41 protein-coding genes, 4 tRNA genes and 1 pseudogene (1 of these 46 running past the window's edge) are annotated in these 57,671 nt (G+C 60.6%); 23 read left to right on the top strand and 23 right to left on the bottom strand.

From position 1 onward, the window contains the following. Window positions 1–1,197, bottom strand: partial view of an ABC transporter ATP-binding protein gene (locus BGC09_RS07985; RefSeq protein ID WP_084658140.1) — the 5' portion only. 522 nt of this gene lie to the left of the window's left edge; the window shows 1,197 of its 1,719 coding nt (coding positions 1–1,197); the start codon lies at window positions 1,195–1,197; its stop codon lies beyond the left edge, outside the window. Window positions 1,198–1,794: 597 nt separating this feature from the next. Between BGC09_RS07985 and BGC09_RS07980 the strand changes: the two genes are divergently transcribed. From BGC09_RS07980 to BGC09_RS23490, 4 genes and pseudogenes are all read left to right on the top strand, one after another. Next, on the top strand, window positions 1,795–3,912 hold the full coding sequence (locus BGC09_RS07980) for a glycoside hydrolase family 9 protein (protein ID WP_069803362.1): 2,118 nt from the start codon (window positions 1,795–1,797) through the stop codon (window positions 3,910–3,912). Window positions 3,913–4,047: 135 nt separating this feature from the next. Beyond that, window positions 4,048–5,505 (top strand): cellulase family glycosylhydrolase, encoded by a 1,458-nt coding sequence (locus tag BGC09_RS07975; RefSeq protein ID WP_069803361.1) that lies wholly within the window; start codon window positions 4,048–4,050, stop codon window positions 5,503–5,505. A gap of 241 nt (window positions 5,506–5,746) precedes the next feature. Continuing rightward, window positions 5,747–7,645 carry a cellulose binding domain-containing protein gene (locus BGC09_RS07970; RefSeq protein WP_069803360.1) on the top strand — a complete coding sequence of 633 codons (1,899 nt, stop codon included), beginning with the start codon at window positions 5,747–5,749 and terminating at the stop codon, window positions 7,643–7,645. 564 nt (window positions 7,646–8,209) lie between these two features. Beyond that, window positions 8,210–9,209: pseudogene (locus tag BGC09_RS23490) on the top strand (DNA-methyltransferase). Here the strand turns inward: BGC09_RS23490 and BGC09_RS07960 are convergent. After that, window positions 9,202–9,510: a PDDEXK family nuclease gene (locus BGC09_RS07960; RefSeq protein WP_069803359.1), complete on the bottom strand. Its 309-nt coding sequence runs from the start codon at window positions 9,508–9,510 to the stop codon at window positions 9,202–9,204. The pseudogene BGC09_RS23490 and the gene BGC09_RS07960 overlap by 8 nt on opposite strands. A gap of 120 nt (window positions 9,511–9,630) precedes the next feature. Here BGC09_RS07960 and BGC09_RS07955 point away from each other — a divergent pair. From BGC09_RS07955 to BGC09_RS07945, 3 genes are all read left to right on the top strand, one after another. Continuing rightward, window positions 9,631–9,702: transfer RNA gene (locus BGC09_RS07955), tRNA-Met, on the top strand. A 116-nt stretch (window positions 9,703–9,818) separates the two neighbouring features. Beyond that, a tRNA-Met gene (locus BGC09_RS07950) sits at window positions 9,819–9,890 on the top strand. A gap of 301 nt (window positions 9,891–10,191) precedes the next feature. Further along, window positions 10,192–10,267 (top strand) — tRNA-Met (locus BGC09_RS07945). A gap of 384 nt (window positions 10,268–10,651) precedes the next feature. Here the strand turns inward: BGC09_RS07945 and BGC09_RS07940 are convergent. The 12 genes from BGC09_RS07940 to BGC09_RS07885 form a co-directional block, all read right to left on the bottom strand. Further along, entirely contained in the window at window positions 10,652–11,590 is a 939-nt protein-coding gene (locus BGC09_RS07940) for a ribose-phosphate diphosphokinase (RefSeq protein ID WP_052891078.1), read from the bottom strand. Between the two features lie 168 nt (window positions 11,591–11,758). Then, window positions 11,759–12,667 carry an oxamate carbamoyltransferase subunit AllH family protein gene (locus tag BGC09_RS07935; RefSeq protein ID WP_069803358.1) on the bottom strand — a complete coding sequence of 303 codons (909 nt, stop codon included), beginning with the start codon at window positions 12,665–12,667 and terminating at the stop codon, window positions 11,759–11,761. Beyond that, window positions 12,667–13,185, bottom strand: coding sequence for a YggT family protein (locus BGC09_RS07930; RefSeq protein ID WP_069803357.1), 519 nt, complete (start codon window positions 13,183–13,185; stop codon window positions 12,667–12,669). The genes BGC09_RS07935 and BGC09_RS07930 overlap by 1 nt, the downstream gene beginning before the upstream one ends. Before the next feature lie 87 nt (window positions 13,186–13,272). Further along, the gene (locus tag BGC09_RS07925; RefSeq protein ID WP_069803356.1) at window positions 13,273–15,045 is read right to left on the bottom strand and encodes a DUF2079 domain-containing protein; all 1,773 of its coding nucleotides are present in this window, start codon (window positions 15,043–15,045) and stop codon (window positions 13,273–13,275) included. Window positions 15,046–15,150: 105 nt separating this feature from the next. Then, the gene (locus BGC09_RS07920) at window positions 15,151–15,750 is read right to left on the bottom strand and encodes a metal-dependent hydrolase (RefSeq protein ID WP_069803355.1); all 600 of its coding nucleotides are present in this window, start codon (window positions 15,748–15,750) and stop codon (window positions 15,151–15,153) included. A 199-nt stretch (window positions 15,751–15,949) separates the two neighbouring features. Beyond that, window positions 15,950–16,267 carry a Rieske (2Fe-2S) protein gene (locus tag BGC09_RS07915; RefSeq protein ID WP_069803354.1) on the bottom strand — a complete coding sequence of 106 codons (318 nt, stop codon included), beginning with the start codon at window positions 16,265–16,267 and terminating at the stop codon, window positions 15,950–15,952. A gap of 68 nt (window positions 16,268–16,335) precedes the next feature. After that, the gene (locus BGC09_RS07910) at window positions 16,336–17,070 is read right to left on the bottom strand and encodes an SDR family NAD(P)-dependent oxidoreductase (RefSeq protein ID WP_069803353.1); all 735 of its coding nucleotides are present in this window, start codon (window positions 17,068–17,070) and stop codon (window positions 16,336–16,338) included. A gap of 72 nt (window positions 17,071–17,142) precedes the next feature. Continuing rightward, window positions 17,143–17,553 (bottom strand): Fe-S cluster assembly sulfur transfer protein SufU, encoded by a 411-nt coding sequence (sufU, locus tag BGC09_RS07905; RefSeq protein ID WP_069803352.1) that lies wholly within the window; start codon window positions 17,551–17,553, stop codon window positions 17,143–17,145. Window positions 17,554–17,809: 256 nt separating this feature from the next. Further along, a complete protein-coding gene (locus tag BGC09_RS07900) occupies window positions 17,810–19,069 on the bottom strand; it encodes a cysteine desulfurase (RefSeq protein WP_069803351.1) in 1,260 nt (419 codons plus the stop codon). 275 nt (window positions 19,070–19,344) lie between these two features. Then, on the bottom strand, window positions 19,345–20,805 hold the full coding sequence (gene sufD, locus BGC09_RS07895) for a Fe-S cluster assembly protein SufD (protein ID WP_069803350.1): 1,461 nt from the start codon (window positions 20,803–20,805) through the stop codon (window positions 19,345–19,347). Continuing rightward, on the bottom strand, window positions 20,798–21,613 hold the full coding sequence (gene sufC, locus BGC09_RS07890) for a Fe-S cluster assembly ATPase SufC (RefSeq protein WP_069803349.1): 816 nt from the start codon (window positions 21,611–21,613) through the stop codon (window positions 20,798–20,800). The genes sufD and sufC overlap by 8 nt, the downstream gene beginning before the upstream one ends. Before the next feature lie 413 nt (window positions 21,614–22,026). After that, window positions 22,027–22,530, bottom strand: a complete 504-nt coding sequence (locus tag BGC09_RS07885) for an RrF2 family transcriptional regulator (protein ID WP_369695678.1) — start codon at window positions 22,528–22,530, stop codon at window positions 22,027–22,029. Window positions 22,531–22,888: 358 nt separating this feature from the next. On the opposite strand from BGC09_RS07885, the gene BGC09_RS07880 reads away from it, so the two are divergent. The 4 genes from BGC09_RS07880 (at window position 22,889) to BGC09_RS07865 (ending at window position 26,455) form a co-directional block, all read left to right on the top strand. Further along, window positions 22,889–23,269 carry a hypothetical protein gene (locus BGC09_RS07880; protein WP_141727690.1) on the top strand — a complete coding sequence of 127 codons (381 nt, stop codon included), beginning with the start codon at window positions 22,889–22,891 and terminating at the stop codon, window positions 23,267–23,269. A 292-nt stretch (window positions 23,270–23,561) separates the two neighbouring features. Next, a tRNA-Pro gene (locus BGC09_RS07875) sits at window positions 23,562–23,637 on the top strand. Window positions 23,638–24,111: 474 nt separating this feature from the next. After that, window positions 24,112–24,642 carry an HNH endonuclease gene (locus BGC09_RS07870; RefSeq protein ID WP_069803347.1) on the top strand — a complete coding sequence of 177 codons (531 nt, stop codon included), beginning with the start codon at window positions 24,112–24,114 and terminating at the stop codon, window positions 24,640–24,642. Between the two features lie 286 nt (window positions 24,643–24,928). Beyond that, window positions 24,929–26,455 (top strand): DUF3536 domain-containing protein, encoded by a 1,527-nt coding sequence (locus BGC09_RS07865; protein ID WP_069803346.1) that lies wholly within the window; start codon window positions 24,929–24,931, stop codon window positions 26,453–26,455. Window positions 26,456–26,586: 131 nt separating this feature from the next. Here the strand turns inward: BGC09_RS07865 and BGC09_RS07860 are convergent, their stop codons facing one another. Further along, window positions 26,587–28,293, bottom strand: a complete 1,707-nt coding sequence (locus BGC09_RS07860; RefSeq protein ID WP_069803345.1) for a L,D-transpeptidase — start codon at window positions 28,291–28,293, stop codon at window positions 26,587–26,589. A 5-nt stretch (window positions 28,294–28,298) separates the two neighbouring features. Further along, window positions 28,299–29,789, bottom strand: a complete 1,491-nt coding sequence (gene ffh / locus BGC09_RS07855; RefSeq protein WP_069803395.1) for a signal recognition particle protein — start codon at window positions 29,787–29,789, stop codon at window positions 28,299–28,301. A 192-nt stretch (window positions 29,790–29,981) separates the two neighbouring features. Here ffh and BGC09_RS07850 point away from each other — a divergent pair, with 192 nt between their 5' ends. Then, window positions 29,982–30,725 carry a class I SAM-dependent methyltransferase gene (locus BGC09_RS07850; protein ID WP_069803344.1) on the top strand — a complete coding sequence of 248 codons (744 nt, stop codon included), beginning with the start codon at window positions 29,982–29,984 and terminating at the stop codon, window positions 30,723–30,725. Window positions 30,726–30,787: 62 nt separating this feature from the next. On the opposite strand, the gene BGC09_RS07845 is transcribed toward BGC09_RS07850, so the two are convergent. Further along, window positions 30,788–31,462, bottom strand: a complete 675-nt coding sequence (locus tag BGC09_RS07845) for a helix-turn-helix domain-containing protein (protein WP_069803343.1) — start codon at window positions 31,460–31,462, stop codon at window positions 30,788–30,790. Window positions 31,463–31,475: 13 nt separating this feature from the next. Beyond that, window positions 31,476–32,279, bottom strand: a complete 804-nt coding sequence (locus BGC09_RS07840) for an RNA polymerase sigma factor (protein ID WP_069803342.1) — start codon at window positions 32,277–32,279, stop codon at window positions 31,476–31,478. A 469-nt stretch (window positions 32,280–32,748) separates the two neighbouring features. Here BGC09_RS07840 and BGC09_RS07835 point away from each other — a divergent pair, with 469 nt between their 5' ends. Further along, window positions 32,749–33,045 (top strand): hypothetical protein, encoded by a 297-nt coding sequence (locus BGC09_RS07835; protein ID WP_069803341.1) that lies wholly within the window; start codon window positions 32,749–32,751, stop codon window positions 33,043–33,045. Between the two features lie 145 nt (window positions 33,046–33,190). Here BGC09_RS07835 and BGC09_RS07830 read toward each other — a convergent pair whose 3' ends face one another. After that, entirely contained in the window at window positions 33,191–34,078 is an 888-nt protein-coding gene (locus tag BGC09_RS07830) for a hypothetical protein (RefSeq protein ID WP_069803340.1), read from the bottom strand. Window positions 34,079–34,486: 408 nt separating this feature from the next. Here BGC09_RS07830 and BGC09_RS07825 point away from each other — a divergent pair, with 408 nt between their 5' ends. From BGC09_RS07825 to BGC09_RS07815, 3 genes are all read left to right on the top strand, one after another. Then, window positions 34,487–35,890: a S53 family peptidase gene (locus BGC09_RS07825; protein WP_069803339.1), complete on the top strand. Its 1,404-nt coding sequence runs from the start codon at window positions 34,487–34,489 to the stop codon at window positions 35,888–35,890. A gap of 363 nt (window positions 35,891–36,253) precedes the next feature. Next, window positions 36,254–37,648: a S53 family peptidase gene (locus tag BGC09_RS07820; protein ID WP_069803338.1), complete on the top strand. Its 1,395-nt coding sequence runs from the start codon at window positions 36,254–36,256 to the stop codon at window positions 37,646–37,648. Between the two features lie 704 nt (window positions 37,649–38,352). After that, window positions 38,353–41,556, top strand: coding sequence for a HEAT repeat domain-containing protein (locus BGC09_RS07815; RefSeq protein ID WP_069803337.1), 3,204 nt, complete (start codon window positions 38,353–38,355; stop codon window positions 41,554–41,556). Between the two features lie 20 nt (window positions 41,557–41,576). Here BGC09_RS07815 and priA read toward each other — a convergent pair whose 3' ends face one another. Both priA and mutL read right to left on the bottom strand, forming a co-directional pair. Then, window positions 41,577–44,183 (bottom strand): replication restart helicase PriA, encoded by a 2,607-nt coding sequence (gene priA, locus BGC09_RS07810; protein ID WP_069803336.1) that lies wholly within the window; start codon window positions 44,181–44,183, stop codon window positions 41,577–41,579. Further along, window positions 44,183–46,333: a DNA mismatch repair endonuclease MutL gene (gene mutL, locus BGC09_RS07805; RefSeq protein ID WP_069803335.1), complete on the bottom strand. Its 2,151-nt coding sequence runs from the start codon at window positions 46,331–46,333 to the stop codon at window positions 44,183–44,185. Before mutL ends, priA begins: the two co-directional genes overlap by 1 nt. Window positions 46,334–46,837: 504 nt before the next feature. Between mutL and BGC09_RS07800 the strand changes: the two genes are divergently transcribed. The 3 genes from BGC09_RS07800 (at window position 46,838) to BGC09_RS07790 (ending at window position 51,050) form a co-directional block, all read left to right on the top strand. Then, entirely contained in the window at window positions 46,838–47,863 is a 1,026-nt protein-coding gene (locus BGC09_RS07800; RefSeq protein ID WP_069803334.1) for a hypothetical protein, read from the top strand. A gap of 436 nt (window positions 47,864–48,299) precedes the next feature. Then, entirely contained in the window at window positions 48,300–50,408 is a 2,109-nt protein-coding gene (locus BGC09_RS07795; protein ID WP_176728874.1) for a BACON domain-containing protein, read from the top strand. Window positions 50,409–50,726: 318 nt separating this feature from the next. Then, complete coding sequence (locus BGC09_RS07790) at window positions 50,727–51,050, top strand: 2Fe-2S iron-sulfur cluster-binding protein (protein ID WP_069803332.1); 324 nt, start codon at window positions 50,727–50,729, stop codon at window positions 51,048–51,050. Between the two features lie 146 nt (window positions 51,051–51,196). Here BGC09_RS07790 and BGC09_RS07785 read toward each other — a convergent pair whose 3' ends face one another. Further along, window positions 51,197–52,525 (bottom strand): hypothetical protein, encoded by a 1,329-nt coding sequence (locus BGC09_RS07785; protein WP_069803331.1) that lies wholly within the window; start codon window positions 52,523–52,525, stop codon window positions 51,197–51,199. A gap of 377 nt (window positions 52,526–52,902) precedes the next feature. On the opposite strand from BGC09_RS07785, the gene BGC09_RS07780 reads away from it, so the two are divergent. The 4 genes from BGC09_RS07780 to BGC09_RS07765 all read left to right on the top strand — a co-directional run bounded on the left by BGC09_RS07780 (window position 52,903) and on the right by BGC09_RS07765 (window position 56,137). Further along, complete coding sequence (locus BGC09_RS07780; RefSeq protein WP_141727685.1) at window positions 52,903–53,160, top strand: hypothetical protein; 258 nt, start codon at window positions 52,903–52,905, stop codon at window positions 53,158–53,160. A gap of 52 nt (window positions 53,161–53,212) precedes the next feature. Beyond that, window positions 53,213–54,085: an SDR family NAD(P)-dependent oxidoreductase gene (locus tag BGC09_RS07775; protein WP_069803329.1), complete on the top strand. Its 873-nt coding sequence runs from the start codon at window positions 53,213–53,215 to the stop codon at window positions 54,083–54,085. A gap of 200 nt (window positions 54,086–54,285) precedes the next feature. Beyond that, window positions 54,286–55,194, top strand: a complete 909-nt coding sequence (locus BGC09_RS07770; RefSeq protein ID WP_069803328.1) for a proline dehydrogenase family protein — start codon at window positions 54,286–54,288, stop codon at window positions 55,192–55,194. Window positions 55,195–55,258: 64 nt separating this feature from the next. Then, entirely contained in the window at window positions 55,259–56,137 is an 879-nt protein-coding gene (locus BGC09_RS07765; protein WP_069803327.1) for a C40 family peptidase, read from the top strand. Between the two features lie 64 nt (window positions 56,138–56,201). Here BGC09_RS07765 and BGC09_RS22815 read toward each other — a convergent pair. Further along, window positions 56,202–57,671: HEAT repeat domain-containing protein (locus tag BGC09_RS22815; protein WP_176728873.1), on the bottom strand; the 1,470-nt coding region annotated here is incomplete at its 5' end.

Genomic DNA, 57,671 nt, shown 5'->3' with positions numbered 1-57,671 from the left:
GATGCGCGTCGCCAGTTGGGCCACGCTCAGCCTGCGCGTATCCTCGCCGTAGAGCAAGACTGTCCCCGCCGTCGGACGCAGCAATCCGAGCGCCTGCTTGACCAGGGTGGTCTTGCCAGCTCCATTCGGCCCAAGCAGGGCGATCGTCTCGCCACGATGCACCCTGAACGAAATGCCATTCAGAATCTCCTCGCCATCGGCCTCATAGCGATAGTGGACATCCTGGAAGACAAGCACCGGCTCAGCTGAGTGAGCCTCCGCTGTCCCCACAGTCCTGGTCACAATTGGGCGCACCAGTCGCTCGACCACTTGACGAGGCTCGGCAGCGCGGCGCAGTGTCGCCTCGATCGGCAGCTTCACCTGCTCCGGATCGGCTACCTCCAGAAAGGAGGGCACATCACCTAGAAAGACCTGCCGCCCGTCCCGCATGAGGAGCACCTTGTCAGGGCGCAGCTTGAGGGTCTCCTCGACGCGATGCTCCACAATAATGACGGCCCGCCCCTCGGCGCGCAGGCCATTGATCAGCTCTTCCAACTCATCGATCGCACGGGCATCCAGGTTGGCAAATGGCTCATCGAAGAGGAAAATCGAGGGCTGCATCACCAGGACCCCTGCCGCCGCCACCTGCTGACGTTGCCCGCCCGAAAGGGCAAAGGTCGCTTCCTGATGGAAAGATTCCAGATGGAGACGCCGCAGCACAGCGTCAACCCGCCGACGGATCTCGGCCCGCGGCACGTTGAGGTTCTCCAGGCCGAAAGCAATCTCCTGCTCAACGGTGCTGCCGACGATCTGCTTCTCGGGGTCCTGCAACATCGTGCCGATGTAGCGCGCCCGCTCGCGCAAGCTCATACCAGCAGCAGAGCGGCCCTCGATCCAGATCTCCCCGCTCAGTTCTCCGCGGAAGGTATGAGGAATGAGGCCGTTAAGACACTTGAGCAGCGTGCTCTTGCCACAGCCACTCGGCCCGGCAATCAGCAAAAGCTCCCCATGTGCGAGCGAGAAGGAAATATCTCGAATGGCATACGAGGGCTCCGCCTCCGCACCGGCAACAGAAGAATCAGGGACAGCTATCCTGGTCTTCTTCGATGGGGGCGACTCTTCATCGAGGGCGCGATAGCGAAAGCTCAATCCCTTGACAGCAACAGCTGGAGGTGCGTCCTGCGATGCATCTCTCGTGTTGTCGGGATGAGTAACCATCTATACGTGTTACCTGCCGCTTCCAGTGAACGCAGACGACTTTACGAACAGTGGAAGCCCTTTGATCAGATAAGATTAGCTCTCTACTAATTGTACCGAGCGATAGGGGAAGCTGTCAATGTTGTCGAGTCTTGCTGGAACAGCAGCTACAGAGATACCGCAATTGCAGTAATCTCATCAATGGAAGGAAAGTACTCCCAGGGAGAGCAAGGAAGGCTGTCATCTCACTGACTGGCATCTGCCTTCTACCTGCTCTGGCCATTGCCGTGCCCGCTGCCTATACTGCTCTCAGGCAGACAGTGCAGAGCACCGACCTTCCCCGGCAGAGGACAGTGGAAGGAGCCAGACAAGGAGCGCAGGCCGGGCCTCGTTCAGCCAATGTGGCGCGCTCGCCTCCAGGTGGTTGGGTTGCGCGCTGGTGATTGCGCGCATTCTGGTGATCCGCCTGTCTGTCTTCGCCACGAGCCGATATGAGCCGGCCAGCGATCAGCCAGCGATCAGCTAGCAAGCGGAAGGCAGCGCGCTGACTATACAGGACAAGACACGAGCGAGTGAGTCAAGGATGATACCCAGGAGCGTCTTGAAAGGAGTCAGACCGTGTCTACCCGCATCTCGCGGCGCGAACTACTGCAGCAGTCGCGCAATCTGCTGGTAGCGCTGCCGCTAGGTTCCCTGGGAGCAGCGCTTGCGGGTGTTGAAAGCAGCATCGGTGCAAGCGCGGCTCCCGCTCCCCAGTACAACCTGGCCGCAGCCTTACAGATGTCGATCTACTTCTATGACGCCCAGAAATCCGGGCCGGGCGTTACCGGTGGTCTCCTCCCCTGGCGCGGCGACAGCGACCTTTCCGACGCCGCCGTTCCCTTACAGCCCAAGAATAGCAACAACATCGGGACCAACATGTCGGCCTCCTTTATTGCCGCCCATCGGCAGGTGCTTGACCCGGCGGGCAAAGGGACTGTCGATGTCAGCGGAGGCTTCCACGACGCTGGCGACCACGTTAAATTTGGCCTGCCTCAAGCGTACGCCATCTCTACGCTGGGCTGGGGCTTCTACGAATTCCGCCAGGCTTTCGTCGCCGCCGGGCAGGACGCCCACATGATGGCCATCCTGCGCTGGGGCTGCGATTACCTCCTGCGCTCTACCTTCCGCGATAGCAGCGGCAACGTCGTGGCCTTCTGTTACCAGGTCGGCGAAGGCTCCATCGATCATACCGTCTGGGCCCCGCCCGAAGTAGAGAACCTGGCGCGCCCGGCCTACTTCGCCACCGCCGAGACGCCGGCCAGCGACATGTGCGGGCAGGCCGCTGCTGCTCTGGCCATCATGTACCTCAATAGCCAGAGCAGCGACTCCAGCTACGCCGCCAAATGCCTGGACTATGCCAAGGCGCTCTATCGCTTCGCCGTCGCCAATCGCGGTCTTGGCTACTCCGGAGGCTTCTACAACTCCAGCGGCGACAGTGACGACCTGGCCTGGGCCGCTATCTGGCTCTACATCGCTACCGGCCAGCAGTCCTATCTCAACGATATTATCGCCACCGACTCCAGCGGCCACTATACTGGCTACCTCAAGGCCATTATGAACAGCACTCAGGACAACTGGCAAAATACCTGGGTACACTGCTGGGATGCCGTTTGGGGTGGTATGTTCCTCAAGCTCGCGCCCATCACCAACGACTCCAAGCACTGGTACATCGCCCGCTGGAACCTGGAATACTGGTCCAATGTGGCCCATCAGGACCCCAACGACAAGAATTTCCTCAAGCCGACGCCCGGCGGCTTCATGGTCATCAATACCTGGGGGTCCTGCCGCTACAACACCGCCGCCCAGCTCTGCGCCCTGGTCTATCGCAAGTACACTGGTGACTCGCGCTTCTCCGACTGGGCCTTGGGGCAGATGAACTATATTCTGGGCAGCAATCCGATGAATCGCTGCTACATGGTGGGCTTTTCCTCTAACGCGGCCAAACATCCTCACCATCGTGCGGCCCACGGCTCCTTTACCAACAGCATGTCTGACCCTCCCAATCATCGCCATACCCTCTGGGGCGGCCTGGTCGGAGGACCTGACACCAGCGACTATCACGACGACGCTACCAACGACTTCGTCTACAATGAGGTGGCGGTCGACTACAGCGCGGCCTTCGTGGGAGCCCTGGCGGGCCTCTACTACTACTATGGCTCCGGCCAACAGCCCAATCCTAATTTCTCGACTGCCGAAACGCCGGTCAATCCCTTCTTCGTCGAAGCGCTGGTCAACCAGGATAGCAACCAGAGCACACAGATCACCCTGACGCTTCATAGCGACACCACCCAGCCGCCGCAGTTCGTCACCGGCCTCAAGGTGCGCTACTTCTTCAACATCAGCGAGCTGCAGGCCGTCGGTCAGTCGATCAACTCGGTCTCAGTGGCCATCTACTACGACCAGAACCAGTACCTGCCCAACGGCGGCCCGGTCGCCGTGCACGGCCCCTACGCCTGGGGCAATTCCACCACGGTCTACTACTACGAATTCGACTGGTCGGCCTACCCACTCTGGTACACGCGCGATCTCGAATTCGCCCTGATCGTGGCCATCGGCAGCGACTACAAGTATCACTGGGACTCGTCGAACGACTGGAGTCGTCAGGGTCTGACCTCGACCAGGGCAGTCACTCAGTATATACCGGTCTACCGCAACGGCACGCTGGTTTTTGGGCAGGAGCCTCCAAAGTCATAACCGCAGCGGCGGCTCCCCATCCCAAAGGGGGAAGCAAGAGAGGCAGTCTGACAATCAAGTATACCAGGGCAGCAGGAACTGAGAGGGCCTGCTCTCAGGGATGAGATAGCCGCAACACATGAGGAGGGAACGCTCGTGAAGAAAGCCCTGTCCTGCAGTCTGCCAGCGCTCCTGGCCTTGCTGGCCCTGACACTGGCGGGCCTGATCTGGTATGCGCCCCGTCAGGCGCAGCGCGCCCAGGCCGCAACCTCCTATAGCGGCCTGCACGTCTCGGGCAACCAGCTCCTCAATGGCTCCGGTCAGCCGGTTCGCCCGCTGGGAGTGGATCGCTCGGGTACCGAGTATATGTGCGACGCCGCCGGCGACACCACCGTCTTCGACGGGCCGAGCGATGCCGCTTCCGTGGCCGCCATGATGAGCTGGCACATCAACGCCGTGCGCCTCCCGCTCAATGAGGACTGCTGGCTCGGGATCAATGGCTATCCCGCCGCTCAGTACACCGCGGCTCAGTACCGGCAGGCCATCGTCGACTATGTCAACCTGCTGACCACCAATAACCTGATCACGATCCTCGACCTGCACTGGAGCGCCCCCGGCACCCAGCAGGCTAACAAGCAGCTCGCGATGCCTGACCTGGACCACGCGCCAACCTTCTGGACCTCGGTGGCCAATACCTTCAAGAACAATTCATCGGTAATCTTCGATCTCTACAACGAGCCGTTTACCACAAGTTGGGATTGCTGGCTCAACGGGAGCACGGCGGCCAACGCCAGCCCCTGCCCTGACGTCCCCTTCGCTGTGGCCGGCATGCAAACCCTGGTGAACACCGTGCGCGCCTCCGGGGCCACCAATGTGATCATGCTCGGCGGCCTGGCCTACGCCAACGATCTATCAGGCTGGCTCTCTCATAAGCCCAGCGATCCCTTGAATAACCTGGCTGCCTCCTTCCATCTCTACAATTTCAATACATGTAACTACGTCAATTGCTGGATTTTGACGGTGGCGCCCGTGTCAGCCCAGGTGCCGGTGATCGCCGGGGAGATCGGCGAGAACGACTGTGCTCACGGCTTCATCGATACAGCCATGACATGGCTGGACCAGAACAACATCGGCTATCTGGCCTGGGCCTGGGACACCTACAACTGTTGGAGCTTCCCGTCGCTCATCAGCGACTACAACGGCACACCGACGCCTTACGGGCAGGGTTTGCTGAACCACCTGACGGACCTCGCCAACGGCGTCACTCCGACGCCAACGCCCACACCGCTGCCCGGCCATTACTGCGCGGTCCACTATAGCGCCAGCTACTGGACGGGTGGCATGACGGCCAACATCACGATCACTAACATCAGCAACGCAGCCATTGTCGGCTGGACCCTGGTCTTTACCTTCCCTGGGGACCAGCAGATTACGGCGGGCTGGAGCGCCACCTGGAGCCAGCAGGGCCAGCAGGTCACGGCCCGTGATGTGGGCTACAACGACGTCATTGCCGCCGGTAGCTCGGTCTCTATCGGCTTCAATGGCACCTGGACCAGCAACCACAGTGATCCGACGGTCTTCACCCTCAACGGCGTGACCTGCAACACCGTCTAGCCACGGGATAGGTCGAGCCGGACGGTGGAGGACCTTGGAGCAATACCGGACTTGCCCGTGACGGGCACTGGGCTGGGTCAGGTGCTGGTCTCCAGCGCAACGCACGCAGCGATGGTGGCCAGGCCCCCCGACTCAGCCCGGGGTCCGCTCACATAAATCTACCTCTTCAGACCAACACATCTGACTGACATCTGACTGACCAAACAACAAGGAGAGTCCTCTGGAGAAAGGAAGACAGACGATGCTCAGGAAACAGCTCAAAACTCTCAGCGCCGGGCTGGCGCTCCTGGCGCTGATCGGCGCCCTGGCGCTCAGTATCGTTGTCCAGGCGCACCCGGCCTACGCGGCATCAAGCGTCACCATTAATGGTGCGACGACCTACCAGACCATCGATGGCTTTGGGGCCTCCGAAGCCTTCGGGCAGGCCCAGGCCATGATCAACGCAGGCTCCACACTTGAGAGACAGATGTTGGACTTGCTGTTCAGTCCGACGACCGGCGCCGGGCTGACCATTCTGCGCAACCTGATCCCCTCGGACAGCAGTCACACAATTGAGCCAAACAGCCCGGGCAGCCCGACGGCCACGCCGCAATATGTGCCGATTGGGACCGACTGGGGGCAGCTGCCTCTGACTCAGCAGGTGATTCAGAACTACGGCGTGACGCGCATCTACGCTGACGCCTGGAGCGCTCCCGGTTTCATGAAGACCAACGGTTCCGAGAGCAACGGCGGCACCCTCTGCGGTGCTCCTGGCGCGACCTGCAGCTCGGGCGACTGGCGCCAGGCTTATGCCAACTATCTGGTGCAGTACATTAAGGATTATCAGGCGGCGGGCGTGACCATCACCAACATAGGCTTTGTCAACGAGCCGAATCTGACCACCTCCTACTCCAGCATGGTCATGAACCCCACGCAGACCGCCGACTTCGCCAAGATTCTGGGGCCGACCCTGGCCAATGCGGGTGTGTCGGCACAGATCGTTTGCTGCGATGCTGAGGGCTGGGACCTGGCCCCAGGCTACACCAGCGCCATCGTCAACGATGCAACCGCCAATTCCTATGTCAAGGTGATCTCCAGCCACGGCTATACCGCCGCCCCAACTTCGGCACTCAACTCCAATGGCAAGCCAGTCTGGGAGACCGAGTGGTCGACCTTCGATAGCTTTGATGCCGCCTGGGACGATGGCAGCGACGCCTCCGGCCTGACCTGGGCCCAGCATATCCATGTCGGACTGACCTCGGCTAATCTGAGCGCCTTCCTCTACTGGTGGGGCGTGGCCAGCACCTCGGTCTCGACCGACAACCAGGGCCTGATCCAGTTGAACGGCTCGACCATCACGCCATCGAAGCGCCTATGGGCCTTCGCCAACTACAGCCGCTTCGTCCGACCCGGAGCGGTGCGCATCGGCGCCAGCAGCTCCGATAGCAATCTGCTGGTCTCGGCTTACCGCAATACGAATGGCACGCTGGCCATCGTGGTCATCAATCTGGCGAGCAGTAATACGGCGACGACCTTCTCACTGCAGAACACCTCTGTGGCGAACGGGGCCACGGTGACCCCTTATCTGACGAATAACACCAATAACACGGCGGCCCAGGCGACGCTCTCGGTGAGCGGTGGCTCCTTCAGCGCGACCGTGCCGGCTCGCTCGCTGGTGACCTACGTTATCCCCGCTGGCACCGGAGGCGTTACACCGACTCCCACGCCGGCCCCAACCAGCACCCCGACCCCGGCTCCGTCCCCCAGCCCAACGGCGACGCCGTCGCCAACTCCATCGCCTACGCCGGCCCCAACCAGCACCCCGACCCCTGGCGCTTCCTGCCAGGTGCACTATAGCGTCGTGAGCCAGTGGCCGGGTGGCTTCCAGGGCAGCATCACCATCACGAACACGGGTAGCAGCCCCATCAACGGCTGGACCCTGCGTTTCAGCTTCACGGCTGGTCAGCAGATCACCCAGCTCTGGAATGGGAGCTACACGCAGCAAGGGGCGCAGGTGACGATCACCAACGCCTCCTACAACGCCCAGATCCCGGCGGGCGCTACTCTGGGCGCTTCACCAGGCTTCCTGGCTACCTGGAATGGTAGCAATCCCGCGCCGACTTCGTTCACGCTCAATGGAGCGACCTGTAGCGTCGTCTAGGCTGGGATGATCTGAGGGAGATCGGAGGAGCAGGGATCTTTCCCCTCCGATCTCCCTCAGCGACACCAGGCATTTCCCTTAAGGAAAGGAGGCAAGAACCGCCCACCGAGCTGAAGCTAGAGCAGCAGTGCTCGTCGGAGCTAGCGCCCTGTCCAATGCACGTGAGAGCGGCACGGCGAGAGGGTAGACGCTCCACGGGCCCCCGCTCCACGCATCTTCTCTGCTGACAACGTGAAGCCTTTTCTTCTAATAAAGAGACACCGGATAGGTCCTTCATCGACCTGCCCGGTGCCTCCTTCTTTTGGCTGCAGCACGGCACGAGGTCTTGACAAAGACCCACGCCTCTCCCATAGTTTCCCCAGAGGGCTATGAAACCCTCGATTGGCCCGTCCCGCAGCCAGGCAGCAAGAGAGAGCGCGAGCCAGGATCTCTGCCCGCCGAGCGCCAGGATCGGAGTAAGCGACAAAGAGTTTCTGTCAGCTACACAGCGAGGCCTATGCCCAACCTCGCCCTGCAAGGTATCATAGATGAGAAAAGACGAGGGAGGAGCAGCCTACCACCGCTATGGAAACTCATCAATTATCTTGGTTCGGGGAGTCGTCGGCTCCTGATTGCGTTGAGCACTTCGACAGCCAGCAGCGGATCGTCGTTCATCTAGGCGACGCTCTGGACTTCCTGAAGACGCTGCCCTCAGAAAGCATTGCCTTGGTCATTACTTCTCCACCTTACAACCTGGGCAAGGAGTATGAGACGCGCAAAGATGTCCTGGCATACTTGCAAGAGCAAGAAGCCGTCATCGATGAAATCGTTCGGGTGACCAGTCCAGAGGGCAGTATCTGCTGGCAGGTCGGGAACTTTGTTGAAGCTGGTGAGGTATTTCCTCTAGATATCTTCTATTATGACATCTTTAAGAAAAAAAGGCTTGAATCTAAGGAACAGAATAATATGGCGTTATAGTCATGGAATGCACATGTCTCGTCGTTTTTCTGGGCGCTACGAAACGATTCTGTGGTTTACCAGAGGAGATCACTATACATTTCATCTAGATCCCGTGCGTGTTCCAGCCAAGTATCCCGGCAAGCGGCATTACAAGGGACCCCATAAGGGGGCGCCGTCGGGGAACCCTCTAGGGAAAAATCCCTCAGATTTCTGGGAAGTGGTGGCCCAGGATTGGGAAGAGGAGGTCTGGTATATCCCCAATGTGAAAGCGGCGCATCCCGAGAAGACGAGCCATCCATGCCAGTACCCTGTAGAGTTAGCCGAGCGCTGTGTGTTAGCACTCACGAATGAAGATGAATGGGTGCTTGATCCCTACTGCGGCGCTGGTTCGTCTCTCATTGCAGGGATCAAGCACGGTCGGCGTGTAGCAGGGTGCGACAAGGAGGAAGCCTACATCAAGATCACGCGCGAGCGCATCCGAGCTTTTTTCGAGGGGCGCCTGCCGCTCAGGCCATTGGGGCGTGAACTCTATCAGCCAAGCGGCAAGGTCGCGCGCGTTCCCATCGAATGGGAACAGGGAGCCATCCCTCACGCCTATGGAAATGCCAGGGCAGAGCTTACATAAGTGCTCTGCCATCGGTTCCTTTCTCGATGCGCGGCACTGACTTGCTTACCGCATCTTGCTCAATGGCAACTACCCAGAGCACACCCCTCGCTACAAAAGTAGCAAGAGCTTCCCAGAGAGGGAAATTGCTACCCTCTCCTCGCCGCTTCCCCGGCTCATCGTAGAGTATGAAAGCCCCAGAGCCTGGAGGCCACTGAATTGAAGTAATAGCCTGGAGCACATCCCTCTGAATGTGCTGCCATAGCTGGCTCGCTGCGACGCCGCCTTTGTCTATGAGCATCTTCGATCTCACGATCTTCATACCACTCTTATAGACGATGCTGCTCAGCCCACCTCAAAACTGTTTCGCAGCAGGCTGCTACCAGTAGCCAGGTGACCCCCTTGACATCTTTGCAACCTTGTAGTATCATGAAAACGCCGACGCGGGGTGGAGCAGCGGTAGCTCGTTGGGCTCATAACCCAAAGGTCGCAGGTTCGAATCCTGCCCCCGCAATCCAGTCAGCGTCTCCCCTGTCTCTCTTCCTTATGAGGTGCAGGCTCGCTAGATACGCTGGCAGGTTGAATTTCAGTACTATTCAGCACTGTGCCTTTTTCGTTACTTATCAATGACGCGGGGTGGAGCAGCGGTAGCTCGTTGGGCTCATAACCCAAAGGTCGCAGGTTCGAATCCTGCCCCCGCAATTTCTTCTCTTGCCTCCGTTAAGGCACGCTCTAGCGACAACGTCTAGTTCGCCTCACTCGTCTCTGCGAGTGAGGCTTTTTCTCATCCATCTCCCCCAACCATCCCCCTCAAGCAACCTCGCTCGGCTGCATTTTCCCCCACAGATGGCCCCCTCCCTCTTGACAGGATGTGGTAAGATAAAGTCGAAATCACTAGCAAGGCAGCTCTGCCAGCCGGAGCAAAAGCCTCCGGCAAGGTCAAGGCTCCCCCAGGAGCAGCTGTCACTCAACAGCAGCGCTGCCTGTGGCCAGTCCCTTCAATGGCGGCGTAGCTCAGTCGGTAGAGCAGGGGACTCATAAGCCCTGGGTCGTAGGTTCGAGTCCTACCGCCGCTACCAGTTCACGCTGAGAGTAGAGGCGCTCGCTAGAGACGAGCAGGTAGGTCGAAAAGACCAAAAAAAGAAGATAGGCCTCTCATGGTCTATCTTTTCTTTTTTTCAGCTTGAGGCAGAGAGAGGTTGGCAACAGCAGCGAACCGCTCGCGTCTGCTCTTCTCCTCAGCTGGCAAGAGGAGGGGCTCCCCAAGAGATGAGAGATACCAGCTTCATATCCACTACGACAGCGCTCCCCTGCAACCCTGCTGCCTCAGCTACAGGGGAGGCCGTCCACCAGCGCCCGCCCGCCTGAGCGAGAGACAGCTCTCTTGTCACTCCGTCGACACGCCAGCGCCAGCTTTACGAGAAGCAAGAAGGCTGTTAGTCCAGCCTCTTCCCTCTTTTCCTCTACTGGAACAGCTCCGTCACCGAGCGATTCTCATGGATACGACTGATCGCCCCAGCGAACAGCTCCGCCACCGACAGAATCGTCATATTGGGCAAACGTTTCTCCTCCGGCAGAGGGATTGTATCCGTCACCACGATCTCTTTAATCTCGGCCTCACGCAGCCGTTCGATCGCCGGCCCCGAGAAGACGCCATGTGAGGCACAGCAATAGACCTCGCGCGCGCCATGCTCACGCACGACGCGCACCGCCTGCGTGATCGAGCTGGCTGTATCGATCTCCTCATCGACGATCAGGGCATGGCGCCCCTCCACGTTGCCGATCACATTCTTGGCCTCTGTCACCCCGTCATTGCCTAAACGGCGCTTCTCGACGATGGCCAGCGGCGCATTCAGGCGGTCTGCCAGTTGGCGGGCCTTCTTGGCGAACCCTTCATCGGCAGAGACCACGGTAAAGTTCTCCAGTCCCTTGGCCCGGAAATAGCGCGCCTGCAGGGTCTGGGCCGTCAGCTCATCGACTGGGATATTGAAGAACCCCTGGATCTGACCAGCATGCAGATCCATGGTCAAGACGCGATGGGCCCCGGCCACCGTGATGCAATCAGCCAGGAGCCTGGCCGTAATAGGGACCCGCGGCTGATCCTTCTTATCGGTGCGACCATAGGCATAGTAGGGAATGACCGCTGTAATGCGCTGCGCCGAGGCCCGCTTGAGAGCATCGATCATGATCAGTAACTCCATGATCGAGCGATTGACCGGCGAGCTGAAAGGCTGAATGACGAAAACGTCGTGGCCACGCACGTTTTCGTTGATTTTCACAAAAATGTTTTCGTTGCTGAATTGGAAGACCTCGGCCTTTCCCAGCTCGATCCCCAGGTGACGGCAGATGGCAGCAGCCAGCACGGGATTGGCGTTACCTGTGAAAACACTGAGCTTGTTCATAGTACCTCCGGCCTGCCTGCGCCCAGTATAGCACAAGCCTGCCTCGATGTAAACTATGGATGACTTAAAAAGAACCCGCTCAGATTTTATCGAGAAATAATGGTGCTACGTGCTTGGAGAAAACAAGTCGGCAGAATAAGACCAGGCAACAGCAGGTGTAAAGCAGGCTCAGCAGCCGCCACGCGCGCAGCCAACGCCGCCCGATCCTGGCCAGGGCTGAAGCGACGGAGAGGTCAGGCCCAAGACCAGGCCGCATAAGAGATCATAACCCGAACTGGCCCCCAGGGCAAGCACAGCCTGCGCTTGTGCAAGCAGGCGCTCCTCATGCTCCTCGGCGAGACTCTCCAGCAGCTGGAGCAGCGGCAGAGCAAAGCAGCCACGCGCGGCCCACGAGAGCCAGGTTCGACTCAGCAGGTGCGTCCGCGATCCAGCCAGCGCCAGCAGCTGCGCGCAGGTCGCCAGGAAGCCTGGCTCAGCACCACGGAGCCACCAGCCAGCGGCCAGCCAACCGGCCAGCAGGTCATCGCCCGAGGGAGTAAGGCCCGGCCCGCGTCCGGCCAGCAGCTCAGCCAGCGCCTTTGGCTCCTCTGGCAGCCAGCGCTCGCCGCGGAGTGCCGCGCTCATAGCTGCCAGCAAGGGATGACCCTCCTCCTGGCGCACCCTCAGCAGTTCAGGCGCCAGGAGCAGCCTGCGCAGGCGCTCCCGGTTCCGCACCAGTACAGTTGGCTCAAGATGCGGCGGGCGCCTGAGCTGCGTCCGCCAGCGTGGGCAGCTTTGCAGGTCAACCGACCAATGAAGATCTGGTATATACAGGCGCCCGGCCCCCAGCAGCACCGGCATACCGGGCCGCAAGGCGCAGAAAGGAAAGGCCCCCCGCGCAGCTCTCAAACGGATACCATTTGGCACAGCCGGGCCATCCTGTGCATTCAGTGACAGCACGAACTCAGACGGGAAGAGCAGATTAGCTGCGGCAGAGAAAACGCTGTGTACCTCTCCACGCTGCACCGCACCGGCGATGGCCCCTGCAATTGCTTCGCTACAGGCCAGCGCCGGGGAGACAGGGGCCAGGCCCTCCATTACTCCGCTGGCTCCTTCGGGGTCGAGATCAGCAGGCGCAGGAAGCTCGTAATGGCCAGGAAGATCAGGGCGTAGACGGCCATCGCGATCAGCGTCGGCCATTCAAAGGCCCAGTTATGCAGCGATGGGGTCTTAACAATACCATTGAAAGGCAACAGGATAATCCCAGTCAGGGCGTAGAGCAGGCCAGCAAAGGCATTGCCGGGGTCAGCAGCAATGAGGCGGAAGATAAAGCGGAGCAGCAAAGCCACCTCCAACACTGCAAGAAACCACCACAGAAAGTCTTTAAACTTGCCGATCGCAAAGACCAGCGTGCGAGCCTCATTCTCACGGTTGACCATCTCCAGCTCAGCCACCGGCAGCGAGGGCGCCGCCGGAGCTGGAGCTGCCACCGGCTCGTAATGCGGCGGAGGCGCCTGCTTCGGCTGCAATTCCTCCATCGGAGGTAATGCGCCTGGTGGCGGCACTCTGCCAGGTTCGGCACTGGTCGGATCACTGTAAAATGGGTCCCCGTGCATAGCACCTCTCCTCTGTTCATCAACTGTCCACAGGAGCGAATAAAGCAGAGAGTCTCACCTGCAAGGATTATAACATACTATGGCCTACTATGAACTATTGCGTTTGAGTAAAACGACCCCCTCGGCCCGCGCAATAAGACGAAATTGCCCGGAGGCCGTCAGGCGATTGAGAATCTCGATCGTACTGGCCCGATCCTCGGGAAAGACCGCGTTGAGGTCGACAATGATGTAGTCCACCGTATACTGCTTGCCATCGATGGTGCCGGTAAAAGAAGGAAAAACCGCCAATCGCTGCCTTTCGCTGAGATGTGGATTGAGATTATCTCCTGCCGAGACCGAAGCATCTGGAGGAATCATCGCCAGCAGCTGCTCGATGTGCTGCTCACGCGGCCCTGGCTCATGATCGGCCCAGAAACTATTGAGCACCGGCGCCTCGGCAACATAATTGACGCCGATGAGCACCAAGATCCAGAGCATGACATACCACTGCAGGCGCGTCAGATTGATCTGCCGGGCCAGTGGGATCATCCGCGCGCAGAAGCGCTGCCAGTGCCTGCCCCACCAGGCCGGCTGGAGCAGGCGCAGAGCCAGCTTCCGCAGGCGCAGATACTCATCTTGTCCCCTGCTTCGTAGCGCTTGAGCGCGCTCTATCGGCAAAGACTTTGCCAACCAGGCCGGCCACGATCGTCCCCCGCCGCCCATTGTTCCCTTGCCCTCATTCTCGGACGCCCCGCCCTGCCTCCCCTCTCCTCTCCGCTCCGGCACCATCAGCTCTAGCGGGGGAAGCGGCTCCCCGCGCCAGTCTGCCCAGAGGGCCAGGAAGCGCCGCAGGCCGATGATCCCCGCAATCACCGCGAACGGAATGATCGTGGCATTGTAGTGGTAGACGCCGCTATAGAGAGCCGGGTTCGTATTCAGAATATTAACCGCCAGGCTTGGCAGGGTCGGAATCAGCCATTCAGGAGCGAGGAGAGCGAAAAAGCCCGTGTTCCTGATGAGGCTGGCCAGATAGTAGAAGCGCTCCACCGTCAGGAAAGTGGTGAAGAGCAGCCAGGGATGGAGCAGCAAATTGAAAATGGCGGCGCCGGGCGAGCTGCCAAGCGTTTCGTAGCGGTACCAGAAGTTGTTGGCCTGCTGGCCCGGGAAAAAGTGGGGAATGATCACCCCAAAGGCCAGGGCCGACCACAGGAAGCCGCCAATGAAAAGCGCCAGGCCCAGGCGCGGCAGACGATAGCGCCAGATCATCACGAGGCCCAGCAGACCGATTGCCAGCGGCACATCCTCTTTACAAGAGGCCGCCAGGAAACAGCAGACGACCAGGAGCACATAGCGGCGATAGGTGAGGGCCAGCAAAGCGTAGAGCAGCAGCGGCGTGGCCAGGCTCACAGCATGGAAATCGAAGATGTTGAGACCCAGCAAGGCCGGCGCCAGCAGATAGGCCACCACGCAGAGAGCCGCCAACAGCGGCCAGCGCGGTAGATAGTAGCGGGCCAGCAGGAAGACAGGGAAGGCTCCCAACGCCAGTACCAGTGTCTGAAATACCAGCAGGGTACGCGGGTCGGAGCGAATCAGATAAAGGAGAGAGAGCGGTAACAGGATGGGTTCAAAATGCACCCCCAGGCGGGTAGGGGGACCATACCAGTCGATCGCCTGGTTCGTAAACTGGAAGGGCCGGCCATGTAAGGTATTCCAGATGGCCTGATCGTAGTTCCCCAGATCGAAGGCCGTCGCCTTGAACGTATCATAGCGGAGCACGGCCTGATGACCCATCTCCAGGAAATACACCAGCGTCGCCAGCACAACCAGGCCCCAGGCCAGCCACATTTGGACCCGCAGATTGAATACTTTCATGGCCCCCATCGCTCTGAGCTACTCTTTTCTCTTCGAATGCTCTCTAGTCTTCTGGCCCCCTTCTACCCACCTACCCCCTCGCCCGCCTGACCTCGCACTCCTCCATCGGTCCCCTTATATATAAATGACATTCTGCCAGATGCCGATACCCACCAGGATGATAAAGGACCAGACAATGACATACTCTGGCCACGTACCTGTGCGGAAGCGCCAGTCTGGATTGGGAGGGAAGCCAAAGCGCTTCGGGTTGGGCCAGAACAAAGGTACTCCGCCCTCCGTGAGGGCATCGCAGAGAATGTGGACAACGCAGCCAAAGAGTACGGCGAAGAAGATCATATGGGTCGCATTCATGAGGCTCGCCGGTGCGCTCAGGCCGCGCATTGCCAACAGGGAGAGGACCAGTTGCTGCGCCCCCAGTGCCAGCAGCGAGCCAAGTAACAGGCCGAGAAGGCTGTGAAAGAGGGTACGATGGCCCGCTATATGCTGGATCTCGCGGCTGATCCAGCCGAATCTGCGCCCAAGCGTGCTATGGGCGTTATCGATGTCGGGCAGCAACGCGCCAAAACCGACGGCTACATAGTAGATCGCCTTCGCCACAACGAGCTTGAGTGGAACACTGGGCGCCAGGGTGATCGGGGGACCACTCAGGTGAACAAGACTATCCAGAACAACACCAGCCGTGAGGCCAATCAGAAGATGTGACCTGCCTACCATAACAGCGTTTCTCCATCCGCAGCGAAAATTAGGCTTCGTCCTTGAGTGAAGGTTTCACGCGGCTATTGTAGGGGGTCTTCAGTGACTGTGCAAGAGGATTCCCATGCAGAATCAGCAGCTCAGCCCACAAGCCAGTGAGAAACCTGGCCAGAGAGTCCGAGGCGCCTGGCCGTGGCTCTTGAGTGAGTGAGGCAGCAGCTCACTCGGGAGGAAGAGCCACCTTAATCAGGCCGTCCTCAACACGCACAGGATAGAGCACCAGATCCTGACGGGCAGGACCACGCAGGACCTTGCCAGTACGGAGATCGAACTGGGCTCCGTGGACGGGACAGGTGAGCACGCCATCCTCCAGCTCTCCCTCGTAAAGGCGTCCACCAACGTGGGTACACTCTCCATTACAGGCATAGACCGCGCCGTCGAGCTTGGCCAGGCAGATCGGTTCACCCTCAACCTCGACTCCCAACAGCTCCCCTTCACCCAGCTCATCCCAGCGCGCAACGGCCACAAACTCACTCATGGCGCATCATCCCCTCGCAAGCGTTGGTCTGCTCGTGCTCAGCTCGTCGCAGCCTTCCCCCCTACCATTCAGATGCCGCGCCCCTGGACAGGAATAATGGCCCCTGTGACGCCATCGCTGGCGGCGGTGGCCAGAAAGATAGCCACCTCGGCAATCTCACGGGGACTGACCCACCGGGCGCGCAGCTCCTCGGGGGAGGGATGCAATTCGTCGAGATTGGACTGCGTGGCAATCAAGCCGGGGGCAATGGCGTTGACAGAGATCCCAACCGCCTTGCCTGCCTGAGCAAAGGTGCGGGTCAGGGCATCCACCCCCGCCTTGGCACAGTTGTAGGCCAGCGTCTGCGCCCCGGCGTTCTGAATGCTGTAGGCTCGACTAAAGTTGATAATCTTGCCGCCGCCCTGGCCCAGCATCACCGGCCAGACCGCGCGCGTGCAAAGAAAGGCCGTGCGCAGGTTATTATTCAGCTCCCTCTCCCAGTCCTGCAGCGCATACTCGTGAGGGGGAGCATACTTCGTCAGCCCACCAGCCAGATTGACCAGCACATCGATGCGACCCTGCCAGGCCAGTGCCTCCGCAACCAGCTGCTGTGCCCCCTGCTCGCTGGTCAGATCCACAGCCACCCCCTTGACCCTGGCGCCACGTCCCTGCAGCTCGGCAGCCCGAGCCGCCACACGTTCCGCACTGCGCGAAGCGATCACCAGCGTCGCCCCCTCCTCAGCAAAAAAGCCGGCCAGGGCAAACCCCATCTGACCCGGGTGGCTCACGCCGGTAATCACCGTAACTTTTCCTTCCAGGCGCATCGTTCAGGCAGCTCCTTTCCGTCGCTTCACAGAGCCGCAGCCTCGCCAGACCCCATGAGCCGGGCCTACAGCCTACAGCTCATCCTCGCCCTCTTCGGCAAGCTCTGGACGCTCCAGACCAGCCAGGACCAGGCTTTTATGAAGGACGCGCAGCCCTAAGAAGGCGCACTTCATCCGCGCAGGACTGATGGGAATACCCAGCGCCTCCAGAATATCATCTTTGCCCAGGCGCACCACCTCCTCCACGTTCTTGCCCTGCACCATCTCCGTGAGCATAGAGGTGGCCGCCTGGCTGATCGCGCAGCCCCGGCCCTGAAAGCGCACAGCCGTCACGCGATCGCCTTCGACCAGGAGATCCATGCTCACCTGATCGCCACAGAGCGGATTGGAATCCTCCACGTGCACCGTCGGATTCTCCAGCCGCCCATAGTTGCGCGGATCGCGATAATGATCCAGAATATACTCACGATAATCCATCGACATCGCGCTGCCTCCAGGTAAGGATCAACCAGGCGGCAAGGCAAGACAAGACAAGACAAGGCAGACTGACATTTCCTGCCGCCATCCCCCCATCCCCCGCCTATCTCGGTCCAGCTCGCCTTACCCGGTTCCTGTGCACCACGGCCCGGCGCGGGCGCGGCCAGCCAGTGAGCAGCAGCAGTATTGCAAGCAAGCAAGCATGCATGCTTGCAGGCAGGCAGCGTAAAGCGGCCAGGCACGGGATTATTATAGTATAGACCTAGAGCTGAAAAATCTCCAGCGCCCGCCGCAGTCCCTGGACCAGCACATCGATCTCTTCTGGCAGCGTATAAACATAGAAGCTGGCGCGGGCCGTGGCCACCAGACCCAGATGCTCCATCAGAGGCTGTGCGCAGTGATGGCCAGCGCGAATAGCCACGCCGAACTCCTGATCGAGGATCGAAGCCAGGTCGTGGGGATGGATATCAGCCAGCGAAAAAGAAACCACCCCGCCGCGCTGCTCCACAGTGGTTGGTCCATAGATGCGCAACTGAGGAACTGTCTGCAAACGCTCCAGCGCGTAGGCCGTAATCGCTTGCTCATGCTGGCGAACCCACTCCATGCCAAGCGCGCTCAAATAATCGACAGCTGCTCCCAGACCCACGGCCTCGGCGATGGCCGGTGTACCCGCCTCAAACTTCCAGGGCAGATCGTTCCAGGTCGAGGAGCGCAGACTGACACTGCGGATCATATCGCCACCACCCAGGAAAGGCGGCATGGCCTCCAGCAGCTCGCGCTTGCCATAGAGCACCCCAATCCCGGTTGGACCCAGCATCTTATGGCCGCTAAAGCAGACAAAATCAGCATCCAGCTCCTGGACATCCAGCGGCAAATGAGGAGCACTCTGGGCGGCATCCACCAGGACCACAGCCCCAGCAGCATGGGCCTGAGCGACCATCTCCTTCACGGGATTAATTGTCCCGAGCACATTAGACATCTGAGTAACGGCCACCAGCTTCGGCCCCTGCTCCAGCAGGCGGGCATAGACATCCAGCTGCAGCAGCCCTTCGGGCGTCAACGGCACAAACTCGAGCCGCGCCCCGCTACGCTGGGCCAATAGCTGCCAGGGGACCAGATTACTGTGATGCTCCATGGTGGTCAGCACAATCAGATCGCCGGCCTTCACATTCGCCCCGCCCCAGCTATAGGCCACCAGATTAATGCTCTCGGTCGTATTGCGCGTAAAAATGACCTGTCTGCTCTGGCGCGCGTTGATAAAGCGCGCCACCTTTGTCCGCGCACGCTCCTGGGCCTCTGTGGCCTCCTCACTGATCTCATAGACGCCACGATGCACATTGGCATGGGAGCTGCGATAGTAGGCATTCATGGCCTCAATGACCGCCAGTGGCTTCTGCGAACTGGCCGCGCTATCCAGATACACCAGCGGCTTGTCATGGACCCGCCGCGACAGGATCGGGAAATCGCGTCGGATCTCCTCCACACTGCGTGGCTCGCGGCGCACCTCAACAACGTCCTGCATGATATTCCCTGATCTCTTTCTCTCTACAACAATGCGCTCGCCAGCTCGGCGGGCGGGGCCGCCTCTCCCGTGCGGCCCAAGGCAGGCAGGCAGGCAGGAAGGAAAGGAGGCAGAAGAGGGATGCCCCAGTCCCCTTCTTTGCCTGCCAGGCGAGCGCAACAGCAGCCAAAAGCCAGTCAGAAAGCAAAGAAAGAGAGGAGGAGCCGCGAGCGAGCAAGGCTCGCATCCTCCCTCCCTGGCCAGACGGGGCAGGGGGAGCCTCTGCTTGCCCGTGCCTACTCTGGCAGCAGACGGATCTCCTCCTCTTCCGAAGGGCGATCGAAGCTCACCGCGCCCTCATCGACGCCCTCGATCTCCCAGCGCTCTTGAGCCTCGATCCAGTCGGCCTCTGACTCGTGGCCGCCCCGCATGCGGCGCACAATATTGCGGCGCAGGCGCGTGCGCAGGCTATCGAGCGTAATACGCTGCAGGACCGGCTCAAAGAAGCCCTGGACGATGATGCGCTCGGCCTCATCTTTGGGGAGGCCACGAGCCATCAAGTAGAAGAGCTGCTCCTCATCGACCTGGCCAGTTGTTGCGCCGTGGCTCGCGCTCACCTCGTTGGCCCCAATCTCCAGGCCAGGAATGGCCTCCGCGCGGCAATGCTTGCTCAGCAGCAGATTATGCTCCGACAAGAAGGAAGCCGTCTGCTGGGCGCCCGGCTGCACGCGGATCATCCCATCGAACTCCACCCGCGACTCATCGGTCAGCGCCCCATGCACCAGGGTCTCAGCATTGGTCGAGAGGCCCACATGATTCGAGAGGCTCTTAATGACAAAGCGCTGATCCTGGTCGCTGAAGAAGACGCCCACCAGCTCGGCGGCGCTGCCATTGCCGATCAGATTCGAGCCAATATTGGAGAACGTCAGGCGGCTGCCCAGATCGGCCATCACCCACGAGACGCTGCTGTCGGCCTCATGGATCGAATTCTTATGCATCACGCTCCAGACATTGCGGCCCAGGTCCTGGAGGCTGGTGAACTCGATGCGGGCCCCATTCTTCGTAAAGACCTCGACCACCGCGCTCAGCAGAGAAGGCTGCTCACCCTCGAAGGTAGAGGCATATTCCTCCACATAGCGCGCGCTGCTCAGCTCATCGGCGATCACCAAGGTATGGGCAAAGGCCGCTGCTGACGGCGAATCGAGCCAGATCTGAGCCAGGATCGGCTCTTCGATCTCCACGCCGCTGGGGATGTAGAGGAAGACGCCACCGCTCCAGAAGGCCGCATGGAGGGCCGTATACTTATCGGTGGCCAGCGGCACAGCCTGGCTCATAAAGTAGCGCTGCACCAGATCGCCGTGCTCGCGCACCGCCGTATCAAGATCGGTCAGAATCACCCCGCGGCTCTTCAGCTCCTCGGACAGCTCGACGCGCACCACCGAGCTATTGCGCTGCAGCACCAGGCCCGAGCGCTCATTAGCGCCGACCAGAGCATCGCGCAACCCCTCCTCAATGGAAGTCGGTAGCGCCCCATCGCCATCAGCAGGCAGATAGGGACGCAGCTCCTGGAAATGGAAGCGCGCCAGCCGCTGCAGCGTCCCAAGGTCGCCGCGCCGTCCCAGAGGAGCCGGCGTCTGCTCATAGATCTCCCAGGCCTCCAGCCGCTTCTGCAGCATCCACTCAGGCTCACCCTTGCGGCGCGAGAGCGCGATGACCGCCTCGCGAGAAAAGCCAGTTGTCGCCAGAGCCTCAGTCATTGGCGCCCACCTCGCTCCCCTCGGGACGGAGCCACTCGTACCCTTTCTCCTCCAGCTCCAGGGCCAGCTCCTTGCCACCGGAGCGCACAACGCGACCGTCGAACATCACATGCACGAAATCAGGCACAATATAATTGAGGATACGCTGATAGTGCGTAATCACCAGCAGGCCCAGCTTAGGGCCGCGGAGGGCATTGACGCTATCGGAGACGATCTTAAGGGCATCGATATCGAGGCCCGAGTCGGTTTCATCCATCATGGCGATCTCCGGCTCCAGCAGGGCCATCTGCAGGATCTCTGCGCGCTTCTTCTCGCCGCCAGAGAAGCCATCATTGATCGAGCGATTGATGAAGCTATTATCGACTTTCAGCAGCTTCATCTTCTCGCGCAGCAGATTGCGGAACTCAGAGGGAGGGATCGTCTTGCGCGAGGCAGGTCTACCACTAGGGGTTTCCTCGCCGACGGGCCTGGGACCCTCGCGGACCGCCTCCAGCGCGCGGCGCAGGAAGTTGGCCACACTCACCCCCGGGATCGCCATCGGATATTGGAACGCCAGGAAGAGGCCCATACGAGCACGACGATCCGGGGAATATTCGAGAATATTCTCCCCCTTGAACCAGATTTCGCCGTCGGTGACCTCGTACTTGGGGTTGCCCATAATGACGTTGGCGAGCGTACTCTTGCCGGAGCCATTCGGGCCCATCAGAGCATGGACCTCGCCCTGCCGCACCACCAGGTTGACGCCACGCAAAATGGGCTTGCCCTCGATGCTGGCGTGAAGATTCTTAATGACCAATTCTGAAGCCATTAGCGAAAACCATCCTCCTTGGAAGAGCTTGAGATACGACTAGACTACCTCAGCCTGACAGCCATCGCTGCGCTGCGCGTCCTCTGCAACGCTGCCTCGGCAAGGGCCGGAGCGAGCTGATTAGAAGATGGCAGGCCGGCTGCCTGGGTGCTGCACTGTGCTGAGCAGGGAGGCAGGGAGGCAGGGAGGCAGGGAGCTGTTCGCTCATCAGCCTGTCAGTCTGTCTGCCTGTCTATGTCACTGCGTCCGGGGAAGGCTGGCGCGGCCCTCGGATCGAGCCGGTCTTCAGCTTTCCTCGCGGTCATCTCCCGCCACCTCAGCTCAGCTCTCGTCAGCTCTCGTCAGCCCTCGCCCCACCGGCAGACCCCGCCGCCCCATCCCCGGCTCACTGGCCCCACCCGGCTCAGCTCAACTCACATAGCCGATGACGGAGCCACACGGATATCCGAGATGGAGATAAAGTGCGTTGGAGCGTTCTGCGCCTCTTGCTCGGAGGCGCCGACCAGCTCGGCGAGAGTGATCGAATCCAGCGTCTGGGCAACAGCATCGCGCACCCTGGCCCAGAGGAACTTCGTCTTGCAGGAGTCGAGCAGACTGCAAATCTGCGTCATCTCTCCCTCCGTCGCGCAGATCATGGGCGCGATCGGCCCCTCCAGGACTCGCACAATCTCCCCCATCGTGATCTCCTCCGGCGGGCGGCTCAGTCGATAACCACCATGCGCCCCGCGCGTACTGACCACCAGCGGCGGCTCAGACTCACGCAGAAGCTTCACCAGCTGCTCCAGATACGCCAGAGACAACTGCTCAGCCTGGGCAATATCGGTCAATGACCGCGGGCGCGAGCTGTAATAGTGGCGAGCCAGATCAACCATGAGGCGTACGCCATACTCGCCTTTTGTGGAGACTCTCAAAATCATGGCTCGCTCCTTTCTCGCCCCGTGGGGAATACTGATTCCTCGCTTTCATCGCTCCTACGCAGGGTACTCTTAATCCGACCTGCTCACTAGGATATATTCTAGCACTTCCGGCGGGAGAGCGTCAACCTCGCTCTGTGGCGGGCGGAATGACGCTGCCAGCTCGCCATGCTTGGAGAGGATAGAGACCCGCCGGGAAAGCGCCAGAACAGGCCGTAGAGACCAACCGATCATTCTATTGGCATGATACCAATCCTATCTTCAAAGACGCGCGAAAAACGGCTACTATAGAGGGAGAGCTGTGATGTGACTGAGAGGTCTCCACAGCAAGGGGAGTAGACAGCGAACAGCAAGGAGCTAGATGATGGAAGAAGAAGAAGGGAAGCTCATTAAGAAGAGCCTCTGGCTCTTTGAATACAATCGGGGCGACACTGCCCTCTACCTTCAGCAGTTTTATGCCGTCGATGAGAACGACGTGCGCCGCCAGATCGAGGAGTTCATCCGCCGCGCCGACTTCCCAGTCTATTGGGAGCGGCTGCGTCATGTGCCCGGCGGCTTCACCATCGGTTACTCCTCGCTCAAGGGAACTATCTATGAGCGACCCGATGGCAGCGTGATCGAGGAGGCCGAGGTCAAAGCCCAGCCCGCCCCCCCCGAAACAGCAGCCAAGGCTCCGCCTACTCCCGAGGCGAGCACGCCTGAGACGGCCAGCGGCTCAGCCAGCGAGACGGCTCCCGGCTAACAGCTCAGTCACCGCCTCTCTTCGTCCGCCTACCCTATTGCCAAGCCAAGACCGCCTGTGCTATACTATGCAACGACAAGAGGCATGCGAGAACGCCCGCGCCTGCAGGCCGCTCGTCAAGAGCCACAGTCGCAGCGACCTGGAGGCCACGTTTCAGCTCTGCCTCACCACCAGCTCACGCTGGTGACGTCGTTTGTAGGATGTTCGTTTCGCCTCATCGATTGTACAGAAGGGAATAACCGAGCAGGGCAAACGAGCGAGACCGGCGAAGAACTTGCACGAGTCGGTTTAGCGGGGTGTAGCGCAGTGGCTAGCGCGCAGCGTTCGGGACGCTGAGGTCGGAGGTTCGAGTCCTCTCACCCCGACCAAGTTGGCACTTTCTCTTCCTGGAGCTCATCTCTCGTTGGTTTGTTACCTGGCCGGCCCAACAGCCGGCTAGCTCAACGGTCGGCTGAGGTTAGGTCAGGCCCGACTGCCGGTCCGATCCGCTAGAGCAGGGAGCTTGCAACTACAGTGGAACGCCGCTTGAACACAGCAGAGAGTATGGTGGACAGAGCCTTGCCTTCTGGCTCTCCCTCCTATTCATCTCTTGGCTGCTCGCAGGCGGCCCCCCTGGCGCTGCGCCAGCCCCCAGGCGCTCCGATCGGCGGTCTGTCCAACCCCTGCCTGATCGTGCAAGGTCAACGCCCGTCTCCCTGGCCAATCGGTGAGCAACGCAGGCGGCGATGAGAAGCTGACGAGAGGTGAGGCCCCGGCCTCTCTCCTCCTCTAGCCCCGGTTCGGCTTTCTCCTCGCTGTCTGCCCGGTGGTTCAGCTCTGACAGAGAGGAAGGAAAGCCATTCATGCCTGTCTTAGTTCTGAACTCTTCCTTTCAGCCTCTCTCGGTCATCTCAGAGCGTCGTCTGGTCGTCCTGCTGTCAAAGAAAAAGGTGACTTTCCTGGACGACGAGGTTCGCAAGGCCATTGAGGAGAATATTCAGGCCCGCCGCCTCGACCACGAGCGGCCCGTAATCGTACAGTTGCTCGCCAATGTCCGTGTTCCGCGCGTCGCCCTCCAGCCCACACGCGCGAATATCTTCCTGCGCGACGAGGAAACCTGTCAGTACTGCGGCAAGCGGACACGCGAGCTGACGCTCGACCATGTGATCCCGCGCTCGCGTGGCGGTAAGAGCACCTGGGAGAACCTGGTGACTTCCTGCAAGGCCTGCAATAGTAAGAAGGGCAATCGCCTCCTCAAAGAGGCTAATATGCGCCTGATCCGCCAGCCTCGTCCGCTGACGCAGGAGTACGCCGGCGTCTTCCTACTGCGTTACCCGAAGCTCCGCCAGGCTTATGAGGAGTTCTTGATGAGTACGCAGTCGCGCTCGGCCTGAACCGAGCGCGAGAACCACCGGCTCGGCGCTCCCGACCAACCAGGCCAGAACGGGCGTGCCGACCAGAGCCAGGCCGAGGTCAGCTGAGCTGCGCTGCTGCGGCAGCTCTCTCTCTGGCTACCGTGGCGCCATGCATGGAACGCGCTTCCCTCGGCCTGCGTATATCTTATATGCCACGGGTTGGTTCTGCTGTCGCAGAGAGGGGAGGGAGAAGCGCCGCTGGCAGAGTCAGAGGTTGGTTGCGCAGCAGCTAACTCTGTGAGCAGGTGAGAAGGTTCATTCGTCTATGCTTGAACAGCAAGCGGTGAGCGAGGCTGCAAGCCCCGGCGCTGCGCCTCTCTTCCTCTGCCTCCACGGGCACTTCTACCAGCCCCCGCGTGAGGACCCTTTCACTGGCGCTATTCCTGCCGAGGCCGAAGCCGCTCCCTTTGCCAATTTTAATGAGAAGATTACGGCGGAGTGCTACCGCCCCAATGCTGAGGCTGGTAATTTCGAGCTGATCAGCTATGATCTGGGGCCAACGCTAGCCTCCTGGTTGGCCAACCACCATCCCACTGTCCATCAGACGATCATCGAGGCCGACCGGCAGCACCGCGCCCGCTACGGCAGCGGCAACGCCCTGGCTCATCCCTACCATCATGTGATCCTCCCCCTGGCCAATAGCCGCGATAAGTATACGCAAATCGTCTGGGGCCTGGAGGATTTTCGCCAGCGCTACGGTCGCGAGGCAGCGGGGATGTGGCTGCCCGAGACGGCGGTGGATATGGAGACGCTCGATCTCCTGGCTCGTTGCGGCATCACCTTCACAGTCCTGGCTCCCTGGCAGGCCGCCACCCCGGTGGATGTGACGGAGCCCTATCTGGTGCGCCTGCCAGGAGGTCGCAGCATAACGGTCTTCTTCTACCACTCCTCGCTCTCAGGCGCGGTCTCCTTCGATGGCAATGTGACGGTGAACGCCGACCAGTTCGCCTCGACGATTGTACCCGCTCATCTGGTGCCGGAAAAGCAGCAGCAGCATGAGCCTCAGCTGATTTTAATCGCGACGGATGGCGAGCTGTATGGTCATCATTGGATCTGGCGCGATAAGTTTTTGACGCGCCTGGTGCGCTATAGCGCCGAGGCAGCCGGTTTCCAGTTGTGTACCCTGGAGCGCTACCTGCACCTGTATCCTCCCCGGCGCGAGGTGACGCTGCGTACACCAACGTCCTGGAGTTGCTTTCATGGGGTCGATCGCTGGGCCAGCGGCTGCGCCTGCACCGAAGGACGCAGCGACTGGAAAGGGGCCTTGCGCCAGGCCCTGAACCGCCTGGCTGCTCGCGGCGATCAGCTCTTCGAGCGCTCCACGGCAGAGGTACTACATGATCCCTGGGCGGCTCGCAATGGCTACCTGGCCTTGCGCAATGGCTGGCGCTCACTCGAAAACTTCTGGGAAGAGGTCGCCCGGCCCCAGGGTCTGATGGGGAAAGCCGCTCTCGCTGAGAAGCGTCGGCGCGTCCTGCTACTGCTGGAGGCCGAGTACTACCTGCTATGCAGTTTTACAAGCTGCGCCTTTTTCTTTGAGGATCTGGACCGCATTGAGCCGCGCAATGCGCTGGCCTTCGCCCGGCGGGCCATCAGTCTCTTCTGGCAGGCTTTGGGCGTTGATCTCCAAAGCGATTTTCTGCGGGACCTGCGCGCGGCCCGCAGTTGGCGCCGTCCCGTGAGCGGAGCGGATCTCTACCTGCGCCTGCCGCCCGTGCGCGCCGATCTGCTGCCGCCATTGCCTGCCCCTCATGAGCTGGCGGCGGATAGCGAAGGCGAAGATGTGGCTTGAGGCGCCTCAAAGATCCTGTCGTCCTCCCAGCCGATGGCTCTCCTCCAGAAACGGGCGCTGCTCTGCTTGAGAGAGCAGCGCCCGCACGTACTGTTGATGTGACTAGCCCCTCTGCTTTCCTGATCAGGCGCTTAGTAGATCACGATGACGGTGTTCCAGTCGGTGTGAGCATAGAGCCAGGCCATCTGGCTTTCCTGGACGTTGACACAGCCGTGGCTGCCGTTGCCAGCAAAGCTCTCATCGCCGCCACTGTCATAATGAGGGAACTGGGTGCCCGGGCCAAAATCGGCGCGCCACCAGGCATCATGGACAAAGAAGCCGCCCCAGTGATAGAGAATGGCATAGTTGATGTGGGTGGGGGGATAGTAGTAGGGCGAGCCTGGAGGATCGCTCGACTTAAACTCGGTCGGCGATTCACGGTTCTGTGTCGGCCAGACCCCGGGCAGCGCCGGGCGCTCAACCCGGCCTGTGGTGACCAGGAAGGCATTCACAAGCTTGCCGTGATCGTAGATGCGCATGGCCTGCTCGGTGAAGGAGACCATCAGCACCTGGGAGCCGCGCAGGTGGTAGTGATCGAGGATCTGTAGATCGGTCTGGTGCACTTTGTTATACGGCGTGTGGTCGTTGTAATTCTGCTCCATCATGTGGAGATTGAAGAGCTGATTCTGCTCTTCATCAACGATCGCCTGATAGTCCTCGGTGGTATAGGTCCAGCTCAGCTCACGATTGAGCCAGTAGCCAATGCCGTCGAGGGTGTAGCCCGCATCGAGAATGTAGTTGTTGCCGTCAAATTTATCATGATAGAGATGGGCTTTGCCCCAGCTACGGGCCTGGCGATCGATCTCGTTCACCAGCCAGTAAGCCTCTCCGCGTACAAGGTCGGGATACATGGCGGCCATATCGGTATCGATCTGGCGCGAGACGGCCAGGTACTGCTCTAGCGTTGTGGCCCGCTCCATCGCCGCCTTGTCTGCATTGTAGCGCTGCTGATAGCTGCTGGCATCGATACCATATTTCTTGAGATCGTCGATCTGGGCCTTAAAGGTGTTGAGCTTGAAGCTGCCAACGTAGGGAACAGCCTGAATAGAATTGACTACGGCCAGCTCGTACTGGGCATTGATCAGACTCTGCAGATGCTGGAAATCGGTGGGCTTACTGGCCTGATTAAAGGTCTGCAGGTCGTCTTGATATTGAGCTTGCATGGCCGTGACATCAATATTTGCCTTCTGGAGCTGTTTAATCGTATTCTGCAAGGCCACCAGACGATCATGGGTCGTCTTCATCAGATTTAAAGCCTGGGTATGGGTTTGGGCCTCCTTACTGATCGCAGCATAATCCCGGGGATAGCGCGCTGTAGCCATCAGGTCCTGATCATGCTGATATTGCTGCGTAAAAAATTGCAGATTGCCAAAACCATCGACGCGGCGCGCCGTCAGGGCATCCTGAAAATTCTGCATATCCTGCTGGGCCCGCGTCTGAAACTGTTCAGTAGCGGTATGAATAACTTGTTGAGTTTGATCTTGCAAATGCTTGTATTGATTGGTCAGACGAGTATAATAGGCGGTGACTGGCCGATCGTCGAATGGGGAGAACGGTGGGGAACCGCTGCTGAGAGCGGCCTCCTGCTTTTGAATCGGTTGCAATAGAGTAGCGGGCACGCCGATAGAGAGCGCATAGTGCAGCAACTGATCGAGCTGATCTTTGCTCTGGCTGGCCTGCTGGCGGGCCTGGGAATCGCCGCCGCAGGCGCTCATGAGCAGTAGGAGCAGCATCAAGCTCAGCAAGAGCAGCGCGCCAGGAGCCGGCGGGCGAGCGCGAGGCTGGGGTCTGGCCGGCATAGGGATTACCTCCTCTTTTTCTGCTTGGCCTTTTGCTTTTTCCGTTCTTTACGGGCAGCCTTGCCAGTCTTCCTGGGTTCCCCGCTGTTCAGCTGAGGCAGGCTCGGAGCAGCCGGCATACCGGGCAGGCCAGCCGCCAGGCCGCCACCATCGCTGGCGTATTGGCGCAGCAAGCGGGCCCAGGGACCTTTGCCGCTGGAGAACTGGCGTAGCATGGTACGTGTCTCATTGAACTGGGCGAGGAGTTGATTGACCGCCTGCACGCTGGTACCGCTACCGCGTGCGATGCGTCGGCGTCGGCTGCCGTTGACAATATCGGGATTGCGTCGCTCCTCGGGTGTCATCGAGAGGATAATCGCCTCGATATGCTTCAAAGGATCGCCTTCCAGGGCCTCATCCATCTCGGGCAGGGAGGCCAGCTTGTTGAAGCCAGGCACCATCTCCAGAATGGAGCGCAGGGGCCCCATGCGCTTGAGCTGGCGCATCGCCTTGAGGAAGTCCTCCAGGTCAAACTGTCCCTGCTGCAAGCGGGCCTGGGTCTGGAGCGCCTCCTGCTGATCAATGGCCTCCTGTGCTCGCTCGATGAGGGTCAGGACGTCGCCCATTCCCAGTATACGCGAGGCCAAACGGTCGGGGTAAAACGGTTCCAGGGCATCCGTCTTTTCCCCAACACCCAGGAACTTAATGGGGACCCCCGTGACCGCCCGGATCGAGAGCGCCGCGCCACCACGGGCATCGCCATCCATCTTGGTCAGAATCATCCCCGTGAGGGCTACGGCCCGGTTGAAGTCGCTGGCCACACGCACCGCCTCCTGACCCGTCATGGCGTCGGCCACAAGCAGGACCTCGCGCGGCTGCACACGGTTGCGAATGGCGATGACCTCCTGCATCATCTGCTCGTCGATGTTGAGACGCCCAGCAGTATCGAGAATAACGACAGAGGCAGCCTGCTCGCGGGCATAGTCGACAGCATGGACACAGATGTCAACCGGGTTGGCCCCCATCGGCTCGGCATACACCGGAATCGAGAGCTGCTTGCCCAGGGTCTGCAGCTGGCGCACAGCCGCTGGCCGATACATGTCGGCGGCCACAAGCAGCGGACGCTGACCCTCCTTGCGCAGATAGTTGGCCAGCTTCGCCGCCGTGGTGGTTTTGCCTGTGCCTTGTAGCCCGACCAGCATGATGACATTGGGCGGTGGCCCCCCCAGATCAAGACGGTTCTCACTTCCTTCACCACCCAGCATCTCTATAAGTTCGTCATGCACGATCTGCAGCACCTGCTGAGCCGGCGAGAAGCTCCCCAAGACCTCTGCGCCAATGGCTTTGGCCCGCACGCGCTCGGCAAACTGGCGCACCACGCGCAGGTTGACATCCGCATCCAGCAGGGCCATGCGCACCTCACGCATGGCTTCGTCGACGTCAGCCTCGGTCAGCTTCCCCTTGCCACTCAGCCCGCTGAAGATCCCTTCAAGGCGCTTTGAGAGACTTTCAAACATAGCCATAGGAACAGGTTCCTCTCTCCACCAATCGCGTAATCAGTCGCCCTATTATACCATCTTTCCCGGCTCTGTTCGCACCCGTTGTAAGGATACTCCCTTTTCTGTACAACTCCCCGACGAAAAGCGACCATTCCTATTACTATATAATCGATGAGCATCGCCTATAGTCTCATGAGGGAGAAGGCTGGTATGTTTCTCATACAACGCTGGCAGAAGAGGTTTTTTTCCAGTGCTCACCCTTCTCGGTGGCAGTTGCAGCTGACGGTGGAGCGCGGTGATTACGTAGAGACGGCAGCAGCGCGCTTCTACGGGGGGCCAGTTCTGGGGCAAGAGGAGATCCTGGTCGTGGGCTGTGGTGGCCAGGGTCAGCTCTGCGAGGAGCTGGCGCGGCGTGGGGCTATTATCGTGGGGCTTGATGATTCGCCGCGCGTTGTGGAGCAGGCGCAGCGCCATGCCCGGGCGAGTGGCCTGGGTCATTTGATCGCCTATATGTGTGGGCGGGCTGAGGCCCTCCCTTTCGCCACCGGCTCCTTCTCGATGGTCGTCTGTTTGCAGGCCCTGGAGCAGGTCAGGGACCTGCGGGCGGCCATCGCCGAAATGGCGCGCGTGCTGGCTCCAGGCGGCCTGTTACTCTTTGAGGCCCTCAATGGCAGCTGGCCAGCGCGCTTGCTGTTGAGCTGGCCGCTGGTTCGCGAGCAGAAGAACGCTGGCCGCCCGCGGAGCTTCATTCGTCCTCGCGAGCTGGCCTTCCTGCTCACCGCCTACGGTCTGCAACCCGGCGAGATAGGCCGCTTTCTCCCCCACGACCTTGCCCACGGCGGCCCCAGCTGGCACCTGAACCTCAGCCGCGTCACGAGGGCCCGCTCCCTCGGCTACGCCCTACGCCTGCCGCCGTGGCGACCAGACCCTCCGTTTCGCCAGGAAGCTGGGTGACGAGCCAGGCCAGTTCAAAGCAGGAAGCGAGAGGATACTGGGCGGAGAGCAAAGCGGCGCGCTTACTCCTCTAACCAGGCGCGCTTCTCTGGCTCGCTCATGTCGCTGCGGGCAATGGCCTCAGCCAGGCTCTGCCTGGCAGGAGCTTCCTGACGCTGTCGCCGAGCCGCCTCGCCTGTCTGCCGACGATTGAGGGCGAGGGTTGGCTGGCTGTTGCGCAGCAGCTCGCCGAACTCCTGTGGACTGATGTCGAAGAAGCTCGCCAGCCGTTCAAGTTGGCGCGCGCTAAGACTCAGCAGATCGATCAGGCCATCTTCAAACTTTTTCCAGACATCGACGCCCAGGTGCAAACCGCGCGCCGCTTCAGTCAGGCTCAGCCGGCGTCGCTGGCGCAGCTCGCGCAAGGTTTTAACAGAAGCAAGCGAGGCGGCTGAGGCTTCGGGCCTGGCCTGAGCGTCGGCCTCGCTGCCCTGGTTGAGGCCGAAGACGCGCGCCAGCGCACGCTGACAGGCCCGCTCCGTCAGGGGCAGCAGCTGGATCTCTTCAGGCGAGGCGAGCGTGTCATGTTCTTGCTCCAGGGCCGTTGCGTGGTAGGCTGCGATAAAGTCGATGAGAGCCTCCTGAGCCTCGGGATGCGCGCGCAAGAGGGCGATCTGAGCCTGCTTATCGCCGCGTTCCTCGGCGGCCAGCCAGGCCATCTTCAGCTGTTGGATTATCCGGCTGTCGATGCTTGCCATGATTGACGCCTCCTCACCTTTGCTGATTCTGCCCGTAAGCTGTGGGCACATGCTGCGCTGGTCGTCGCTGATGCTGCTGACGCATCAGCGCTGCTTCCAATTCCTCGCGCTCGCGATCGAGGCAGGCGCGCAGATAGGCTCGGGCCTTCTCGTAGCGCAGGCGCACCGTGCGCTCGGTCCGCTGACAAAGCTGCGCGATATCGTCCCACTTCAACCCCTGGAAGACGCGCAGCACCACGATCTTGCGATCGAGCGGGTCCGAGAGATAGGTTAGAATGCGCCTGCTCTCTTCAAGAGCATGCAGGCGCTCATAGGCATCCTGGGGATCGGCCACATCGGCGCCGGGCGATCCTTCTTCCTCGGAGGGACTGGCCTGGAGCGATTCCATTAGAGAACGAGGGATGTGCTGCGGCTGTCCCGCAGGGCGCCCCTCGCTGTCGCGCCGGTAGTGCAGTCCCTCCTGACGGAGGACGCGCGTGAACTCGTCTGCGCAGAGACAGCGCAAATAATGGGCGAAATTCTGAGTCATGAACACCTCCTGTGAGTCACGGGCTTCGCGCAGGAGATGCTCAACCATATTGGCGATCGCTTCCTCGCGCAGGTCGGGCCGATGGCGTAAGCCTTGAGTGCGCCGCTGAAATTCTGGACCACAGCGCTCGACCAGCGCCTCACAGAGGAGCTGGACACGCTCGCTGTCTCCCTGTGCATCACAGGTACGGATCGCGAGCACCAGCTCGGCCTCGCTCAGCAGATAGCGGCCTTCTGGGGTCCTGCGCCGTAGTTGCTCCCTGAGAGCAGGGTCCTGCAGGTTGATCATGCCTATGCTCTCCCCTTGTCTTGTTTCAGCTGATCTGGTTGCCCCAGGCATGGCAGTAAGCGCGCTTTTCAGGTGACTTGCTACTCACTCTTTCTTTTCGCGACTGGCCAAAACGGAAAAGCCGACCTGGCCCTCGTCTTCGCCCGGCAAGACATCGTCTCCCCGTCCCCGCCCGGCAGCATAGCAGAAAGGTCCCGTTCAAGCAAGACTACAGGCTGCTTTCTTCGCCATCCAATGCCGCACACTCCCACTGGCCGGGGCAAGGGAGCGCAACCACGCTATGGACGAGGCGCTCGCTTTGCGTTATCATCTAGCTGGATGACCTGTCGTCTCCTCTCCCTTATCCAGGTTTTCAACCGTAGTGAGGACTGATCTCCAGCGTAGAGAGCGCACCGTGCTCAGCACATCTTTTCTACGCTGCTACGCTTTTTGAGACTGCGAGCAAAGAGAAGGAAGGTGGTCAACAGAGATGGAGCTGGAAAAGGTAAAGCCGTCACAAGTACCGACCGTGGCGCCGAAGTATCCGCAATGGCCGACGTCGCGCCCCGGACCGCAGGTCACAGAGCCGCCGCCGGGCTATCGCCCGGTGCCTGTACGCAGCGATCAGGCCATTGAGCTGGCCGCTGGCGTCACGTGGAGTGAAACGGGAATTCGGTTCCTGGAGCAGATGGGGCTGAAACCCCAAGGACAGAACAGCCAGGAAGAGCTGCCCAAAGAGAAAGGCTGGCTCCGGCTGCGTAAGTCGCGTCCCGATCTTCCTCGCTGAGCCGAGTGGTTGACCTGGTCTGGCCTGGAGCCTGCCAGACTCAGGCCAGGCTGGGACAGGATGGGAACCAACAAAGCGGGGCCACGCAGCCCTCATGCCAGAGGCCACAACTGCGCAGGCAGCCTGCTCCCGGCGCGGCGACGCTTCAGCAGCGCCAGGGCGCGCTCAGCTGCCGATTATTCCAGGAGAAGATGAGTTTTCCCGAGGCTGGACAGGTCGCGGGGAGATAGATAATCACCTGCTGCTGTTGCCCTGGCTCAATGCTGCTACTGGCGGGATTAAAGCGGGCGGCGACGCCCTGGGACCAGGCTTGCCAGCGCACACTGCCCGCCGGCCCACTGGCCATGAGTGTGGCCGTGCAGCGATAACCGTTATCGGGAAGACAGTTGGCCGGGCTAAAACTCTGAGGAAAGAGGGCCAGCTCGATAGCCGCGCCGCCCTGTCCGCCTTGGGTTCCTGCCAGCTTGCCACTGGCAGTGGCCGAAAGAAGCGAGGCCGGAGTAAGCCCCTCACGCGCCGCCAATACCCCTAAAAGATAGACCAGGAGGCTGACACTCACCAGTAGCAGAAGCAAAGAGGCGATGAGCGTCCCTATCCAGAGCTTCTTGAAAGGGGGATCAGCCGCTGTTCTTTGAGTGGCCCTCTGATGCGGTCCTGGCCCGCGCCAGCCCTGGGAGCGCTGAGCACCAGAGGATGACCCGTGCGGCAGCACCGGCAGCGTTGGCGCGCTATAGAACGCCGCCTGCGGCCCTGCACTGTCCTGGGGAGGGCGCTCCAATGGAAGAGTATCTTCACGGTGATCAGCCGCCATAGCATCGGGCGATGGTACGACCAGCGCTTGCTGCTCTCGCCCGTCACCCTCGGCGGCAGTGGAGACTGTTCGGGCGGGAATCTCTTCCTCCACTTTCTTTCTCTTCTCCGTGGGTACCGCTTCCTCGCCGACAGCAGCGAGGTGGCGCGGCTCCGACCCACCTGCACTTTCCTCACCAGGCCGCGACTCTCTCAACGATGGTTTCTCCAGTGAGCCGGTCATGGCAATCTCTCCTTCCTTCCTTCCTTCCTCATCTGGGTGATGCTGCTTTGCTTTTCCTCTTCTTTTTCAGTATACGAGCGGCCTGGCGAGAAGGTGACGCAGTCACCGTGGTGGCGGGCCTTTGACTTCGACAACGACTTTACAGCAAGAGTGAAGCGCAACAGGGCGGCTGATCCGCCGCTAGAGATGATTCCACGCTTAAGCAGGCGAGCAGGCAAAGAAGCGCTATATGTTTAGATTTCTTAAGCTAGATCTTTACCTTCTATCAACCTGTTCCTCTTCAAAAAAAGCTGGAAGACCATGTATACTATAAGCGGGTGCCATTCCTATTCCCCTCTATCCGCACCAGGCACGAGTTTTCTCTACTGTCTTAAGGCACTATGTTTTAAAAAAGGGGGTCAGACATCGATGAACGATCTAGCTCTCGTCCGTCGGCTCTCGCGCCTGCTCATTACCGCAGTGGCGGTCTGCGCCATGCTGGCGCTCAGCCTTGGTCTGAGCGGGGGAACAAGTGCGGCAGCACTGACGGCTCGCGGCGTACATGGCTTCGCCGTAGTGCGTCCGCAGTACGAGTATGTTGGTGTTGCTCGCAGCGATACGACCTTCCGCTGCCAGACGACCACGCCGCCCAACTGCTACGGCCCCAAGCAGATTCGCGAGGCATATGAGATCACCCCGATCCTGAATAAAGGGATTACAGGAAAAGGACGCTCGATCGTTATTATTGACGCCTACCAGAGTCCCACCATCGCCCACGATCTGCAGACCTTCGACTCTATCTTCGGGTTGCCCGACCCACCTTTCACCATCATTGCACCGGATGGATTGACTCCCTTCGATCCAAACGATGCGAACCAGGTAAGCTGGGCGGGCGAGATCACGCTTGATGTGGAGTGGGCCCACGCTATTGCTCCCGACGCCCATATCGTGCTGGTGCTGGCCAAGTCCAATCAGGATACGGATATCCTCAGCGCGACGCGCTACGCGATTCGCCATAATCTGGGCGACGTCATTTCTCAGAGCTTTGGCGAGGGCGAGAGCTGCGTCGACCCGAAGCTGCTGCGCCAGGAGCACGAGCTGTTCCGGGAGGCCACGCTGAAGGGGATCACGCTCTTTGCTTCTTCAGGCGACCAGGGAGCGGCTCAGCCGACGTGCGATGGCAATTCGTATTTCCTCAGCGCGAGCTCGCCAGCCAGTGATCCTCTGGTGACGGGCGTGGGAGGAACGAAGCTGATCGCCGATGGCCAGACCGGCGCTTATCAGAGCGAGACGGCCTGGAATGAGCCACAGTACGAGGTGGCCAGCGGCGGCGGCTTCAGCACCGTCTATCCGAAGCCATTCTACCAGGTCGGCACCGCCGGAATCGGTCGCTATCGCGGCGTGCCCGATGTAGCCTACAACGCTGCGGTCGACGGCGGTGTGCTGGCTGTCTGGAGTTCGTCGGGCCTGGGCCAGGATCTGGTCTTCCGCTTCGGCGGTACGAGCGCCGGCTCGCCTCAGTGGGCCGGGATTACGGCCCTGGCCGATCAGTTCGGCCACCATCGCGTGGGCTTCCTCAATCCTGCCTTCTACCTGATCGGCCATTCGCCGCTCTACGGGCAGGCTTTCCACGACATTACGACGGGGAACAATACCTTTACGGGCACCGACGCCAATGGCAACCCGGTGACCATTAACGGCTACTCCGCCGCTAAGGGCTGGGACCCCGTGACCGGCTGGGGAACACCACGGGTGGCCCACCTCCTGCCGCTGCTAGTGGCTTTCGGCTGCGGTACGTCGGGCCGCGATCTGGCACGCGCTCGCTCTCTGTAAGATGACGACAGGCCAGCCAGGGGCCTGGCTGGCTATCAAACCAGGCTGGGAAGAGGTGGAGCAACGTCGGCCCTCGCCCGGGCCGCCCGGCTCTTCGCTCTTCCCAGCTTCTCTTGCCCAACCCTCCCTCGGTTTACCTCCCTCACACCGCTCCCTTCCCCTGTCCATCATGCTTCGTTGGCTTATTTCTATCTCTGTATCTCTCAAACATTTACTAGATCATCATTACTTTCAACCATGTTTTAACTGTTTTTATCTATTCAAAAGCGGTTGTGTCCTCCTACACTAAGATCGATGGGTGCCGCAAGGTATCGATTGCGGCGCACATTGTCCCGTTTAGCTCACAAGGAGGTCACGATTCTCATGGAGAGAACCCCCATTACGCGCTGGCTGCCGCACCTGGTTGCCACCGCCATCGTCCTGTGTGGCTTACTGGTAGGGACGCTGATCCACTTCTACGCCAATCAGATCGTTCAGGCGGCCAAACCGCACTATGTGATCAACCGGCCCGAGTACATCTACGCCGGCGCGGTGAACAAGGACCGCACCTTCCCGTGCCAGACCACGAATCCGGCGACCTGCTTTGGGCCGAAGCAGATTCAGGCTGCCTACGAGGTTGCCCCTGTCCTGGCCAAGGGGATCACCGGGAAAGGGCACACCATCGTGATCATCGACGCCTACCAAAGTCCGACGATCCGCCATGACCTGCACACCTTCGATACGCTCTTCGGTTTGCCGGACCCGCCCAGCTTCAACATTGTGGCGCCCGATGGCCTGCCTCCTTTCAATTCCTTCGACAGCACGCAGGTCGGCTGGGCCGCAGAGATCAGCCTTGATGTTGAATGGGCCCATGCTATCGCCCCAGATGCAGCGATCACCCTGGTGCTGGCTAAGTCCAACCAGGACATCGATGTGCTGAACGCGACGCGCTACGCGGTCGAGCATAATCTGGGCGATATCATCTCGCAGAGCTTTGGTGAAGGTGAGAGCTGCGTCGATCCCGAGTTGCTCAAGCAGGAGCATGAGCTGTTCTCCAAAGCGGTGGCGCAAGGTATGACGCTCTTTGCGGCCTCGGGTGATCAGGGCGCGGCTCAGTATACCTGCGACGGCAACTCCTACTTCCTGAGTGTCTCTTCGCCGGCCAGCGATCCGCTGGTGACGGCAGTCGGCGGGACGCTGCTGGAAGCGAACGGCACGCAGGGGAGCTATCAGGGCGAGGAAGCCTGGGATGAGCCACAGTATCAGGCGGCCAGCGGTGGGGGCTTCAGCACCATCTATCCCCGGCCAGATTACCAGAATGGGGTTGCCCAGATCGGCGGCTACCGCGGCCTGCCGGATGTGGCCTTTAACGCCGGCATCGATAGCGGCGTGCTGGTGGTCTGGAGTTCATCGGGCGAGGGCGAAGATCTGGTCTTCCGCTTTGGTGGTACGAGCGCTGGCTCACCCCAGTGGGCCGGTATCGCCGCCCTGGCCGATCAACTGGCCGGCCACCGCCTGGGCAATCTGAACCCGGCCCTCTACGCGATCGGACGCTCGAATCTCTATACGCAGGCTTTCCACGATGTTACCTCGGGCGACAATACCTTTGTCGGCCAGGATGGGCAGGGCAACGCTGTCGCCATCCAGGGCTATAGCGCTGGCGCCGGCTGGGACGCTGTGACCGGTCTGGGGACACCGCGCGTGGCCAAGCTGCTTCCTTTGCTGATCCAACCACCTTCCTCCGCCCCGATGCGTCCGCTGCTCTCCCACTCCCGCTGAGGACCTTCCTCTTCGCCCCTTCCCCCGCCATGCGCAGGAACGCTTTCGCTCGCCTGGCCCGGGGATCATGACCTCACGTTGGTGCTGTTCCTGGACAGCGTCAGGAACAGCACCATCTTCCTGTTCTTCAGAGCTTTCGAATGATTCTTTAGCTAATCTCATTCTTATTGATCAGATTATAAAGAGTGTCTTTTTCAAAACAGATCCATAATAATGGTGAATAGTTCCATATAGCGGAATTATTTTGACAGATGACAAACTAACAACTATTCTCTTTTCTAGGATGCAGAGAGACCACGGGGTACAGGGTGCCCCAGTGCCTCCAGACAGGGTTGTTCCTGGGTCGTTCTTCCTTCGATACACCTCTTGCAGCGTTGCGCGTGAGCCTGCTGGCACAGTGTAGTACAGCTTCTCAGGAAGAGGAGTGCAGTCACAGGCAACAGCCAGCCTCCTGTCTGGGGCCTGGGCCAACTTTGCTTCTCTTATCCTTGCCTCTCTTCCCCCCTGGTGGCAGGCGGCAAGAGAGGCTTGATTGCATAGCACTACCGCCTTGTTCTCTTCGCCCGCCAGCACCGGGGGAAACGAAGGTGGTGATGTGTCCAATGTGTTTGATACCGACAAAAGTGTACTCCAGGTTCACAGCTCTCCGCTCGCGGCAGTATCTATTCGCATGCAGCGCGCGCAAGCTCAGAAATGAGGACGGTATGTGTGCCCGCTCTCTTCGCCTTCTGGCAACGGCAACAATGGGGACGATGGTTCTGGCCTCGGCGCTCTTCGTCGGCTGCTCCATCGCTGTTCCAGGTGCGCTTTCCTCCGGCGGGCCCGCACAGTCGGTAGGCGCTCGGACAGCGCCAGGGCTGATGGCGGTGGCTCTGCTCGCTGGCTCCCCAAGTAGCGGCGCCTGGTGGGAAAATACACCAATCGTGGTGGCTTTCATCTCTCTGGCGGGGGCTGTGCTGGCCGCCGCTATCCCTGCCGCTGTGAATCTCTATCTGGGACGCTTGCGCGCCTCTCAGGGCGAGGATGAGGCCAACGCCTGGCGCCAGCGGCTCTCTGCTCGCTGTCTGCGCCAGACGCTTGAGCAGTATCGAGCAGGGCTACGGGTTGATCCCCGCTTGACTCATCTTCAGATCCTTGATATGAACCTTCCTATCAACCTGCTCGATCTCTATATCCGTGTGCGCCTGCACGAGGAGACCCGCCCAGGCTACCAGCTCGATGAGGAGCGCTACACATGGCAGTTGAACGGTGATCTCGTCGACCTCTGCCGCAGGGGCCATCGCTATTGCGATAGCCAGACGGCCTCGACGCTCGACCCGGATGAGGCTATTCGCCGCTATCGCCGTAGCGTGGTGCTGGGCGACCCCGGGGCCGGCAAGACAACCCTCCTGAAGTATCTGGCTTTGCGCTCGCTCTCTGGCCAACTCGAGGGCCTGCCCGACCTCCCTATCTTCGTCGAGCTGAATACCTTCGTCTCCGCCAGCCCCACCGCTACGTCTCATCATATCGATATTATTCAATTTGCTGCGCGGACCTGGGAGGAGCGTTATCGCATTCCTCGCACGGCTGCGCTGGCGTTAATGCACTCGCGCCTGCAGGAAGGGCGCGCACTGCTGCTGCTTGACGCTCTCGATGAGACGCTGACCGGCGCCAATAAAGAGGAGGCTGAGTCAACCTATCGTTCTGTCGTGATGATGATTGTAGAGCTGGCAACGCGCTATCCCCAGGTGCCGATCGTGGTGACGGCTCGTAAGGCCGGCTACCACCAGCGCAGCCGCTTGACTGGCTTCCGCGAGCTGGAGGTCCTCGATTTCCGGCCCGAGGATATCCGCCAGTTCATCCAGCGCTGGCTGGCACTGACCGGCTCTCAGCTGGGTCCCGAGGCTGCGAACGATCTGATCTATCGTCTCGAACGCAGCCCTCGTGTCCAGGCCCTGGCCGGCAATCCGCTGCTGCTCTCGCTGATCGTCCTGCTCTACGAAGAGCAGCTGGATCTACCAGATCGACGTGTAGAACTCTATCGACGCTGCGTGGAGACGCTGCTGACACGTTGGGATAGCAGCCGCGATATTCATCGCCACAGTCAATTTTTACCTCAGCACAAGCTGCAGTTGCTGGAGGCTATCGCCTGGCATTTCCACTTGCGCGGCCAGCGCTACTTTCCCGAGGATGAGCTGTTACAGGAAATCGCTCGCTTCTTGCCGACTATCGGCCTCGATCCTGAACAGAGTCAGGAGATCTTCAGCGAGATCATCGGGCAGCATACTCTTTTGAAGGAGCAGGCTCGCGGCTGGTACGGATTTCTCCATTTGACGTTACAGGAGTATTTGAGTGCTCTCTATGCAGTGGAGCATGGAAAGCTATCGGAGCTGATTAAACGGCGCGGTAATCCCTGGTGGGAGGAGGTGATTCTGCTCTATGCGGGGCGAGTCAGCGATATCAGCCCGCTGCTCCAGCATTTGCTTGGCAATGGTGGGCGGCGGCGTTCCAGTGACGATCTCTTCCATACCAATCTCTTGTTAGCGGGGCGCTGCCTGGCGATGCGTCCGACGATGCGCGAGAGTGGTCTGCGCCAGGAAGTCATCAGTCGTCTCTTTGCCTTGCTGACCGCGACGCCTTATCCGCTGGACCGGCGCAACAGTGCAGAGGTGCTGGCAGAGGTCGGTGGCGAGTGGGTCAACATGGGCCTCTTGCATCTGCTGGCTGACGAGGGGGTCGATGTTCAGGTACGGGATGCCATCGCCGATGCTCTGGGGCAGCTTGGGGAGCGCTCGCTGGCCCTGCCACTCGTGCATCTGCTGGTCGATGAGCAGCTCGATGCTTCGGTGCGCTATGCCATTGCGAATGCCCTGGGGCGGCTCGGGGAGCGTTCGATTGTTCCTCATCTTTTGCGCCTGCTCTCCGATGAGGGGATTGACCCTTCGGTGCGCTATGCCATCGCTCACGCTCTGGGCTACCTGGGGGAGCGTTCCATTGCGCCCCAGCTGCTTCGCCTGGTAACGGATGAAGGGGTTGATCCCTCGGTGCGTGATGCGATTGCGGCGACGCTGGGTCAACTCGGCGAGCGTTCCGTCGCCCCTCAGCTATTGGCCCTGCTGATCGATGAGCGCCTGCCACTGTCGCTGCGCCATACGCTGGCGGCAGCCCTGGGTCAGCTTGGCGAGCGCTCTGTTGCTCCCCAGCTGCTGCGTCTGCTCGCCGACGAACGCCTGCCACTGCCGCTGCGCCATGCGATTGCGGCGGCTCTGGCCCGCCTGGGCGAGCGCAGCCTGATTCCCCAGCTCTTGGGCCTGCTTGACAATGAATATATCGACCGTTCGGTACGTCATGCTATTGCGGTGGTGCTGGGTTACCTGGGAGAGCGTTCGGTCATTCCTTTGCTGCTGCAGCTGCTGGCCGATGAAGAGGTTGAGCTGCCGGTGCGGGAGGCGATCGCCGGGGCTTTGGGCCATTTGGGCGAGCGCTGGGTGGTGCCGCAATTGTTGACGCTGCTGGCTGATCGGCGGCGCGGCTCCTGGATGCGGGAAGCGATCGCCCGTACGCTGGGCAATTTGGGTGAGCGCAGCGTGGGACCCTACTTACTGGCGCTGCTGAGCGATCAGGAGGTTGAGCTGCCGGTGCGCTGCACTATCGCCCATACGCTGGGGCAGCTGGGCGAGCGTTCGATTGTGCCGCAGCTGCTGCATCTGCTCTGTCGCGAGGAGGAAGACAAGTACTTGCGCCGTGCCCTGGCGGAGGCGCTCGGGCAGCTCGCCCAGGATCAGGAGACCCTGCAGACGCTGACGGGGCTACTCCAGGACACGGATATCGCCGACGCCGTCTATGAGGCGCTCTGGCGCATCAGTCGCCGTCTGGGTGTGCGCCTGATGCCAGGCCAGGGATGCGTGCGGATCGAGGCCATCCCGTAGTGATTGAGGTGGGCTGACTCTTACATGGTGCTCACCGGGTCGATGTCGATGTGCCAGCCCGGGGGGATGGTGATGGCGCGTAGCAGAGGGCGCAGATCGGGACCGCGCGCAATCATCTGCCAGCGGAATTCGTCGCGGATGCGCTCCATTACTGCCGGGGCCGGTCCCACGATGTCAGTCTCCTCTAACTCCAGCTCGGCAATAGCGCGATCGAGCTGCTCGCGCAGGAGAAGGGCCTCATTCTGGGCGCGGCGCCGGTTGGTATGGCTATAGGTGAACTTGACAAATTGGCGGAAAGGGGGATAGCCGTAGCGCTGGCGCAGGGTGATCTCAGCAGCGTAGAACTCGTGGTAGGCATGGCGAGAGGCGGTTTCAATGGCAAAGTGCTCCGGGTTGAAGGTCTGGATGATGACCTGCCCTGACTCGCTGCCGCGCCCGGCCCGGCCTGCAACCTGGGTGAGGAGGGTGAAGGCGCGCTCGGTGGCGGCGAAGTCCGGCAGCATGAGGGCGATGTCGGCGGCAACCACACCCACCAGGGTTACGCCGGGCAGGTCGAGACCCTTGGCGATCATTTGGGTGCCGATCAGTATATCGGCTTCATGATTGGCAAAGCGGTCCAGGAGCTGCTCATGGGCGCGCCGCGTGCGGGCCGTGTCGCGGTCCCAGCGCAGCAGTCGGGCCTGGGGGAAGGTCTGTTGGATCACCTGCTCCACCTTCTCGGTGCCGATGCCGAAGTAGCGCAGGCCATGATTGTCGCAGTGGGGACAGCGTGTTAAGACAGGGCGCCGAAGATTGCAGTAGTGGCAGAGGAGGATGCGCTCAGTGGCGTGATAGGTCAGCGGTACGTCGCAGTGCTCGCACATGGCGACATAGCCGCACTCGCGGCAGAGAACACAGCTGGCTGCTCCTCGACGATTGAGGTAGAGAATGGCCTGCTGGCGCCGGGCAAGGACGTTCTCCAGCTCGCTGCGCAGACGACGACTGAGGATGCTGGTGTTGCCAGCATGCAGCTCGCTGCGCAGGTCGACGATTTCCACGGGGGGCAGAGGAGCCCCGATGCGCTCGGGCAGCTCCACCAGTTGATAGGCTCCTTGTTGGGCACGGTAGAAGCTGGTCACGGAAGGGGTAGCGCTGCCCAGGACAACGGGAATGTCGAGAAGCCGCCCCAGGGTGCAGGCGGCCTCTCGCGCGTGGTAGGTGGGACGACGCTCCTCTTGTTTGTAGGCCGTCTCGTGCTCTTCGTCCAGGATGATGATGCCTAGGTCAGGCAAGGGAACAAAGAGGGCGGAGCGCGAGCCAAGGACGACATCAACTTGACCGGCCCGAATGCGTCGCCATTCATCGTAACGCTCGCCCGGGCTGAGGGCGCTGTGGATAATGGCGACCCGCCCCGGGAAGCGCCCGGCAACACGCTGGATGGCCTGGGCTGTAATGGCAATCTCAGGGACGAGCACGAGGCCTCTCTTGCCACGGGCAATGAGGGCCGACAGGGCCTGCAGATAGACCTCGGTCTTGCCGCTGCCTGTGACCCCATGCAGGAGCAGGGGACGCCGAGCAGCTTCAGGGGCAAGGATGGCGCGTAAGGCAGCTTCCTGGGCAGGCGTAAGCCGCAGTGGAGAGCTGGGCACAATGGGGCGCTCTCGCAACGGATCACGCCGTACTTCTACGTTCTCTTCAATGGCGAGAACGCCCTCAGCGACGAGCTGCTGCAGCTGGGTCTGGGTGAGGCCACTGGCGCGCGCCAGGCGGCTCGGCGTCCAGAGTACATCTGGCGGGCTGTGTTCGAGCAAGTCGACGGCAGCCAGCGCGCGCAGGGCCCGCTGGCTCTCCTGACTCTGGCCACCCCGCGCTGCTGCAACGGAGGCTGTGGCCGTGGCAGCAGATTGCAGCACCGACAGGGGAGCCGCCGCAGGTGGACGCCGGCGCAGAGGGGGAGAGGGAGGCAGCAGGTCCACTCGTGTGCCTGGCGTCGCAGTGGGTGTCAGATGCGGCGGCAGGCTTTCTGCTAGTTGACGCTTCCAGGCGGCCAGCTTCTCCCCATCCAGGCAGAGTCGAACGGCGCGCTGACGCCGCGGACGTAGACGTGGCTCCGCCAGACGCGGCACGCGCTCAATCAGGCCACTGGTCACAGCCTCCTTGAGCAGGGCTCGGGCGCGTGTAGGACCGAGCATCGCCTGCAGGCGGGCTACATCGATCTCGCCTTCATCCAGGAGTAGACCGATCAGAGCCTGGAGCGGCAGCGAGGCTGTCGCACGCGGCTCTGCGTTGGCGAGGGTCAGCACAGCGCGAGACCCCTGCAATAGACCGGGCGGGAGCATGAGCTGAACAACCAGCGCCAGCGAGGTGACGTAGTAGTCGGCCATCCACTCGGCCAGTGCGCGCTGATGGGGCAAGAGCACCGGCTGCGGGTCAAGCAGCGCATGCACGGAGCGCAACGTTTCTGGCAGGCTGTGCTCACAGGACTCCGCCAGCTGCCAGATGATACCTTCGACCAGCCGCTCGCCATAGGGGATGGCCACCAGCTGGCCCGGCTGAAGCTGTCCCGCCAGCTCCGCCGGCACCTCATAGGTCAGCAGAGGCCGCTCGCCTTGCCAACTGGCGGCCACGGTCAGCACTTCGGCAAACACTAGCGCCTCCCGAATTCGCGTTCTAGAGCGGCAGCGCTGAAATGGATGGTCGTCGGTCGGCCATGACAGCAGCTAAACGGGGCACGGGTGTGGGCGAGCTGCTCGATCAGTTCGCGCATTTCGCTGCTGGTCAGAAAATAGTTGGCTTTAATAGCTGCCTTACAAGCGATGTTGGCCAGAGCATGCTCCTCCCAGGTCTGACTGTAGCCATCGTGTTCGGGGGCGGTCAGGTCCTTGAGTAGCTCCTGCAGAGAGCGTGCGCTGAGCTGCTTGGCAAGCACAGAAGGAACAGCGCGCGCCAGGATCTGCCCGTGATCAAGCACCTCCAGCTCGAAGCCCAGGCCACGTAGATCGTCGAGGTGCTCCTCGATGGCCTCCAGCTCAGCAGGCGAGAGGTCAAGGCGCAGAGGAGTCAGCAGCCCCTGAGCAAGCGACGTCTGCTCCTGGCGGGCGGCCAGCATGCGCTCCAGGATAATACGTTCGTGAGCGGCATGCTGATCGATCAAATAGAGGCCATCGCGTCCCTCCGCCACAATATAGCTCTGGAGTAGCTGCCCAATGACCCGTAGCTCAGGAAAGTGGCTGTGCTCCCGACGAGGTCCGGGCTGAACGGCAGGTAAGACCTCAGCCGGGGCAAGCGGAGCAGGAGCAGGAGCAGGCCCTTCTTCCCTCGGCGGGGCGGCCTGCTCCTGCTCCTGCTCCTGCTCTGGCGCTGCGCCGCCCGGTGCAGGCCGCCCGGGCTTGCGAGGCCCGGCTGTCAGCGCCTGGCGCCCAGGCCCTGGTTCACCCTGCTGGGGGCGCAGATGGCTCTGCCACAGGCGCGACTGCAGAGCGGCTCGCTCCCCGCGTTCCTCCTCGCTGACCGTCAGCCAGGGGTTATCAAGGGGAAAAGCATGTCGCAGCCCAAGGTCGTTGCTGCTCGCAGGGCCTTTGCTCCGACCAGGATCAGAGAGAGGAGCAACCCCTCGCTCCTTTGCACCTGCCTGCTGCGACCTGGTCGCCTCCGGCCTCAACGAAGTCGCCAGTTCCTCTCTGGTGGACTCTTCGGGAGACAGGGGCGACGACACTGGGGAGACGGGAGGCGATGCCTCCACGGCGCTGGCAGGTGCCGCAGGGGCAAACTGCTGCGCCTCCTGCCAGCCTGGAGCCTCGGCCTCTTCCAGGACGGCGCGCCGCACGGCACGCATCAACTCGGCGTAGACCCGGCGCTCGCGCAGGAAGCGAATCTCCGTCTTGGCGGGGTGCACGTTGACATCGATCTGGGACGGGTCGACCTGAATATTGATGACCGCCAGAGGATGACGTCCGCTAAGCAGCAGCGTTCGGTAGGCCTCTTCTACGGCGGCAATCAGCAAGCGACTGTGAACCCACCGGCGATTGACAAAGAAAGAGAGATACTGGCGCGTGCTCTTATAGCATGCAGGCCGGCTGACATAGCCGCTGATCACCGGGCGCTCGGGATCATCGGCAGACTGGCCGCTGAGCGGTACCATCTGCCGGGCCACCGCCGGGCCATACATCTGCACCAGCACCGTCGCCAGCTGACCATCGCCAGGGGTCGTAAAGACCTCGCGCCCTTCGCTGGTGACCGTAAAGCGAATCTCGGGATAGGCCAGAGCATACTGCTGGAGCAGATGCAGGCAGTGGCTGACCTCCGTCTGACGGCTCTTCAGAAACTTCAGACGCGCCGGCACCGCACTGAACAGGTTGCGCACCGTGACAATGGTGCCCTCGGGCGAGGCCGCAGGACTGACTGCCGAAATTTGCCCATTGCAGGCGCTTACCTGAGCGCCCTGGGCGGCGCCGCGGGGACGGCTGATCAAAACCACCTCGGCCACCGCGGCGACGCTCGCCAGCGCCTCCCCACGAAAGCCCAGCGAACGAATGCGCTCCAGATCCTCAACCGTGCTGACTTTACTCGTGGCATGGCGCGCCAGGGCTAACGGCAGCTCCTCTGCAGGGATGCCGCAACCATTGTCGCTCACCCGTATCAGCTGTAGACCGCCGCGGATGAGATCGACGCGAATCTGCGAGGCGCCGGCATCAATGCTGTTCTCGATTAATTCTTTGACGACCGAGACGGGGCGCTCCACCACCTCGCCAGCGGCGATTTTGGCTGCGACCTCCGGGGCCAGTTGGCGAATCGGCATAGGGCAGACTCTTCCTTCGCTGCTTCGCTGCTGAAGCGAGCTGGGAGAAACACGCAACTCCAGGCTGCTCCCGCCCTCGCTCCACTCCTCAGATGGCAGGCTTCGTTCAGCCCTGGCCCCCTTCCCTCTCCCAACTTGAACACCAGATCAGATCAGGTCGGGCCAGGCCAGGCAAGAACGAGTGTTCGTACTGACTGATTATACCATAGGATCGCCCCTTGCGGGCGCTGTGAACCAGGCTCCGCCTCCGACTGGGAGCGGGTTCGCCCGTTGTCACAGCTCCTGAGCAGAATGAGCCGCAGTAGCCTTTTTGGGCCTCACGTGCCGCCTGCTCTCACCCGAGTGCCCCCCAGACAGAGATATAACTATTTATCTATGCTGAGTTTAGATAAAAGATGTATTGCCCATAATTTTAACGGAATTTTAATGGCCGAGGTCGGAGGAGCGTGCTATAGTTAGGTGAGGAGCGGTGCGTAGCTATTGAGAGGGTCCAAGGAAGGAAGAATGTACAAGCCTCAACGATGGTATGAATTCCTGAACAGCATCGAAAACGATCCTCAAGAGCAAATGATCTTATTAGAAGCAGCAGGTATCTCCTCCAAGACCCTGGCACGCTGGGCCGCCGGCGAAGAGTCTCCCTGTCCTTATGCACTCTATCGTCTCTTCTGTGCCTTACCAGACCACCATCAAGGGCTGTTAGAGGACGTAGCGCAGGAATTTGCCCTATTGAGCCGGAGCGACCAGGGGGCCTCTCTCTGCAGCGAGGCTCAGGAGATCGCCCCTGTCTTCTATGATCGCGTCTTGAATGCCGCGCTGAGGGTACCGATGCCGCTACGCACCTGGGCGATCAGCAACCTTGTGCTGCAGCAGGCCACCATTCATCTTGACCCTCGGCGTCAGGGGTTGAGCTTAATGATTGTGCGCTGCATGCCGCCCTCGCGTGGCGGGTGTGTGCGCAGTCTGCGTATGGCACTGGTCAACGACAGCCGGCGCTGGCAGCTCAGTTCTCAGAGCGAAGCCTGCTTTTATGGCAGCGAGTCCCTGGCTGGCCATGCCGTCTCCATTGCTCGCACGGTCATCTTCCAGGTACCAGGCCAGGCTCTGCTTGCGCTTCCCGCTTCTGGCCTGGAGCCGTTGGCGCAGGACGAGGCTCTCAGCGCAGTTGCCTGTCCGATTGTCCGTGCTCGTCGCGTTGCTGGCTGCTTGCTAGCTGTGAGCAGCCGGCTGCAGCTACACGCTCAGGAGCAGCTCTCTCTCCTGCACAAATACAGGGATCTGCTGCTGCTCGCCTTTGAACCTGATGAATTCTATCCTATCGACCAGATTCGCCTGTACCGGCTACCTCCGCTGGAGGTGCAAAAGCCCTTGCTCGCCGGTCTACGCCGTCGTGTAGCACGGATGATGAGCGAGGCCACACGTCAGCATCATCCGCTTGACGTCAGTCAGGCCGAAGCTCTGGTCTGGTGTCAACTCGAAGAGGAGCTCTTCGCGCAGGTAGCTCGCGCCAGCGAAGAAAGCGACGAGTTGTAAGCCGCTCCCAGGGATCTGCGAGGGCCATGATAGTGCTGATGATGCACCCCTCGCAACCCCTGTTGTTCTCTCCCTGTGGGTCTGCCTCTCTCTCGCCCCTTGCCAGGCTCTTCTGCCATCGGTCATATCAGCATTCACCACTCACCCCCTGTCCCATTTAGCGCTGCCGCTCTGGTGAGGGCCTGGTCTTCAGCTACTCTTGTGCCCATGTTGAAGAATTATGATACACTATGATCGGTCCTGCTTCTCCTCTGGATGTCAGGCAAGGTCTGACGTCTATTCTCAGTAGAGAGCATGTGAGTACTTCCTCCCCAACAGTCCGGTCTCAGCGCAGCCGAGGGCCGGAACAGCTGCCATGAGGTGAGCTCGTCCAGTTGGTCCAGTCAGCTGGTCAGCACTGCTCATGGGCAGCAAGGTCAGAGAGTGGGACACACCAATGCAGACCAAGCGTTGCCGTTTTTGTCATAAACCAGTGCCTGCTTATGCCCAGGTGTGCCGTCACTGTGGGCGCTCCCTGGCGCCTTCTTCTGTGCCGAAGAGAAGAGAGAGGCCTCGGAGACGCTCCATTCCCCCGGCTTCGCCCCAGCCAATCGGCTATCATGCTGGACTGCACCCCGAGGATCAGCCCTATCTTTCTAGCCCGTTTTCGGTGCCGCCATCCGCTATCTGGGAGGAGCCGGGGCCCCAGCCGCTGGCTTCTTCCTCCACCAGCTCCGACGAGGCTGAGCCGCAGCCGATGCGCTTGCAGAGCCAGCAGGTTTTGCCTTCCCCTGCGCGCATGCAGCGCGGGGGGAGCCATCGCGCCTACGAGATCGTGTCTTCAGGCCCTTCTTTGCATCGACGCCATCTCCTGCTGCGCGTCTTGTTGGTGTTGTTCCTGGTAGTGCTGGCGATGAGTGCGGCACTGACCTATCTGTTCTTCACCCGCCGCTGGTCGGTTGCGACGCTGACGCCTTCACTGACGGTGATTCCGCGCCAGCTGCACTTCAATGAGAGCCTGACCCTGGTTGGCAAAGGATTTGGAGCCGGCGACCTGCTCGCCTTGCAGCGTGATGGAACAATCCCATTACGAGACGCCCGCGGTCAGCCATTGCGCGTGCAGGCCAATGCCATTGGCGCCTTTGCTCTTCAGGTGACCGTAACGCAGGACTGGCAGCCTGGAGAACACCAGCTTCTGGTCGTCGATGAGACGCAGCTGCTGAGCATCGCGACGACCATTACTGTGCTGCCTTCAACGGCAACGCCGCCGCAGCTGAGGCTTTCCGATTACAGTGTTGACCTGGGGGCCGATCTTCCAGGGACGACGACGCAGCTGGCAATTACCTTGCTCAACGCTGGCGGCGGTCAGCTGAACTGGCGGGCCAGTAGCGATCGTTCCTGGCTGCAAGTAGATCCGGCCAGCGGCAGCGTTGTCGGGAGCGAAGTGGTGAAACTGGTGGCTCAGCGCGGCAAGCTGACAGCCGGCAGCTATACAGCCCATGTGACCTTTGTCCAGCAGGCGGGCGAGCAGGGGAAAAACGCGCAGGTCTTGACGGTCACCATGACGGTCCTGGGTTCCTCGGCCACCCTGAGTATCGCGCCCGCCAGTTTGAGCTACACGGCAAGTAGCGGCGCGCAGGCCCCACTGGCGCAGACCGTTGCTCTGCAGAATCACAGCCAGCAGGCGCTTGACTGGAGCAGCCACGTGAGTACCAAGGCCGGCGGGGTCTGGCTGCAGGTCACACCGAGCGCTGGTCACCTGGAGGCCGGAACCAGCATCACGCTCAGCGTGACGGTCTCGCCTGCCTCGCTCGCTGTGGGAGACTATCAGGGGACGGTGTTCTTTGAGAGCCGTCGTGGCCTGGGGGATGAACCACAGTTGACGGTCAATCTGCACGTGGTGGCACCGGGCCAGCTGGCCCTGACGCCGTCTGCTCTCAGCTTCACAACGACCCAGGGTCAGAATCCTGCTCCGCAGTCGCTGACGCTGCAGAACAGCGGTGGCCTCACGCTGAGCTGGTCCCTGACAAGTAGTACAGGTAACAACGGAGAGCAGTGGCTGGGAGCCACGCCGACGGCAGGGACGCTAGCCCCCGGGGTGCGCGCCACGGTGAGCGTGCAGGTCAACGCGGCTGGCCTGGCCCCAGGAAGCTATCAGGGACGTCTGATCTTCAGTGCCGGCTCGCTCAGACAAGAAATTCCGGTTGCTTTGACGGTGCAGGCGCCAGCCTTGCCCACGATTACTGTTGAACCCACGATCCTCATCTTCGATGTGCCGCACGGGACGACGCCGAAGGCCCAGACTGTAACCATCACGAATGGCGGCAAGGCGCCGCTCAACTGGACCATTACCGTCGATAAGAGTAACCCGCCGTTGCAGATCACGCCCGCCGGCGGCGGCCCGCTGGCGCCGGGACAAAACACGACCGTCAGTATTGTTCCCCTGCTCTCTCAGGTGCCTGCCAATACCTCGCTCAGCCTGACATTGACGGTGGCAGAACGCGATCCTGAGCTGGCCTCTCTGGTTCCCCCGCAGCAGGTGCTTGTTCTCATCGCTGTCATCTAAGGCTCGCTCAGGCATATGGCCTTGTACTCTCCCCTGGCTCTCCCTCGCCGCCCTTGCTAGCTCTGGTGCTCTATGCTACACTCTCACCAGGCACAGCAGCAACAGACATCGACGCGCCTGACCCGGCTACGAGGCTAACAGGTGAGAGGTCAGCGCGTGGGAAAATGGAGGAACCAGAGAGAGGCGAGGTGAGGCAGGGCGAGCCCTCTCCCACCAGCCTGTTCAGGTCCCGTCTGCTTTGCTGACTGGCTGGCTGGTTGGTCCCCTGCAAGGGAGCACATCAAGAGAGCCAGCACCATTCCTGCGGAGGAATTCATCGTGCCAACGATTACGTTTGTACGTGAAAAGGTCAAGGTTGAGGTTCCTGAAGGCGACAACGTGCGCTACCCAGCGCTTGAGCATGATGTACCCGTTTATTGCGGCTTGTGGAAATTTGCCAATTGCCACGGCAATGGACTCTGTGGGACGGATCGCGTCGCGGTCTCCCCTGCCAGCAATACGAATGAGCTGACCTTCATGGAAAAGTTCTGGCTGCGCAACGATCTCAAGAAGAACCCGAATGTGCGTCTGGCCTGCCAGGTGCGCGTCTACGGGGACGTCAATGTTGAGACGTTGTGCAAGAGAGGCGGGGAAGGAGCTTAGCGCCAGGTAGAGGCTGAGAAGGAGCAGGGCAGGGCCTGTGCTTCTGGCCGCCCTTGTCTCCTTCCTCCTTTTTTTGGGAAGGTCTTGATTCGTTCCCTCGTGGTCAGCTGGTCAGCTCCTGGCCACTAGCTCAGGACAGGGTCAGGCTAGGGGCGCACAACGAAATAGAGGCGAATGGCTAGTTGGGGCTGTTTTCCCGCATCGTTCCAGTAGAGTTCGACCATGCCTTCGAGGGGCTGAGTAAAGCGCATCATCGAGACACCCGTCCACGAGCCGCCTTTAGGGTCTGGAGTGGCCTTTGAGAGCACCTGATAGAGCAGGCCATTGGTGTACCACTTGACGGTGACTGTGCCAGCTTTTTTGGCGTGGACGCTGTAGGTCAGATAAATGGTTTGGCCCGGTTTAAAGGCCTGGCTGGGTTGGAGCGCGATGCCGGTCTTGGGGTCGACGCTGGGCGCAGTTGTGGCCGAGCTAATGATGCCGTAAGCCGGTCCAGTCTCGCTGGCCTTGGGGTCGGGCAGGTTAGGGATCGGCGTGGCCGCGACGTTGGGAGGGGCAGCGCCCACTAGCTGGCCCAGGAAGGCCAGCTTGCCCGTCACTTTGGCGTAATAGGTTGCAGCGCTGCACAGCAAGAGAATAACGATCACAAAGCTGAGAAAGCCGCTGATGGCGCGGTAGCGCGGGATGATCGGCCTCGGCTTCGTGTACATTGGCGGAATGTAGAGCGCCTCCTCCTCCGTTGGGATGCCGGCAATCGGAGGCCCTGGCACCTGTTGGTTGAATGGCAAGAGGGCGCCGGTGTTGATTCGCTGGTCCTGGACCTGTGGAATGAGGATCAGCGACTGCGTCGAGGGGTTGGCCGGGTCCTGATAGAGCACGGGCAGCATGGCCATCGTCTGCTGACCCTGGCCCTGAAGGGGAGGCTGAGGGCCAGTCTGTTGCTGTACCGCCATTCCCTCGAAGCCCGGGTAAGCGCCAGGAAATTGTTGCTGGTCCGTCGGGAAGGGTTCCTGGGGAATAGCCTCGCTCGCCCCGCCCGGTTGCAGCAGCTGATTCTGGCCCCAGAGAGGCACGGAGACACCGTCAGTCGCGTTCATGGCCCCTGGAGAGCTGAAGCCAGGGGTACTTACAGCCGGGTAGCTCACATCCGAGCCGCTGGAAGCAACGGGCGGGTAGTTCGCCCCCGGGCTTCCCCCATTGCCCAGGTTGCCCAGTCCCTGCTGATAAGGCTGATAGCTCTCCAGTGATTGTGCCTGCCACTCTGTCCCTGTTCCAATCCCAGGCCCGGGGGCAGTCCCAAAAGAGGCCCCCAGCGGAGGCATGGCAACCGTCGTGTGACCACTGCCAGCGGAGAAGAAGCCGCTGCCGTTGCTGCTGTTGGCACCATTGGCCGGTGCCGGCGCCGGCCCGCCGCAATAGGGACAGGGACCCTCGCCCTCCGGTCGATACGTATTACAGTGGACACAGAGCATCATCACAATCACCTTCGCTATTTACCGGAAGTTATCTATCGAGCATCGATCTCCTTTCTGACAGTAGCATTGTTGCCTGGTGCGGTCAAGAGTGAGCGGGCGCTTTAGGGCAAAATGGCTATGTCCAACGTATACAAATCTGTTTCAGAGTGTATCTCTCACCAGGAGTCTGGCCAGGATGGCCAGGAGAAGAGCGCCCTTGCGCCGTCAGGAGTGGCCATGATAGCATTATCTTGATGAAAGGAGTGTAAGGCCGACAGACGCAGCCTGGTCCGCTTTTTCGTCTGTCTGCTGACCGACCAGCTAGCTGGCTGCGCCTCCGGCGCTTGCCCACCTGCAGCTTATTAGTCTTGATCTGGCTGCCTACCAAGTGGGTGCCTATGGCAGAGTCACAGGAGCAATGGTATCAGCGCCAGGCAGTAGAGCATCTGGCGCAGCATATTCCTTTTGAGCAAGATGTTGCATCAAAGGCGGAGCAGATCGAGATGCTGCGCAGTCTGGTTCTCCGTCATGGCCGCGAGATGGACCCCGAGCAGTTCGGCTTTGAGGCGCGCTGTGAGCTGATCCGCCTAGGTCTATGGGATCGCATCGGGCCTGGTCCGCACCCAGAAGACCAGGAGGGCGAAGAGCTTTTCTGATCTCTGGCCAGCGGCAAAAGCGGCGGAGAGGAAGAGAGGAGCAGAGAGCAACATGAGTACGACGGCAGGGAATGCGACCATTGTGATTACGGGTTGCTCCAGCGGTTTCGGACGAGTCACGGCCCTGTACCTGGCACGACGGGGCTGGCGGGTCTTTGCCACGGTGCGACGTGAGGCGGACGCCGAGCAGCTGCTGGCAGAGGCCAAGACAGACGGGAGCGATGGGAACCTGACGCCGCTCTTATGTGATATTACGGACGCCGCCCAGGTGAAGGCTCTGGGTGAACAGGTGGCGGCGGCAACGCCAGCTTTGACAGCGCTCCTCAACAATGCGGGCACGGCCTTCGCCGGCCCCCTGGAGCTGATCGATCTCGACGATCTGCGGACGCAGTTCGAGATCAATACGATTGCCCATATTGGGGTAACGCAGGCGCTGCTCCCTCTGCTGAAGGCGGCGCGTGGGACGATTATCAATGTGAGCAGTGTGAATGGCCGTATTCCCTTGCCGGCCCTGGGTCCCTATGGGGCGAGCAAGTTCGCGCTGGAGGCGCTGAGCGACAGCCTGCGGATCGAGCTGGCGCCTTTCGGGGTGCAGGTGGTGGTGATTGAGCCAACTTCCAGCCCGACAGGGATCTGGCGTACGAGCATGGAACGCGCGCGCAGCAAGCTGGAACAGTACCGTGGCCAGGGGAGTCCTTACGAGCGCCTGCTTACAGTGATGGAGAAGAGCGCTATGCGCCTGGCCTCTGGCAGAGGAGGGTTCCCGCCAGAGCAGTTTGCTCAGACGGTTGAGAAGATTCTGCGCAGCTCTCGCCCACGCACGCGCTATGCTGTTCCGCCAGCGATGGCCTGGGCAATGCGCCTGCGCTATTGGCTCCCCGATCGCTTCTGGGACTGGCAGATTCGTCGCTCACTGCGCTGGTAGCTTCGTGCTGGCCTCGGTTGAGCTTAGGCCCGGACCGCAGCCGCAGCCCTCACCTGGCTGGCTCAACTGCTCTGGCTCTCGGTGGCAAGGCAGCCAGAGCAGCTGTTTTTGTGCTATCATAGGGGCAGGAAAGCTTAGCAAGACAAGGCTATGCTGATGCTTGCTCATTTCGATTTTGTCATTGGCCAGAGGGGGCGCTGATGCTCAGAGATACACTGTTGTATCTATCGCAGCATGATGGGCTGCGCAACTTTGCGCTGTCGAACCGGGCAGCGCGCAATTTCTCTCATCGTTTCGTGGCCGGCGAGCAGCTGAGCGACAGTATTGAGGTGACTCGCACGCTCAATCAGCGGGGGCTGAGCGTGGCGCTGGATCATCTCGGCGAGAACGTTACCGACGAGCGCGAGGCGCGGGCGGCGACCGAGGATTATATCCGGGCCCTGGGCAGCATTAAGGAGAGCGGCCTCGATGCCAATATCTCGATTAAGCTGACGGCCCTGGGCCTGGACATTGCTCAGGAGCTGTGCGAGGAGAATCTGCGCCGCCTTTTGTCGGAGGCTGGTCGCCTGGGGATCTTTGTCTGTATCGACATGGAAAGCTCGGCCTATACCGAGCGGACGCTCGATCTAACGCTGCGCCTGCACCGCGAGTTTACCCAGGTCGGGACAGTGATCCAGGCTTATCTGTATCGCAGCAAGGATGACCTGGAGCACCTGCTGCAAGAAGGGGTGCGCGTGCGCCTGGTGAAGGGGGCCTATAAGGAGCCGCCGAATCTGGCTTTTCCCCAGAAGGCAGAGGTGGATGCCAATTATGTGCGCTTGATGGGAATGCTGCTGGCACGCGGGAATTTCCCGGCCATTGCCACCCACGATGAGGCGATGATTACGGCGGCCTGCCGCTTTGCGCGCGATCATGGGATCAGCCGCGAGGCATTCGAGTTCCAGATGCTCTATGGTATCCGACGCGATTTGCAGGAGCGCCTGGTGCGTCAGGGCTATCATGTGCGGGTCTACGTGCCCTACGGCTCGCAATGGTATCCGTATCTGATGCGCCGCCTGGCGGAGCGTCCGGCCAATCTAATGTTCGTGTTGAGCAATGCCTGGCGCTGAGTACTCTTGTGCAGGCAGACACCCGGCATTGTTCAAGACAAAGGCAAGCAAGGGGTGAGCGCTGATGACGACGAAGCTGGTGGTGGCGGTACCGGTGGCGGATGTGCGACGCGAGCCGGATGCGGCTTCAGAGCTGGTGACACAGGCGCTGCTGAACCGCGAGGTGGTAGTTGATGGGGAGCAGGGCGAGTGGCTACATGGGCAGCTTTCGGATTACAGTGGCTGGCTGCACGAGGCCAATCTGGAGGAGCCGATTGTGACGGGCTTCTGCCGAGTTGGGGAGGGCTGTGGAACGGCCCTGCCGCTGGTGGCAGTGGTGCAGAGGCCACGGGCACAGCTCTTTGCAGCGGCGGAGGGTCCTGAGACGCTGGAACCGATCTATCTGTCGACGCTCTTGCCGGTGACCGATCTGCGTTTTGCCTCTCGGGTGGAGGTGGCTCTGCCGGGCGAGCGCCGTGGCTGGTTAGAGCGCGAGGCGGTGGCAGTACAACTGGCCCACGAGGCTTTTCCGCGCCGCCCCATGACGGTGGCTTTGGGGTATGCCCGCGAGCTGCTGGGCACGCCCTACCTATGGGGCGGGACAACCTGCGAGGGAATCGATTGTAGCGGCCTGGTGCAGCTGTGTTATCGGATGGCGGGCTACGTGTTGCCGCGCGATGCGGATCAGCAGTATGCTTTTCTGAGGCGCTCGGTGCCGCTGACGGAGCTGCGCGCCGGCGACTTGCTCTTTTTTGGACGCGAGCGGATTACGCATGTGGCGCTGGCTCTGGATGAGCGGCGCTTTGTGCATGCGGAGGGGGTGGAGTATCATCGCGTGGTGATCAATAGTCTGGAGCCGGGCGACGAGGACTATAACGAGCGGCTGGCGAGTTGCGTGTGGGGGGTGAAGCGTGTGGTGACGGAGGATGAGCAGACGGAAGGCCGCCAGCCCAGGCTTGAGTGAGTGTGTGAGGCTGGGCCTGGCCAGCGGTCGCATCTGCTGCGTTATGAGGAGATGGAGACGGGGCCTAGGAGAGGTTAGGCAGGCCGTCGGCAGGACTGGAGCCGCGGCGCGGGAGCAGGACGTAGCGTTGGCTGCCGCGCGGGCGTTCGACGACCAGCAGGCCAGCCCGCCGCGTGACGTGCCAGAGCGCTTCGAAAAGGCAATCAACTACCCAGTAGCGGACCGAAAGGTTGGAATCTATCACTGCCTTTTGAAAGAGGGCGAGCAGGCGCCTGGCGACTTCGGGCGTTTCGCCGAGCTGGCTGATCGCCTGTATGAGTCTCCAGAGCTTTGCGCCTCTGAGGCTAATCAGTGCCGCCTTCATCGATGAGTGCTCCAAGACGTCGAGCAGCATAGGCACCAGGTCGCGACGTTCAGCGGCCTCTATTGCCTCTATCAACGAGAGCGAGAGCTGTCCCCTCGCAAACCGACTCCTCCTCAGCAAGCGCCCCAGCGTCTCTGCCCCGCTATGCTTTACCAGATACTCAGGTAAATGGGATTTCCATAGGGCACTCTCTGAAGAGGAAAGCCTATCAGGCTGGCCCTGGAGAGCCAGCTCTTCAGCCTCTGCCAGAACGCTCAGATCTAGATCATCAAGGCATACCAGGGCCAACAGCAGGGTGCGTTTGAGTCTCTCATCTTGCTCACGCTGCCAACAGACGCGCAGGGGAGCAGCAAGGGTGCGATGTTCACTTTGCCCCAAAGCAAGAGCCAGAGCAGCACGCACTTCGCTGTGCAGACTGAGATCGGCCAGCGCAGCTAGCGCTCCCGTCTGCGCTAGCGGGACCTCTTTGGCCAGGTGGCCCAGCTCCTCGACACAGACCAGGCGTAACACTATCGCTAGCCGCTCGTCCCTCACCAATGACAGCAGAACCTCTATCGCCTCACCATCGCCATGACCGCCCAGTACCTTCGCCAAGCCTTCTACACATTTTTGACGCATATCTATAGATAACTTCTCATTTCTCACCAATGACAGCAGAACCTCTATGGCCTTCTTATTATAATATCTACTTAATATACTGGTCAATACTCCTATACAATCGCCGCGCACCTTTTCAGGTAACTTCTTATTCTTCACCAGTGACAGGAGGATCTTTATCGCCTTCTCATCGCCGTAGCTCTCTAGCATCCCAGCCAGCAGCATGACACAATCAGAGCGAAACCTGACAGTCAACCCCTCAGTTCTTACTAATGTCAATAAAAACTCTATTTTATCATCTCTATCATAGAGCTTTCCTATTTTATTTAACAAATTTGTCATTATCTCTTCATCAATATTTTGCTTTTGTAATCTTTGAATCAGAAGTTCCAGTTTTCTATCTTGAGATTGAGATTTTCTTATTACTAGTGTTTTTACATATTTATCATTAACAACCATATTATCATCGTCGCCGGTATCTTCATAATAATCATCAATAATATCAATATAGATACGATAATCTGTCAGAGTGAAATTATTGATAAATGGATTCTTATGTCGTAGTATCTCGTG

It is taken from the genome of Thermogemmatispora onikobensis (genome assembly GCF_001748285.1).
GTDB classification, from domain to species: domain Bacteria; phylum Chloroflexota; class Ktedonobacteria; order Ktedonobacterales; family Ktedonobacteraceae; genus Thermogemmatispora; species Thermogemmatispora onikobensis.
Note: the sequence above shows the minus strand (reverse complement) of the source record. Positions and strands in the feature narration are given on the sequence as shown.

Coding starts and splice junctions, on each gene's coding strand:
- BGC09_RS07970 (WP_069803360.1), top strand. CDS start 5,747: ATGCTCAGGAAACAGCTCAAAACTCTCAGCGCCGGGCTGGCGCTCCTG.
- BGC09_RS07960 (WP_069803359.1), bottom strand. CDS start 9,510: ATGAAGATCGTGAGATCGAAGATGCTCATAGACAAAGGCGGCGTCGCA.
- BGC09_RS07940 (WP_052891078.1), bottom strand. CDS start 11,590: ATGAACAAGCTCAGTGTTTTCACAGGTAACGCCAATCCCGTGCTGGCT.
- BGC09_RS07935 (WP_069803358.1), bottom strand. CDS start 12,667: ATGGAGGGCCTGGCCCCTGTCTCCCCGGCGCTGGCCTGTAGCGAAGCA.
- BGC09_RS07930 (WP_069803357.1), bottom strand. CDS start 13,185: ATGCACGGGGACCCATTTTACAGTGATCCGACCAGTGCCGAACCTGGC.
- BGC09_RS07925 (WP_069803356.1), bottom strand. CDS start 15,045: ATGGGGGCCATGAAAGTATTCAATCTGCGGGTCCAAATGTGGCTGGCC.
- BGC09_RS07920 (WP_069803355.1), bottom strand. CDS start 15,750: ATGGTAGGCAGGTCACATCTTCTGATTGGCCTCACGGCTGGTGTTGTT.
- BGC09_RS07915 (WP_069803354.1), bottom strand. CDS start 16,267: ATGAGTGAGTTTGTGGCCGTTGCGCGCTGGGATGAGCTGGGTGAAGGG.
- BGC09_RS07910 (WP_069803353.1), bottom strand. CDS start 17,070: ATGCGCCTGGAAGGAAAAGTTACGGTGATTACCGGCGTGAGCCACCCG.
- sufU (WP_069803352.1), bottom strand. CDS start 17,553: ATGTCGATGGATTATCGTGAGTATATTCTGGATCATTATCGCGATCCG.
- BGC09_RS07900 (WP_069803351.1), bottom strand. CDS start 19,069: ATGCAGGACGTTGTTGAGGTGCGCCGCGAGCCACGCAGTGTGGAGGAG.
- sufD (WP_069803350.1), bottom strand. CDS start 20,805: ATGACTGAGGCTCTGGCGACAACTGGCTTTTCTCGCGAGGCGGTCATC.
- sufC (WP_069803349.1), bottom strand. CDS start 21,613: ATGGCTTCAGAATTGGTCATTAAGAATCTTCACGCCAGCATCGAGGGC.
- BGC09_RS07885 (WP_369695678.1), bottom strand. CDS start 22,530: ATGATTTTGAGAGTCTCCACAAAAGGCGAGTATGGCGTACGCCTCATG.
- BGC09_RS07880 (WP_141727690.1), top strand. CDS start 22,889: ATGATGGAAGAAGAAGAAGGGAAGCTCATTAAGAAGAGCCTCTGGCTC.
- BGC09_RS07870 (WP_069803347.1), top strand. CDS start 24,112: ATGCCTGTCTTAGTTCTGAACTCTTCCTTTCAGCCTCTCTCGGTCATC.
- BGC09_RS07865 (WP_069803346.1), top strand. CDS start 24,929: ATGCTTGAACAGCAAGCGGTGAGCGAGGCTGCAAGCCCCGGCGCTGCG.
- BGC09_RS07860 (WP_069803345.1), bottom strand. CDS start 28,293: ATGCCGGCCAGACCCCAGCCTCGCGCTCGCCCGCCGGCTCCTGGCGCG.
- ffh (WP_069803395.1), bottom strand. CDS start 29,789: ATGTTTGAAAGTCTCTCAAAGCGCCTTGAAGGGATCTTCAGCGGGCTG.
- BGC09_RS07850 (WP_069803344.1), top strand. CDS start 29,982: ATGTTTCTCATACAACGCTGGCAGAAGAGGTTTTTTTCCAGTGCTCAC.
- BGC09_RS07845 (WP_069803343.1), bottom strand. CDS start 31,462: ATGGCAAGCATCGACAGCCGGATAATCCAACAGCTGAAGATGGCCTGG.
- BGC09_RS07840 (WP_069803342.1), bottom strand. CDS start 32,279: ATGATCAACCTGCAGGACCCTGCTCTCAGGGAGCAACTACGGCGCAGG.
- BGC09_RS07835 (WP_069803341.1), top strand. CDS start 32,749: ATGGAGCTGGAAAAGGTAAAGCCGTCACAAGTACCGACCGTGGCGCCG.
- BGC09_RS07830 (WP_069803340.1), bottom strand. CDS start 34,078: ATGACCGGCTCACTGGAGAAACCATCGTTGAGAGAGTCGCGGCCTGGT.
- BGC09_RS07825 (WP_069803339.1), top strand. CDS start 34,487: ATGAACGATCTAGCTCTCGTCCGTCGGCTCTCGCGCCTGCTCATTACC.
- BGC09_RS07820 (WP_069803338.1), top strand. CDS start 36,254: ATGGAGAGAACCCCCATTACGCGCTGGCTGCCGCACCTGGTTGCCACC.
- BGC09_RS07815 (WP_069803337.1), top strand. CDS start 38,353: ATGTGTGCCCGCTCTCTTCGCCTTCTGGCAACGGCAACAATGGGGACG.
- mutL (WP_069803335.1), bottom strand. CDS start 46,333: ATGCCGATTCGCCAACTGGCCCCGGAGGTCGCAGCCAAAATCGCCGCT.
- BGC09_RS07800 (WP_069803334.1), top strand. CDS start 46,838: ATGTACAAGCCTCAACGATGGTATGAATTCCTGAACAGCATCGAAAAC.
- BGC09_RS07795 (WP_176728874.1), top strand. CDS start 48,300: ATGCAGACCAAGCGTTGCCGTTTTTGTCATAAACCAGTGCCTGCTTAT.
- BGC09_RS07785 (WP_069803331.1), bottom strand. CDS start 52,525: ATGATGCTCTGTGTCCACTGTAATACGTATCGACCGGAGGGCGAGGGT.
- BGC09_RS07780 (WP_141727685.1), top strand. CDS start 52,903: ATGGCAGAGTCACAGGAGCAATGGTATCAGCGCCAGGCAGTAGAGCAT.
- BGC09_RS07775 (WP_069803329.1), top strand. CDS start 53,213: ATGAGTACGACGGCAGGGAATGCGACCATTGTGATTACGGGTTGCTCC.
- BGC09_RS07770 (WP_069803328.1), top strand. CDS start 54,286: ATGCTCAGAGATACACTGTTGTATCTATCGCAGCATGATGGGCTGCGC.
- BGC09_RS07765 (WP_069803327.1), top strand. CDS start 55,259: ATGACGACGAAGCTGGTGGTGGCGGTACCGGTGGCGGATGTGCGACGC.